Origin of the sequence: Clostridium oryzae (assembly GCF_002029235.1) — a bacterium.
GTDB lineage: Bacteria > Bacillota > Clostridia > Clostridiales > Clostridiaceae > Clostridium_AE > Clostridium_AE oryzae.
In genome coordinates this window covers 1-57,671 of the sequence record NZ_MZGV01000017.1, presented here as the reverse complement: position 1 = coordinate 57,671, position 57,671 = coordinate 1, and the positions used below count along the sequence as shown (strand labels likewise).

Genomic DNA, 57,671 nt, shown 5'->3' with positions numbered 1-57,671 from the left:
CGCTTGTAATAAACATAGGCACATTGAATAAAAGGACAATAGCATCAATGATAACTGCAGGTAAAAAGGCAAATGAAATTAATATTCCTGTAGTTTTTGATCCGGTTGGGGCTGGAGCATCAGAACTTAGAAATAAAACTACTGAAACATTATTAAAAGATGTGAAGATGAGTGTTATCAGAGGTAATATGTCTGAAATTAGGTTTGTAGCTGGGCTTGCTGCCAGTACAAAGGGTGTAGATGCTTCAGAGTCAGACATTGAAAACAGTATAGAAGAGAGGAGAAGCATAGCAGAGCATGTAGCAAGAAAATTTGGATGCATAGCGGCAATTACAGGTGCTACAGACATAGTGTCAGACGGTGAACGTACGCTGTACTTACAGAATGGAACTAAGTTGCTTTCAAGTGTTACTGGCACAGGATGCATGACCACTTCTCTTATTGCTTCTTTCTGCGGAGCCAGTCATAATTATCTGCTGTCAGCGGCTGCAGGAATATTATCTATGAGCATTGCTGGAGAATTGGCAAAGGAGAATTCAGCAGCTAAAGGCACTGGAAGTTTCCATATAGCTATAATAGATGAGATAAGTAAAATTAATGATGAAGTCATTGAAAAGAGGGGAAATATCTATGAAGTCTGATATAGATTATAGTATCTACCTTGTAACTGATAGAGAGCTTATGAGTTCAGAAACTTTAGAAGAAGCAGTGGAGCAGTCTATAGCTGGAGGGACAACACTTGTTCAGTTAAGAGAAAAAACATCAGATTCGCTGGAGTTTTATAATACAGCTGTAAGAATTAAAAGGATCACGAGCAGAAGGAACATACCTCTTATAATTAATGACCGTGTAGACATTGCATTAGCTGTAGATGCTGAGGGTGTGCATGTTGGACAGACGGATATACCAGCTGCAGTTGTGCGTCATATTATTGGAGATAATAAAATCTTAGGAGTATCTGTTTCAAATGCAGAGGAAGCAATAAAGGCTGAAAGAGATGGAGCAGATTATCTCGGTGTTGGAGCTATGTTTGCTACGGATACTAAAACAAACGCCAGCATAGTTACAATAGAGGAATTAGCAAGGATAAGAAACAATGTATCCATTCCTATTGTTGTCATAGGCGGAATAAATGAAAAAACTGTACCTCTATTTAAAGGTACTGGTATTAATGGTATTTCTGTAGTTTCTGCTATTATTGCTGCAAAAGATATAACTGTAGCAGCTAAAAAACTTAAAAAATTGTTTGAAGAGATCCACTGATTTTATCAGCTGCCTAGATTTTATAGGCAGCTTGTTTTTTTTACATCAATTACAATAAAAGCTGTAGTAAATTATATAAATGTTATATAATAAAAAGGAATTTATTATTTTATGTAGAAATAAGATTATTATAATGGACTAGTATAAAAATGGAGGAATAAAGATGGAAAATCAAAATAACCAGTTAACTGGCAGTACAGTGAATGTTGACACTACTGTAGGTAACACTAAATTTTGCAAATTTTGTGGCGAAAAAATTCCTATGGAAGCAGTAGTATGTACTAAATGCGGTAGACAGGTAGAGGAGTTAAAAGGTGCACAGCAGCCTAACATAGTAATTAATAATAGTAACGTAAATAGAAATGATAATCAGGTTGGTGGATATATGGGAAGACCTAAGAGTAAGGCTGTTGCAATACTTTTATGTCTTTTTCTTGGAGGCATCGGAGCGCATAAGTTTTATGAAGGAAAAATCGGCATGGGTATATTGTATCTATTCACACTTGGGCTATTTGGAATAGGAGCATTAATAGATCTTATTGCTCTCATAATGAAGCCTTCTACGTATTATGTAAGGTAATTACTGTAACATAAAGTTTTGCCAAGTAGCTTAGACTAAGATACTTGGCATTTTTTGTATTATAGGTTGCTTTTCCTCACTTGCAGAAATATTACGATTAGCAAAAAGGATAAGCATAATCTAATGATGTGGTGCTTTATGTGTATTGTTCCATAAATATCTATTCCATTTAAAATTGCTGCTGTTTGTATAACTGCTAAACCTGATATAAACAAAATCAATGAAATATTATTAAGAGCTTTAGCCTTAGTAAAGATTCTGAATACAGAGCATACAGATATTATTAACCCTCCAATAAACATTGAAATATTTGGCAATATAGATGACTGCAGTCCGAGATTTTTTGTTTGTAAACCGCCGGCAATCATTGATAGAATTCCATAAATGAATCCGATTAACAGTAATAATTTCATTATACATATTCCTCCACTTAGCGTTTATATTCATTAATGATATCAAGCTTAGCAAGCATTTTCTCAATGGATTTTCTGCTTTCTGCTATATCTTGCTCCAGCTTTAATATATATTTATATTTATCTTGAAGAAGTTCTTTTAAGGAGTTTACTATGTTGATAAATTCCTTACTGTTAGGTTCACAATTATCAAATACCTTATCAAAGTTTACAATCGAACCAATATCCTTTAGAGAAAAACCTATATGTCTTAATTTTTTTATACTTTTAGCTATTTCAATATCGCATTCATAATATTGCCTTTTTCCATTAAGCTTCTCTGGACAAAGAATTCCAAGCTTATCATAGTATCTCAATGTGTCTATAGATAAGCCTGTTTTATTAGAAAATTCACCGATGTACATGAATATATAACCACCTTTCTGGCAATCTTACATAAGAACTACCTTATCTGAATTCACTATATCACGTAGAGTTGACTCCATGTCAATAAATATTTTAAAAGTTGTCTGTAAAATGAAAAGTTAAATTCGCATAAAGAAGATAATGTACAATATTTAACACCGACGGATTGAGAGATATTTTAATAGTATATATAGCTTGTATTTATAGAAAAAGGGCGATGATTCTGGTATTATATGAAGTAACAGAACAATTTATAAGTCTATGAAAAAAAGAAAGGATATTGAGAATATGGGTATTTTAAAAAGAGGAAGTTTTTTATTTGCAGCATTGGTGTTTATAATGCTAAATGCAGTAGTACCATCCTCTACAGTTTTTGCATCATCTGGTAACTATTATATTTCTGCCATAAACATAAATGCAGCTGTAGATGAGAATGGTGATATGTCTGTTAAAGAAGAGCTAAATTATATATTTGACGGAAGTTTTAACGGCGTAAAAAGAGATATAAACACATCTGGTTCCAATGGAATATCTGATGTAAAGGTAAAGGTGTCTAAGGGTGGAGACACAGTAATTCCTAGATTCGAATTAAACAATACTAATCAAGGGAAAGAAATAAAAATATACAGCAAAAGTACAAGGGAGAGTAAAAAATTTAGTATAAACTATAAGGTTAAGGATGTAATAACAAAGTATAAAGATCTAGCAGAGCTTAAATGGCTGTTTTATAAAAATGAAGATGATGTAAAACCAGTCGAATAACTGTGTATTTAACATTGCCGCAAGAGATAAATAGAAAACAGGTTAAGTATACAGGCGAAGGACCTAAAAGGGGATTAGCTTCTATTGATGAAAAGAAGAGGATAAAATTAGAATTAAATGATATGGGAAATGATGAGGTCATTGGTGCACAGGTATCTTTTCCGCCAGATTGGGTTAATGCATCTAAGACTATTAATATGACGAAAAGTGATTATGACGAAATGGTGAAAAAACAGAGAATGGAAGGAATAGCAGCTGTTGCTGCAACTATTCTAGGAGTTACAGCTATAACCTCAGGAGCAATATATGTGTCAGGTAAAAAGAGGAGAAAGGCTATAGGAGAATATAGAAGTCAATACATGTTTTATAGTGACAAGTATTATTCTCAGCTGCCTAGCGACTTGCCTCCAGAATTGGTAGCTCAGCTGTTAAATAGATCTATAGATATAAATGAGCTGATGGCAAGCATATTGAATCTTGAGAATAAAGGTGCTATATCGTTTCTTGAAAGTGGTTTTTTTGATAGAGATTACAATAATTTATGTTTTGTAATAAACCCAGATTCGCCGCACCATAAGCTTTTAAGAAGTGAGAGCTACTTGGTAGAATGGCTCAGAGAATATGCTGACCAAAACGTGGTTTATCTTAGCTTTATTAAAAGAAATGCTAGTAAAGCACATTTTTCAAATAAGTTTACTGTATGGAAGGGGATTGTTAAGAGTGAAGCTGAACGGCTTGATTTCTATACTTCCGTAATGGGCAAGAAGATACTTACAAACGAATATGAAGATGAAAGAATAAAATGGAATGCATTTAAGGCATATCTTAGGGATTCCGGACAACAAGAGGTTATGCAACTTAAGGAAAAAGGTCTTTGGGACAAAATATTGCCTTATGCCATGGTACTTGATGTAGCGTCAGGAGTTATTAAACATATTGAACAATACAGTGATGATAGTAGGTTTAATGACAGCAGCAGTATATTTATGAATTATTGGTTCCTTAATTATTATACAGGCATGTATTATGGAGATATACACAGAGGGTATACTACCTATACAAATCATGTAAATAGCAGCTCTTCAGGAAATTTTTCCGGAGGAGGAGGCGGCGGTTTCGGCGGTGGTGGCGGAAGCAGTGCTTTTTAGGAACAAAGAGAAGGGAGCTTATATTCCCTCCTTTTTATTAATAGTTTGTTAATAAAGTTGAAAGAGCATATACATATTGCTGGGATAGTATGATAGTTAGCAGGAATACTAGAGAACCATTGTTGAATGGAGGGTGAAGGACAAAATGAAAGAACTGATTTTAGTTGTAGATGATGAAGAAAGAATGAGAAAGCTTATTGGAGCCTATTTGAAAAAAGAACGTTATCAGGTTTTAGAGGCTGAGAATGGAATGGATGCACTTAGAATTTTTAAAGAGAACAAGATTCATCTTGTGGTTCTTGATGTTATGATGCCTGTAATGGATGGATGGACAACATGCACGGAACTCAGAAAGATATCAAATGTACCTATAGTGTTTCTGACAGCTAAAAGTGAGGATGATGACAAGCTTCTTGGATATGAATTGGGAACTGATCATTATGTAACTAAGCCCTTTAACATGAAATTATTAATAGCAAAGATAGAAAATTTGATTAATAGAGCTTATTATGAGAAGGTAGATGTAAAAAAAGAGTTGTATTTTGATGGTCTGTTAATAAATGAATTATCCCACAGCGTAACAATAAATGGGGAGGAAATAAATCTTTCTCCAAAGGAATACGACCTTTTAGTGTATTTTGCTCATAATGAGAAAATTGTATTGAGCAGGGAGAAGATACTGGATAAGGTATGGGGAATCGATTTTATAGGAGAACTTAGAACTGCAGACACCTATATAAAAAGACTTAGAGAAAAACTTGGAGATAGGGCCTATTTAGTTTCCACAGTAAGAGGTACGGGTTATAAATTTGAAGCTAAGAATGAAATTTAATTTAGGTATAACAAAAAAACTTTTTATCATTACTATAGGTGTTTTTGCTATTTTTATAGGAAGTACACTTCTTGTGCAGTCTAAGTTTTTTGAACAGTTTTATGTATATAAAAAACAAGTGGAATTTAAAGACAGTTTAAATAAATTCAGTAAAGAATATAATAAAATTTCAACTAATAAACAGCTCTCAAATTTGCTTGAAAAGTATGAGGATAGTTCAGAATTAAAGATAATTATCATGCAGAACAACACTATTCCTGTATATCTGCATTCTACTCCAAGGGAAAGAAATAAAATGATGGATGAGAATCGCCTGAAGGATTATATTAATAATTGGTATTACAGTGATAATAATTATACTAAGCTGTTAGCGGTAAAAAGCAAGATGGTTGTAGGCAGGATGAAGACACCGGATCGTGGTGACGGAGGTCCTATCGTTGGAGTAGCATATAATAGCAATAATAATTCTGTTATATTTGCTATGACATCGTTGAAATCTGTAAGCGAAGCGGTATCTATAATCAAGGAATTTTATAATTATTTTATAGCAGCAGCATTATTGCTTAGTGTCTTAACAGCCTTCATTTATTCTAGGATGATTGCAAAGCCTCTTGTAAGGATAAACAAAGCGGCTATTAAAATGGCGAAACTCGATTTTAGTGAGAAATGTGTAGTTAGCAGTGGGGATGAGATAGGCAGTGTGGCGGAATCTCTTAACATATTATCTACAAATCTAGATAATGCACTAACATCTCTAAAGGAGGCAAATGTTAAGCTGGAAGAGGACATAGAAAAAGAGAGAAGCCTTGAAAAGATGAGAAAAGAGTTTATTGCGTCAGTATCACATGAGCTTAAAACTCCTATTAGCCTTATTGATGGATATGCTGGCGGACTTAAAGATCAGATATTTGAGGATGAGGACAAAGACTACTATCTAGATATAATTATGGATGAGTCTAAAAAAATGGCTAATCTTGTTTCCGACATGCTGGATCTATCACAGCTTGAATCTGGAAATTTTAGATTAGTTAAAGATGAGTTTATGCTTACAGAACTTATAAGGATAACTGCTAAAAAGTATGAGGCGATGATACATGATAAAGGTGTAACAATGGAACTTGATCTTATAAGCAATGTGAAGATACAGGCAGATTGGAGCAGAATGGAGCAGGTAATGACGAACTTTATTACTAATGCTATAAGACATGTTAGTGATAATGGTACTATATTTGTCAGAATGTTAGATGATGAGGAAAACTATTGTGTAGAGGTTGAAAATACGGGTGCAAATATACCTGAGGAAGAACTCCATAAGATTTGGGATCAGTTTTATAAAATTGATAAATCTAGAAATAGAAAGGCTGGAGGAACTGGCATTGGTCTTTCTATTGTAAAAAATATTTTAATGCTTCATAAGTATGAGCATGGTGTTAGAAATACAGATACAGGAGTACTTTTCTACTTTAAAGTACCTAAAGATATATAGGGTTTTAAAAGAATCTGCCTTTGAGAAAGGGCAGAGCTTTTTTAAAATTTAGAGGCAAGCTATTCTTGTACAAGCAATAAAAAAATAATAAAATAGGTTGACAAATTTTAAGGTGAGCATATAATATAAATATAAAGTCTATAAAACAAATAAGAATAGTAGGAAATGCTATGAGGAGAATAGTAAGTTTTTGAAAGCTTTCAGAGAGAGATTTCCTTGGGTGTAAGAAATCTTAAGAAATAGAAAACTGAATTGCATCTCTGAGCACTGCTCCGAAACTTTTAGTAGGAAGCAGCTGGAAAGCAAGTTACAGCTTTGAGGTATGGTAGTACCAATAATTGATGAGTTATTAGTCATATTTTTGACTGATAAACAGAGTGGAACCGCGGAATTTACTTCTGCCTCTGTAATGGAGGCAGGAGTTTTTTTATTTTATTGAGGAGGAATTTTAATGAGTTCTGTAAATTATTTTGATTCAATTGCTGATAAGTGGAATGTAATAAGAAGCGAGTATTTTGAAGAAAAACTAAAGTATGCAATCACATCTAAAGTACAAGTTGTAGATAAGATATGTGCAGATTTAGGTTGCGGAACAGGTTTTGTATCATTGGAACTTTCGGAAAAGGCAAAATTAGTGTTTTCGTTGGATAGATCAAGAAATATGCTTAAGGAACTTAATAATGCTTCCCAAAAGCTAGGAAGAAAAAATATATATCCAATAACAGGTTCCATGGAAGAAATACCTCTTTTCGATAATTCTATGGATGCTGTATTTACTAATATGGCACTGCATCACGTGGAGAAGCCGGATAAAGCTATAAAAGAAATGTATAGAATTCTCAATACTGATGGTATTGTAGTCATATCAGATGTGAAGAAGCATAATGGCTATTGGGCCATAGAGGAAATGCATGATGTATGGCTTGGATTTTCGGATAAGCAAATTACGGATTGGCTATCAGAAGCAGGGTTTTCTAATATTCAGATTCATAAAACTGATCTAAGCTGTAAGGGATATTCAAGTAAGGGTGAATATACTGAAACGGGAATTTTTATAGCAACAGGAATAAAAAGATAAAGCTTTATATAAATACCAAGTAAACAAATATATTTAGGAGGATTAACATGAAAATTGAATCATTACTAATACACGGCGGAATATCAGTAGACGAAGCTACAGGAGCAGTAAATATACCAATTTATCAGACATCTACCTATAAGCAGCAGTCACTAGGAGTTAACAAAGGATATGAGTATTCAAGAACAGGTAACCCAACAAGGGAAGCGCTTGAGAAGCTTATTAATGATCTAGAAAAAGGTTACGAGGGCTTTGCATTTGCATCAGGTCTTGCAGCTATATCTGCAGTACTTCTTTTATTTAAAAGCGGTGACAAAATAATATTATCGGATAATGTTTATGGTGGAACCTATAGAATATTTGATAAGGTGTTTAAACAATTCAATCTAGAGTATGAACTTGTGGATACAAGTGATTTAAAGGCTGTGGAAGAAGCCATTGATGACAAAACAAAAGCTATATTTATTGAAACTCCAACAAATCCACTAATGACTATAACGGATATAAGAAAGATATCTGAATTAGCTAGAAAGAAAGGCCTATTAACGGTAGTAGATAATACATTTATGACACCGTATTTGCAAAGACCTATAGAACTTGGAGTTGATATAGTAGTTCACAGTGCTACAAAATATCTTGGCGGACACAGTGATTTAATAGCAGGATTAGCTGTAGTAAACAGTGCTGAATTAGCTGAAAAGCTTCACTTCATACAGAATGCTACAGGTGGGATTTTGAACCCGTCAGATGCGTGGTTGCTTATTAGAGGAATAAAAACACTTGGGGTAAGAATGGACAGACATGTTGAGAATGCGGAGTTTGTTACTAAGTATCTGGAGAGCAATGAAGTTGTGCAAAAGATATATTATCCAGGACTCAAAACTCATGATGGTTACGATATTCACAAGACCCAGGCTGATGGAGCTGGCGGTATGATTTCATTCGTGTTGAAACCTCAATATGATGTTAAGAAGTTTTTTGAAAGTTTAGACCTTATAACACTTGGTGAAAGTCTTGGAGGAGTTGAATCTTTAGCATGCCATCCAGCTAGCATGACTCATGCATCTATACCTTACGAAATAAGACAAGAAATAGGAATTGTTGATAATCTTATAAGGCTTTCCGTAGGAATTGAAAGCAAAGAGGATATTGTAAAAGATTTGGATAGCGCTTTTAAAGCTGTTAAGCTCTAATAAATATACTTGTATAAAATGGAGATGTAAAAATGAATTATATAAATGATTTAAGAGAATTGATAGGCAATACACCTATTTTAAAGCTTCAATCCTTTGGAACTAAAGAAGGTGTTAATATATTTGCTAAACTTGAGAATTTTAACCCAGGCGGCAGCGTAAAGGATCGAATAGGAGTGGCAATGCTTGAAGATGCAGAGAAAAAGGGACTTTTAAAACCAGGATTCACTATAGTGGAGGCTACTGCTGGTAATACTGGAATAGGAATTGTTTTTGCAGCGTTGAAGAAAGGATATAGGGTCATATTCACAGTTCCAGAGAAATTCTCCATAGAGAAACAAATAATTATGAGGGCACTTGGAGCAGAAATAATTAATACCCCGTTGGAACTAGGGATGGAGGGAGCAATTAAGAAAGCCAATGAACTCTTAGAGACTATAGAAAATTCAATATCCCTGGCGCAGTTCAAAAATCCTGTTAATCCTGCCATTCATTACAGTACTACGGGCAGAGAAATATACGAGCAACTTGATGGAGACATAGATTATTTTGTAGCTGGGGCAGGAAGCGGCGGCACGTTTACTGGAATAGCTAGATATTTAAAAGAAAAGAAGCCTTCAGTTAAAGCTATCATAGCTGATCCTATTGGTTCAACTATAGGCGGTGGAGAGGCAGGCTGTTATAAGATAGAAGGAATAGGAAATGATTTTATACCAGATACGTTAGACATAGAGCTGGCAGATGATTTTATTAAGGTTAATGACGATGAGGCACTGGCTTATGTAAAGGAGCTGGCAAGATATGAAGGACTTCTAGTTGGATCTTCCTCAGGAGCTGCTTTAGCCGCTGCTATTAAGCTTGCAAATTCAATTGATAAAGGTAACATTGTTATTGTGTTCCCTGATAGAGGGGATAGATACTTTAGTAAAAATTTGTATGAATAATTTGAAGGTAATTCAAGTGAAGCTTAAGGTTGAAGTAGTGCAGTGTGTAACTTGAGGCCTCTATGATTGTTTTACTAAAATGTTGTTAATGTAGACAAACGTCTAGTGTACAAGTTATAAAAATAAATACTAATTAAGTGATTAAAAACTTTGTATATGTCAATAATCAAAACCAGAGGTGACATATATGAAGTTTTTATTTTATAAATCATTTGTAAAAATTAATGAAGCTAAAAAGTTTTATTCATTTAATTTACATAGATATTTTAATAAAGAAATTAGAAAGAAGTTTGAAAGTTCCTCAGTTATATGCCCTCACTGTAAGAGCGTTAATATAATAAAGTTTGGATATTTTTCTACGGATATACAGAGATATAGATGTAAAGATTGCAGAAAAACTTTTAATGCAACTACAAATTCAGTGCTTAGTTATACGAAGAAGAAAATTGAAAAGTGGCTTGAATATATGAATTGTATGAATAATAAGCTTAGCTTAAGAAAGACAGCAGCAGAGCTGAAAATAAGTATTAAGACAGCTTTTTATTGGAGACACAAAATATTGAAAGTTCTAAATGAAAAATTACCGGAAGATATGGATGGTATTATTGAAATAAAAACTACATATATAAATGAAAGTTTTAAGGGAAAGAGATATCCAGATTCATATCAAAGAGATTTAGGAGTTGGTATGCAAATTAACGATTTTCATGATATAAGTGATAAAAGAATATGCGTATTATGCTGTCAAGATAGAAATGGAAATATATTTTCCAAAACTCTATGTAGAGGACCTATAAGCTATAGGAAAGTAGATGAAATTTTAAAAGAAAGAGTATTAAACAACTGTGAAATCTGTACAGATAATAATATGGCTTATGAAAGTTTTGCTAGAAAGAATAATATTAAACTTCATAAGGTTAGATATATGAGTCAAATAATAGATGGCAAATATCATATAAAAAATGCCTCAAGGATTGAGAGTTATCTTAAGCGACTAGTTTCACAATGCAGAGGTGTTTGTACTAGATTTTTAAACTTTTATATAGCTTGGGTAAAATGGAGTGAAGGAGAAAAATATGTTAATAAAGGTGTGATAGATGTTTTGAAAATGGTAATTATTAGTAGAATAAAATTTAGAAATAAGGATTTAAATATGGTGGGAGAGCTTGGACAGTGAAATTTTAACTGAGATTAAATAGGCATGTCCTTTTGTAGTGCCGACAACATTTAAGTAAAACAAAGATATAGAAAACTGGTAACACAGCAATCAAGGCATAAAGCAAAAGCAACAGGCGAACAAAAGCTTGCCTGTTGCTACTAAAAAGCCTGTCTGACATTTAATTTATAGTCACTAGCTTTCCAAACTATAGCCAGATTCACCATGCATGGAAATATCAAGTCCAACTTCCTCTTCATCTTCAGTAGCTCTAAATTTAGTGAAGTGATTTACTACAACTAAGATTAGCAATGTAACAACCGCTGCAAATACATATACAGCTATTATTCCAAGAAACTGAACCCCTAAAAGTCTAAAGGAACCATGAATAAGACCATCAGCACCAGCAGAATTTATGGATTTTGAAGCGAATATTCCCGTTGCGATAGCACCCCAAGTACCGCCTACACCGTGACATCCAAAAGCATCTAAAGCATCATCATATCCAATTTTCTTTTTCATTATTGTTACTGAATAGAAGCATATAGCCCCTCCAATCAAACCTATGATTAATGATGAACCCATACTTACGAAACCCGCTCCAGGAGTTATTGCTACAAGTCCAGCTACTGCACCGCTGGCAAAACCCATAGCAGAAGGTTTTTTGAATACAGCCCATTCGCAGAACATCCAGGAAAGAGCCGCCGCAGCAGCCGCTGTGTTAGTAGTTATAAATGCATTCAATGCTACATTATTTATTGCTAATGCGCTTCCAGCATTAAAACCAAACCAACCAAACCATAATATACCAGCACCAAGTATAGTTAATGGAAGGTTATGAGGTCTTGCTTCATTAATTCCTTTTCGTTTTCCGATAAATAATGCAATTACTAATGCTGATACTCCGGAACTCATATGAACTACGTTACCACCAGCAAAATCAAGTGCGCCTAAAGTTTTAAGCCAGCCGCCGTCTCCCCAAACCCAATGAGCAACTGGATCATACACAAGGGTAGACCAAAGAAGTGTAAATATTAAAAATGCAGGGAATCTCATTCTTCCAGCAAAAGCACCACTAATAAGTGCTGGAGTAATTACAGCAAACATCATTTGAAACATCATAAATATTTGTTGAGGTATATTTGATGCATACGCAGCGTTAGCCTTAAAACCTACATTGTTTAAAAATGCAAAGTCAAAGCCTCCGACAAATCCCCCTATATTATGCCCAAAACTTAAAGAATAACCTAAAATAACCCATTGTAAGGATACTACAGCGATTGTCGCATAACTATGCATAGTAGTACTAAGCACATTTTTGCGCCTTACCATGCCACTATAGAATAATGCTAGTCCAGGTGTCATAAACATTACGAGTACAGTAGAAAGAAATACGAAGGTAGTGTCTGCATAGTTAATGTGTCCCATAATAAAAGCCCCCCTAAAATTAATTAATATAATTGATATGGAAAGGATACTATGTTTTAGGACTAGTGTAAACCAAATGTCAACGTTCAAGCCAAAAATATAGTAAATATTAAAAAAATGAAGAAAAATAGATGACTTTATTATTTTTTTTAGATAATTACTATCAATTTTTAATAATTTTATATATAGAATTATCAAAAGAAACAAATATACATTTACTTGATGTATATATATGGAAAAGTGTTTACAAACTTCAATATTAATATTAAAGTAGTATTTATACAATTTATTTGATATTTTTACTGGAGGTGAAGGCATGTCAGAGGATAAACATCCGGACTACGAATTAGAAAGAGATAGGCTCAATTATACAATAGACTATTTGAATAAGACACTTAAAGGTATAGAAACCTTTAAGAGAGTATATAAGGGCAATATTGAACAGGCTATGGAAGGATTGGACCCAGGAGATATGAGTTCGGGATTTGCAAGTATAATGGTCAATTCTAGACTTATGTACACTGCTGAAAAGAATTACTATAACTATATAAAGGCAAAAAATAAACCTTATTTCGCTAGAATAGATTTCAAGCGAAAAGGAGAAGAAAAAGTTAATAGGCTTTATATAGGCAAAACTTCACTAATAAGGGCGGAAGACAATGAAGTTGTTATTGTAGACTGGAGGGCTCCTGTGGCAAGTCTTTATTATGAGGGAAGACTTGGAGAAACATCTTATGAATCTGTAGACAATATTGAAGAAGGAGAACTTCTTCTAAAGAGGCAATTTACCATTGAAGAGGGAGAGCTTAAAAAGATATTTGATGTTGATATAACCACCAATGATGAGTTACTGCAGGAAGCATTGTCTGCTGGAGCTGAAAGCAGGCTTAAAGATATAGCTGCTACAATACAAGCGGAACAAAATAGAATAATTAGGGCTCCAATGTACAAACCTCTCATTGTCCAGGGAGTTGCAGGAAGTGGTAAAACCACTATAGCCCTGCATAGAATAGCATATTTCATATACAATTATGAAGATTCTTTTGATCCTGAGAGCTTTATGATTATAGCGCCTAATAATCTTTTCATAAACTACATATCCGAAGTACTGCCAGAACTTGGTGTTGAGAAAGTCCAGCAAAACACATATAAGGGTTTTATGGATAATCTTCTTAATAAAAAAATATCTCTGATAGACAATGATGATAAATTAATGAAAGTCATACATAATAAAGATAAAAAAGAAGTAGAGAATATAAAATGGTCGTCTGGTTTTAAGGGTTCTCTAGTTTTTAAAGAGCTTATTGATAGATATATAGATGACATAGAAAAAAATTTTCTGCCTGATGAAGATTTTGCTGTAGGAAAAGAAATCCTTATAGATAGGCAGTCTATAAAACAGATGTTTTTGAATGATTTAGCATACCATCCATTTTACAAGCGTGTTGAGGAGATAAAAAAGAGTCTTAGAAACAAAGTAAAACTTGTGAAGAAGGATATGCTTAAGACAGAGGAAAGATTATATGATATAAAAATTGAGCGAGCTAGGGTAAGAGCTAAAACGGTGGAAGAAAGAAGAAAATTGATTACTGAACTGTGTCAGCAGCGTGATAAGGCATTGGTAGACTTGACGAACGAACTAAAAAATGCTGTAAGAAAGTTTAGTAAAAGCTTTAATAAGAGAAGCTGGGAAGAATATTATTACGACTTGGTTACGAGTGCAGAACTTATGGATAAGTACAGTGATGGCAGACTCCCTAAGGATAAGCTCGAGTATTTCTGTAAAGTAAATAAAAACAATTTAGACAGTGCAAAATATGAAATTGAGGATTACGGTGCAATTGTGTACCTTAAACTTAGAGTGTTTGGATTTGAGAATAAAGTTAATATAAGCAGTGTAGTAGTCGATGAAGCACAGGATTTCAGCATATTCCAACTGTACACACTTAAAAAAGTAGTTAATAGTGGAATGATAACACTGCTGGGAGATTTATCCCAAGGGATACATTCCTATAGAGCTGTTGATAACTGGCAGCAAGTGCAGAGGGAAGTCTTTGGAGAGGATGAAAGTTCATATATGACTTTGGAACAGAGTTATAGAACAACGGTTGAGGTTATGCATATTGCTAATCAAATAATTAAAAAGCTTAATAATTCAGGAATCATATATGCTAAACCTGTTATAAGGCATGGATTAAAGCCAGACAACGTTACATGTAATACACTGAAAGATTTGGTGTTCAGCGTAATAGACAAGCTAATAGAGGTAAAAAAAGAAAATTTCAAGTCGTTTGCGATAATCTGCAAAACCTATGAAGAGTGTCAAAAGCTTACAGCTGAGATGCAGAAACAAGGATATAAAGATGTAAGGATAATTGATGAAAAACAGGAGAACTATGAAGCAGGAGTAATAGTTGTTCCAGCGCATATGGCCAAGGGGTTGGAATTTGATGTTGTGTTCATTGTTAATATTGAGGAAAGCTACGTAGAAAATGAAATGGATATAAAGCTTTTATACGTGGCGATGACTAGACCGATGCATAGGCTTTATCTATATAGCTTAAAGGATACTATGCCTATTTTGAAAGACGTGAATTTTAATTAAACTCAGAGCATTCAAAAAATGCAGCTGTTTGATATATAAAGGCTTAACTATAAATTAAATATGTATCAACACCAACATTTTAGTAAAACAAAATTATATATAAAAAAGCCGCGAATATGCCTATGAGCTATATTCATAGGACAAACAATAAACAACAAAAAGTGGCAAGTCCAAAGAGGCTTATCACTAAAAATATTCCTTTTTCCATTTTCTCTACTGGCTTTACATCACAGCAGATTCCAAAAACCATGACTTTGAATAGCAGGTATGTACTCCTCTGGCCAATTATTTTCTTCAAGAATTTCTCTTGCTTTTATACAGTGCTGATCAGCATACATCTCATAGATTGAAATTCATTTAACAAATATAATTTTTATAATAAATGATATTTAGTTTTGCAGGCATGCGTTTTCATGTTATTACATTGCATATGTGTATGTTTTCATGGTAAAGTGGAATTATACAATTTTGAATTTGTAAAATGAAAATTATTTGCTGTAGATGTTCAAACTTATATGCTCTGTAAATCAATAAAAACTTACATATAAAGGAGAAAATTAATATGACAAACCAAGGCAAAAAAGTAGATGTTAAAGAGCTTTTGAGTAATATAACGTTAAAAGAAAAGATAGGACAGTTACTTCAATTAACACCTATGTTTCTTCAGGAAAAAGCTGTAGGAGAGATTACAGGACCTATGGGAGATCTGGGTATTGATAGTGAAGACATTAAGAATTGCGGTTCCATTCTTGGTATAGGCGGAGCAGAAGAAGTTATGGAAATACAGAAAAACTACCTTGAAAATAGTAAACATAAGATACCACTACTTTTCATGGCAGATGTAATACATGGGTATAGAACAATTTTTCCTATACCCTTAGCTTTGGGGTGTTCGTGGGATGAAGAAATTGTAGAAGAAACTTCAAGAGTAGCAGCTAGAGAGGCTTCAGCGGGTGGAGTACACGTTACCTTTTCACCAATGGTAGATCTGGTTAGGGATGCAAGATGGGGAAGAGTAATGGAATCTACTGGTGAAGATCCATATCTGAATAGCATATTTGCGAAGGCTGCCGTAAGAGGATATCAGGGAGATGACTTGTCGAAAGATGGTAACATTGCAGCTTGTGTTAAGCATTTTGCTGCTTATGGTGCTCCAGAAGGCGGAAGAGAATATAACACTGTAGACATATCAGAGAGAATGTTAAGGGAATATTATCTTCCAGCCTATAAAGCCGCTATAGAAGAAGGTTGCAAGATGCTTATGACATCTTTTAATACTGTGAACAGTGTGCCATCCTCAGGAAACGAGTGGCTTATGAGGGAAGTTTTAAGAAATGAGTGGTCATACGATGGGGTTGTAATATCAGACTGGGCTGCTATAAAAGAACTTATACCACATGGAGTAGCTGAAGATGAAAGGGAAGCAGCTGAGAAGGCTATGAAAGCTGGAGTGGATATAGAAATGATGACAGGCTGTTATCCACAATGGCTTGAGAAACTTATAGAAGAAGGAAAAATAAGTATAGAACTTATTGATCAGGCAGTGTTTAGAATCCTTAAGTTAAAAGAAGAGCTTGGATTATTTGCTGATCCTTATAAAGGTTTAAGTAAGGATAGGGAAGCAAGCTTAAATTTGTGTGAGGAGCATAGAAATATAGCAAGAAAAGCTGCAGCTGCTTCAATGGTACTTTTAAAAAATGATGGAAGTATTCTGCCATTTAGTAAAGAGACTGGTAAGGTTGCAGTGATAGGACCTTATGCTGATGAACAATCAATTTTAGGTTGGTGGTCCTGGCAGGGCAAAGCTGAGGATGCAGTTTCGTTAAAACAAGGAATAATAAATAAAATAGGTAGTGAGAAGGTAGTAGCTGCTAAGGGCTGCGATATTATAGATAGTGATGATGATAAAATTGTCCAGGCAGTTGAACTTGCTAAAACTGCAGATGTTATTGTACTGGCTCTTGGAGAAGCTGCAGATATGTCTGGAGAAGGTGCATCAAGGGCCTTCATTAAGCTGTCAGGAAAACAGGAGCAGCTTGCAGATGAAATATTAAAATTAAATAAGCCTACAGCAATAGTGTTGTTTAATGGCAGACCAATTGAAATAACTGAGCTTTATGGTAAGGCACCTGCAGTATTGGAAGCATGGTTTCCTGGAACAGAGGGAGGAAATGCAGCAGCGGATATACTCTTTGGAGACAAGAATCCAACAGGCAGACTTAGTATGAGCTTCCCTTACACTGTTGGTCAGGTACCAGTATATTATAATGAGTTTAACACAGGGAGACCTAAAATTGATGATAGCAATACAGAAAGATATGTGTCTCACTATTCAGATATACCTAATGCACCGCTACTTCCTTTTGGGTATGGTCTTAGCTATACGACGTTTAAGTATGAAAACTTTATGATAAGCGATGATACTTTAACAGAGGATAGTTCTATAGCTGCTAGTGTGATGATTAAGAATACTGGTAGTGTGGACGGTGAGGAAATAGTTCAGCTTTATATAAGAGATATTTCTGGAAGTGTTGTTAGGCCTGTGAAGGAACTAAAAGGATATAAAAAGATATATCTAAAAGCCGGAGAAGAAAGACAGGTTTCCTTTGAAATAAGGGAAGATATGTTAAGATTTTATAACAGCAAAATGGAACTTAAATCGGAAAAAGGTAAATTCAATGTTATGGTAGGACCTAACTCAAAAGAATTAATGACTTTGGAATTTAAACTTATATAACTATTAATTCGCATTATTTATGGATATGACTGGTAGCTTTATATTATAATAAAGATATCAGTCATATTTTTTAGTTAAAAAGGAGTTTTTAGACGTATGAACATTATGAATCTTTCTGAAGTTATGGATAGATCGCTGGCAGTGCTAAAGAAATATTTTAAGAGCTTTTTTATTTATAGTCTAGCATGGTACATATTTATGATAGTAGCTTTTGTTGTGGTAGGTATAATCTGTGGTATTGCTCTTGTATTTGCAGTAAAATCATCTAGTGTAATTTTTGTTGGAGCAATAGCTGCAGTTTTTGTTATCTTTGCAATCATAGTTTCGCTTGTGTCTAACATTGGTATAATCAAGATAACTGAACAGGATTTTAATGGTGAAAATGTATATGCAGGAGATGCAATTAAGATATCATTTAAAAAGTTATTTCCAGCTGCTGGTTTAATCATCGTAGAACTAATACTTTCATTGCCGGTAATAGCAGTGTTCGGAGCAGCATGCTATATTATTTACCGAGTAGTAAAGACAGCTGCTATAACTAATAATTGGTATTCAATTACGGCGATTATGATAATAATAGCAGCTATAATATTAATATTATTATTCGTATTTTTCGTAGTAGCTTTCATTTCAGTATTCGCATTTTCATTTCAAAGCATGGTTATTGAGAATGCAGGAATTTTTAAATGTATAGGCAAAAGTTTAAAGCTGATAAAGGGAAACTTTTGGAGGATATTTGGGTCAGTTATACTGTTCTTAATAGTAATGTACACACTAAATATGGCTATTGGGGCATTGATTGGCATTATTACGGGAGCAGCCTATGCTGTGATGAATTTTCTGAGTATTAAGCAGGATTTTGTTACGTTTTTTACTGTTGCGATCACGTATTTGAGATGGCCTATCAGCATTATATCAGATATGGTGATATCTCCCATGTTCACAATAATGATAACTGTTATGTATTATAACCAAAGATTTAAGAAGGAGGGTTATAATTTGATTTTGAAGCTAGACAAAATACGAGCCTTACAAGGAGAGGAGGAGACAGGTGGTAATTTATAAATCACTAAATCCTTCTAGTAGACAATTTGAAGATACAATAAATTCAATAATAAATAGAGTAGATTATGTCAATCTGAGAAATGGTATTGCTGATTTTATAGATAATGTAAAACAAGCTATTATAAAATTTCTAATTAAAATTATAAAAGGGGTAATAAAAGGTGCAGTCAATGCCCCTAAAATAGCTGATAACTTGTCTACTATATTCATAATTATAGCTATAGTTACTATTGCTGCGGTGCTTATTGTAATAGTAGTGAAGATAAGCAAAACATTTGAGAGAAAAGGCAGAATAACAGAAATACTGGGAGAGAAAATAGATGAAAGGACCACGCCTGTAACTCTCAGAAAGAAGGCTGAGGAATTTTTGAAGGCTAAGGATTATAGATCAGCCGTTAGATTTGAGTTTATTGCGCTTTTGCTTTTAATGCATGAAAGAAATGTTGTCTATCTAGATGAGACAAATACTAATGAGGAGATATATGAGTATCTTAAAACAACAGGTTTTAACGGATTGGATAGCTTTAAGAAACTTATTAATATATTCAATAACTGTTGGTACGGACATAGAAATTCTAGTGAGCAGATGTATAACAAATGGATAAAAGAGCTTACGCTGGTATGGAATGGGGTGGTACATAGTGAAAGCAAGAAAAAATAAAGATATAATAGCATTTATCGTACTCATACCTGTATTTTTATATCTGGCATTTTTAATTTCAACGAAACTTTCTGGAAAGCTACCGCAGTATTCCGTTATCAATAGGTCAAAAACAGGCTATAGTGTGATATATGAGGCTCTTAGAAAATTAAATTATAGCTGCTATAGAGTGCTGGAGCCTGTAGAACAGCAAAATACGACAGAGTTTCAAATAGTAGCAGATCCAGACGGCAGCTTTGATATCAACGATTCTTCGATAAAAGCTTGGGTTAATAAAGGCGGTAAATTGCTTTATATGTCACCGCTGAACATTCTAAAACCTGAATACGGGAAATTTTCAGATAAAGAAGCATCCGTAATAACATACACGTATGGAAAAGGAAGCATCATTTTGGCAGATTCCAACTATTTTATGAATAGAACCTTAGTGAAGAATAAGAAAAATGCCTATGAGCTCTTAAAGGTCATAGATAGCCAGAGAGCTGACAGGTTGAATTTTAATGAGAACCATCTTTTCGCAAAGGCCCAAGCGAGAGAATTGTGGGATTTTATTCCACTGGAAGCAAGGTTTATTATATATCAATTTTTGCTTGTAGCTATTGCTTTTTTCTATTATAAAGGTAAGCGTTTTGGTAAACCTATACCGTTTTACGAGGAAGTGGAAAGAGACCAAAACGAATATTTATATGCTGCTGCGGCTTTATATAAGCAGGCAAATTGCTGGGACATTATGATTCAGAATTATTATAAGAATTTCCTAGATAATGTTAAAGGTGATAAGCAAAATTGGCTTAATATTTGGCAGCAAAAGAATCTGCCGCAGCTTAAAAAAGCTGTAAAATTAAAAGACTTTATGGATAAAGAGCAGAAGCATGTAAAGAAAAAAGAATATATAGAAATAGTTTCAATATTGGAAGAATTGACTGAGATATTGAAGAAAAGGAGAGAGTCGTATTGGAAAACAGTGAAAAAACTTTCATAAGAGAATTAAGTGAGAAAATAACAAATGAGTTAAAAAAGGTTATAGTAGAGCAGGATGAATTGATTCAATATTCAATAATAAGTCTTATTAGCGGAGGACATGTACTTTTAGAAGGTGTTCCAGGACTTGCAAAGACGCTTATGGTAAAAACTTTATCTAGAGCTTTAGCCCTTGATTTTAAGAGAATTCAGTTTACACCGGACCTTATGCCTGCTGATGTTACAGGTACAAAGGTGTTTAATATGCAGACAAGGGAGTTTGAGCTTAAGAAGGGCCCTATATTTACCAATTTTCTTCTTGCAGATGAGATAAATCGTACTCCCCCTAAGACACAAGCTGGACTATTAGAGGCTATGGCAGAAAATTCTGTTTCAATAGACGGTGAGATGCTGGAGCTTTCGGAGCCGTATATGGTTTTTGCTACTCAAAACCCGCTGGAGTATGAAGGAACATATCCATTACCTGAGGCATTAATAGATAGGTTCTTGATGAAGATTATAATAGACTATCCAAGCGAAGCTGCTGAAAGAGAAGTGCTTAAGAGATATAATACTGGACTTGACAGTGATAACTTGGAGAAGAGTAATGTTGAAAGAATCTGTACTGTAGAAGACATATTGAATGCCAGAAAGCAGGTTGAGGAGATAAAACTGGATGATGACCTTATTGGTTATATAGTAAATATTATAGAGGAAACAAGAAGGAATGAATCTATAGATATCGGAAGTTCACCAAGAGGTTCTATAGCATTGCTTAAGTGTTCGAAGGCTTTAGCGGCTTATGAAGGCAGAGATTATGTTATTCCAGAGGACATAAAGAAGATGGCTATACCAACCTTAAGACATAGAATAATTTTAAAACCAGAGCTTGAAATCGAGGGAGTAAAGCCAGAACATGTACTTAGAGATGTGCTTTCAAAAGTAAAAGTACCAAGATAGGGATTAGGTGGTATATTTGAATATTACAAAAAGATTTATTTATATTTTATCCATAGGAATTCTGCTTTTGGGTCTATCTTTCATTTGGCATAATGCACTTACGATATTTATCATTTATGACGTTATATGCTGCGCACTATTAATCATAGATTATGTGATATCAGAAAAGGATACAGATTTTCAGATTACAAGAACTGGTGAGGAAACTTTAAGCATCTATGAAGAGGAGAATATTTCGTTTGAAATATATAATCTTAGCAGCAGAAGGCTTAATTTCCAAATTATCGATGAGGTACCAGAGTTTCATTTTAAGGCGGAGAATCCGATAATTAAGAAGGAAGTGGCACCACATCAGAAGGAAATTGTGAGTTATATCCTTGTGCCTACTAAAAGAGGAGCTTTTACGTTTAAAAATGTATACGTAAAGTTTACAGGCAAGCTTGGTTTATGCAGTAAGATGTTTAAAGTCGATCTTTCAAGAGAGTATAAGATATATCCTAATATCAAAAACTTAAGAAAATATCGCCTTAGTATTTGTAATAACAGAGCTTTTAGAAACGGGCAGCGTTCACTTAAGACTCTTGGAAGAGGTACTGCTTTTGAGAGTTTAAGAGAGTATGTTCCAGGAGATGAATATAGAAAGATAAACTGGAAGGCTACTGCAAGAGAGAATAAGCCTATTATAAACCAGTATGAACCTGAGAAGAACCAGCATGTATATATGTTTATAGATACGGGAAGAAGTATGAGCTATACAGTAAGAGGTTACAGAAAGCTTGATCTTGCAGTGAATACAGCATTGGTTATGTCTGATGTCGTAAATCAGGGTGGGGACAAATCGGGCCTTCTGATTTTTAATACAGGTGTAAAGAATATGATAATGCCTGGTAAGGGCGCAGGACATAGAAACAAGATGCTGGAAGCGCTTTATCATATAGATTATACTAATGAGACTTCAAATTATGACGAAGCATTTTATCATTTTAAACGTAAAGAGCGACACAGAAGTATAGTGTTTATGCTTACTGATTTTGAAACTACTGAAGAGGCTGAAGAGATGCTTAAGGTTTTGCCTGCAGTAAGCAAAAACAGTATTGTTGTAATAATTTTTATTAAGAATGACAAACTTGAAGAAATGGCAGCGAGGAGAGCAAAAAATGGAGAAGAAGTATTTAATAAAGGAACAGCACTAGAAATGCTGCAGGATAGAAAGAGAATCATAAGCTTTTTAAATAGAAAAGGTGTATTCTGCATTGAATGTGAAGCGGAAAAGGTTGAATTTACAGCAGTGAACAAATATTTAGAGATCAAGAATAAAAACTATATTTAGTTTTTATTCTTGATAACATATGCCAGTGAAAAATATACTGCAAGCAAGACAAAGGTTACGCCAGCAAAGAAGAGTTTTACAATAGGACTTATATTAAGTGGTGTAAAGAAGCCCTCAATCGTACCTGCTATGACTAGTAGAAATATAACTCCTCCTATAAGGGATACAGCATCCTTAGAACCTTTAACTATTGAATGTTTTCGGGAGTATATGCCAGGCAGAAGTATAGACTTAGCGATTATCAAACCGGCAGCGCCTGATATGAATATGGCAGTAAGTTCGATTATGCCATGAGGAAGTATCAGAGACCAGTATCTAATTACATCGCCATTTCTATACATAAGTGCAGTAAGTGCACCTAATGTGAGGCCGTTATAGAACAACACATATATTGTGCCAAGACCTAAAGTTATTCCAAAAACAAAGGCTCTTAGAGCTACAGTGATGTTGTTTATCATTATTGTACTGGACATGAGCGGATAATTCCAATTTGAAGCGTGTGAACCACTACTCTTAGCTCCTGATAATACACTAGAAGGCAGGAAGAGTGTTGCATTGGAAGTATCATAGAATACAGATATAAAACTTACTATTGCACCTAATAGAAAAAACGCAAAGGAAGCTAGCACATACCATTTAAACTTTCTTAAGAGTTTTGGAAAAATAATTCCGATATATTTAAGAGGATATCCTGGCGAAACTTTTTTTACAGCATAAACATGGCTGTGACATTTACTTAATAATGAATTTAAATATAATGATGTATTACTGCCGCTGTAATGAGTTCTGCTGTATGCTAAATGATGGCTGCATTGTCTGAAAACATGCAGGAATCGCCTAACTTCCTCGGAAGAAAGATGGCTTATACCCTTTTTATCTATTTTAGTAGAGAAAGCCTCTAGTTCTTTCCATAGATGTGAGTTGGAACTAATAAATTTTTCTTCTTTCAAATTTTTCACCTCAATACAATTTTATCAAATAAAAATATGTTTGTGTATACAAGGAGGAGAGCATGAAAAAAATTAAGATTACTACACCTGAAAACATAGAAGTAGAATATATGCTGGGAGATTTACCTTCGAGGACGGCAGCAGCGTCTATAGATATGCTTATAATAGGTGTTGCAGATATTGCTTTACTGATTGCTATACTATTAATCAATAGATTTGCACCAACATTTTGGAAGAATTATTATGGATGGATTGTTGGAATATCTATGCTTATAATTGCTGTATTTACTTATGGATATTTTATCGTGCTTGAACTTACTATGAATGGAAGAACAATTGGTAAGAAACTGCTTAAATTAAGAACTATAAGAAGAAATGGGCAGCCAATAACCTTTAAGCATTCAGCTATAAGGAACCTTGTAAGGCTGTTTGTTGATATGACAGGAGTTGGTGTAATTGTAATGTTTTTTTCCAAGGAGCATAAGAGGGTTGGGGACATATTGGCATCAACGATAGTAATTCATGATAAGGAAGCCCTCCCTGTGTATTTTGAAGGTATAGATCCGCAGTATAGTGATTTTATACAATATTTAAGTATTGAAGAGAAGGATATATTAACTGAGTATAATGTATTGAAGGACAGTTATCAGGATTCAGACGAGCTTAGGGATAAGCTGCACAGGTATTTCAGAGATAAGTTTGAGGCACTTGGATTGCTGGAGCAGTGGGAAAGTTATATTGATAATATATAGTCGGCTGAGCATTAGAAGCATACGAGTATAAAACCGCTGGGGTACTGTTTTACATAAATGTTGTTGCTTGCTGCAAGGTTTGTTGGATATGTATCCTGAGTAGTGTTACAGAATGTTTTACTAAAATGTTGTTAATGGGACAAGGCATATAAACAACATTTATGTAGAACATAGTAGAAAGCCTTATTTATACCTACACCACTATTCATCAGGTTTAAAATTGTCGTGTACTTAAGGCTGGTCAAAATTTACAAAGTAATATTAAGATAAGAAAAAGACTGCAGCGTTTTTGCTGCAGCCTTTTAATTTGTTAAGCACATCAACTCTTAACGTGCGCATGTACCTGTTCAGCTCTAATTAAAAAGTACTTTCTTCAGGTGATTTAACATCACCGTAAATTGCCTTTAGATTTTCGTAGAAACATGTTTCAGCTGTTTTCATGTATGGTATAACCCAAAGCAAACCTATAATACCTACTATCGTAATAGTACATAGCAGTATCCAGCCTATGAAGCTCAAATGTAAGCAGAAAAGTCTCCATTTGTGGCCTTTCATCATTAATGAACTTTGTTTAATAGCCTCGTTAGCACTCATATCAGGATTATCGTTTAAAATATAGTAAGCCATAGCATATCTGTATCTTGCTATTATACCAGGTATAATAAAAAGAAACGTCCATAAAGTTGTAAATATAGTCGTCAATAAAAATAATACGAATGATGACGTAAAGTTCTTAAACCCATTAAATAAATCTTCAAGCCTAAACGGGTTTTGTCTAACTAAATTTACAAAGCAAATTGTAAGCCCTAAATTCAAAGGACCTGTGATTAAAAGAAGAATTAATTGACCAGCAATAGGTATTCCTGAAAGGGAAGTGATAAGCCCAAATACAAGGCAAAGCAATACGCTTGTCCCCCACAATCCCCTTAGACTGTTTCGTGCGTCATATCTAAGTTCGGAAGCAGTTTTAGCATAAGCATTAACGTTATTATATTCCATAAGAACTCCTTAATTAAAATAATATTTAAATATATTTTACAATATATCTAAAATTTCTTCAATAATTATGGGAAAAAATATGGTTTACAAATTAAGTTTTTTGTTGTAAAATTACCTTAATACAAACGTGTGCAAAGGAGAAGTTATGGCTGTTACTATTAAAGATATTGCTAAAATAGCAGGAGTTAACCATTCTACTGTATCAAGAAGTTTAAATGACAGTCCTCTTGTAGCTAAGGAGACGAAGAAAAGAATATTAAAGATTGCAAAAGATATGGGTTTTGAATTCAATGCCAATGCCAGGGGACTTAAATCCAGTAAAACTAAGACTATTGCATTAATACATATCAGCGGTTTTACAGGATTCGATGTCAACATGTTTTTTATGAATATACAAAATAATGTGTGCAGCATATTTGAAAGCAAAGGTTATGATGTTATTTCTACAACAGCTAAAAATCAATTTAATGGGGAAAGTAATATAAAGAAGCTTATTAGTAGTAACAAAGTAGACGGATTTATAGTTTGTGATGACTTGATTCAACAAGATGATATGAAGCTTTTAGAAAATTGTAATCTACCGTTTTTATTTTTGCATCAGAGACCTAAAGAAAAAACATCTATTAAGTTTGAATATTTTGGCACGGATCATTTCAAAGGTGGTTACATTGCAACAAAGCATCTTATTGAACAGCAGAGAAAGAACATAATCTGTATTTCATTTAATTCCGGTGAATTTGATCAAAGAACAGATGGAATGAAACAGGCTATGAAGGATAATGGTATTGAACCTCATAATGCCAAGGTGTTTATAGGTGATTTATCCTTTTCGGCCGGTGAAAGAATCATAATTGAAAACAGAAATCTTCTTAGCAGTATTGATGCTATTTTTGCGCAGAGTGATTTAATGGCTCTAGGTGCTGTTTCACAGCTGTTGAAATATAAAATTAAAGTTCCTGAAGATATAGCTGTTATTGGATATGATGATATAGAACTTTCACATATACTTACACCTAAACTTTCAACAATACATCAGCCTATACAGGAATTAAGTAGCTTTGCATGCGAAAGACTGCTAATGCAATTGCAAAATGGTAAGAATAATGACAGTGCTGAAAAGATATTAGAACCAAGTCTAGTTATAAGAGAAACTACAAATTTATAAAAATATATGTAAGGAGTGTGTATTATGGGATTTTGGGAAAGTGATAAGCAGAAAAAGCAAAACAAAAGTGAAAATGCAAGTTTAAAGGCAAAGCTTAAGGATGGGGCGCAAATTCAATTTGAAAAAGGACTTATGAATATAAAGTTATTAACAGAGGATATGTTTAAGGTAACATTTACAAAGACAGGAAAGTTCCTGAATGTACCGTCTTTTGCAGTGATAAATGAAAAAAGCTTGGAAAAATTTACATTAGAAGATAATGAGGAAAATATAGTTATCGGTACTGATAAGCTAATGATTGCTGTAAGAAAAGCAGATGGTGCTATATCAGTAACAAATAGTTCTGGAAGGCTTATATATAAAAGCAAGGAAGAAGGGTTTTGCTGGAATAGGGATACGATAAAATGTAATATAGACATGGATCAAAATAACCATTTCTATGGCCTTGGTGAGAAAACGGGCTTTTTAGATAAAAAGGGAAGGAAGTATGTTATGTGGAATACGGATGAGCCGCTGCATACTCCTACAAAAGACCCACTATATAAATCAATACCATTTCTAATTAATTTTGATGGACAGGAAAGCTATGGGATATTAGTGGATAACCCAGGAAGAACCTGGTTTGATTTAAGAGAGGATAATGACAACTTCTACAGCTTCGAAGTTGATGATGAAGAAATAAACTTTTATTTCATATATGGCGGAAAGCTTAAAGATGTAGTAAGTAAGTACAGTGATATAACTGGAAGAATGACAATGCCGCCTATGTGGTCACTTGGATATCAGCAGTGCAGATGGAGTTATTATCCTGAAAGTACAATAAAAAAGCTGGCAGGTGATTTTAGAGAAAAGAATATTCCCTGCGATGTAATATATCTGGATATAGATTATATGGATGGCTACAGGGTGTTCACTTGGGATGAGAATGGCTTCCCAGATCCTGAACGTATGCTTACAGAACTTAGAGAGCAGGGGTTCAAGGTTGTTACAATAGTTGATCCTGGTGTTAAGAAAGATGCGGAATATGATGTATATATGGACGGTCTTAAAAAGGATGTTTATTGTAAGGAACCAGAAGGAAATATTTATCATGGTGAGGTATGGCCTGGAGTTGCAGCATACCCTGATTTTACCAAGGAGAAAACGCAGGAATGGTGGGCTGAGAAGCATAAAGCTCTTATAGGAAAGGGAATTGCCGGAATATGGAATGATATGAATGAACCAAGTGATTTTTCTGTAGATAGTAGTCAGGATAGGACTCTAGCGACAGTGCCAGATCATGTTATGATGGACAATAATGGAAATCCAAGAAGTTTCAGAAGATATCATAATATATACGGCTTCAGTATGTGTAAAGGGACACGTAAGGCGTTTGAAAATCTAAAACCAGAAGAAAGACCATTTATAGTAACCAGATCAGCATATGCAGGAATACAGAGATACTCAGCAGTTTGGACTGGAGATAATACCAGCTGGTGGGAGCATCTTGAAAGTGCTATACCTATGCATATGAATATAGGTATGTCAGGAGTGCCTTTTGTAGGCGGTGATGTTGGAGGTTTCCAGGGTGATGCTACAGGAGAGCTTTTTGCAAGATGGATTCAGCTTGGAGCATTCACACCATTTTTTAGGGGACATTCAGCTATCTATACAATTCAGCAGGAGCCATGGGCATTTAATGAGAAGGTTGAAGCCATAAGCAAGAAATATATAGATCTAAGATATAAACTTTTACCATATAACTATAATGAATTCTATAAGGCAAGTACAACAGGAATTCCTATTATGCGACCTTTAGTTTTGGAATATGAGGCTGATAAGGAAGTATATAATTTGAATGATGAATTTCTATATGGTGAGAATATACTTGTAGCTCCTGTAACAAGACCTTCTGTTACAAAGAAGTGTGTTTATCTTCCAAAGGGCTGCTGGTTTAATTATTGGACAGAGGAATATATTGAAGGTGGGAAATATGTGTTAGTTGATGCTCCGATGGATGTTCTTCCAATGTTCGTAAAGGGAGGTTCAATAATCCCTAATGCTGAGGTTGTTAACTATGTGGGTGAAAAGAAACAGGATAAATTAACACTAGACATATACCTAGGCTTAGATGGTAAATACAGCTTATACGAGGATGACGGAGTAAGCAATGAGTATAAAGATGGGGTGTACTCTATGACTGAATTCAGTGTCAAAACTGAAAATAATAAGATAAATATATGCATAAAACCAGTTACAAGTGCTTATGACACTGGTAGAAAGGTTTATGGCATAGTTATTCATGGAGTGTTGAAAAAGCCTGTTAGTATAAATGGAGAAGAAATTATTTTGTACAATGAAAGTAAGAAGACATTAAGTTTCTCTGTTGAAGATTTGAAAGCTAAACAAGATATAGTTGTGCAGTTCTAAAGTCAAGTGCCGGGCATGTGACAAATTATAAAGAGTAAAGAGTAAAGAGAAAAGTGAAGGTGGGAATTCAGCTGTGCTGAATTCCTACGAATCAATTTTGTTTTCTAAAATAAAACGTAAGGAAAAATAGCCCTGTTCCAAGTTCTAATAGGGAACCTATGATAAAGACCCATTTTACTTCAATGAGATTGGAACATACACCACCAATCAATAGTGATAACATACTGGCAGGTTCAATTATAGAACTTATAAAACCTGATACACGACCTAGAATACTTTCTGGAGTTTTTTCCTGAAGTACGGTTTGGAGGATTCCGCCATTAAAAGCTCCAACAACACCCATGCATCCGTATAACAGCAATGATGCAGGAAAATATTTGTTTAATGAAAAGATGATGACTATAATGCTGTCAAATACCAGCGAAGCTGTGAGTAATAGTAGTTTGTTTTCATGTTTGAATTTGACTAAAAGCAGTCCGCCCAATATTGTACCTATACCAGCAAAGGAAAACAAAAATCCGGTTCTTTGTGCCATGAGAATCCTGCCGCCTAAATATTTTTCTACAAAGATATAAGTAAGTGGTGACTGCATAGAAATTATGAAAGTAACAATAAGGTCAATAAAGAATATTGATCTTATTATTGAATTATTCTTAACAAATTCCCATCCAGCTAAGAAATCTCTTTTTATGCTTTCTTTATCAGTACTGTTCTTGCTGATGTCAGTGTCTTTATTAATTATCTTCAGAAAGTTGAATATTAAAGCTATGCTTACAAAGGATATGGCATCTATGATAAATGCCATATTGTTTCCGATGAAGCTTACTAGAATGCCTGCAAATGCATAACCGGCTATCATTACGATCCCATTTATAGACATCTTTAACCCGTTAGCTTCACTTAAATTTTCCTTATTAACCAACAAAGGCATTAATGAAGTTCCACATGGAATATAAAAAGCTTGAATAATGCCATTAATAAGCAGAATAGCGAAAATCATTATGCTATTGTTAGTTAAGGAAAAAGTAAAGGAAGTGATAGCGAAAATTACATTCATTAATATGAAAGTCTGTTTCTTATTTTTTTTATCTATAATGTTTCCGGCGGCCATGCCTAGAATTAAAATAGGCAGACTTTGCAGCATAAATACTAAGCTTACATTAAAATCATTGCCAGTTAGTTTCAAAACTTTATCTGATAAAGCTATTGTTGTAAGTTTTGTTCCAATACCCGATACAAAAATTCCGACTAGATAAATAATTAAATTTGAGTTTTTGTACAATTTATTCAAGTTTAAAACCTCCGTTTATGTAGATAACCTGTTCATATGCATAAATGAAGATTATAAATGCATAAAAATAAGGATAGCAGCGCTGTCACTATCCTTATTTCAGTTTACCAATTATACAATGGTATGTAAAGATGAAAGTGGTTTAGTTAAGGAATGAACAGAAATAGATGTGATATAATAAGTAAATAGAAGATTAATTAAGTCCTTAGGAATTAATAGTATGTTTTATGCGAATGGAGGAATTAAAGTGAGCCTGGAAATTAGCAGCATTAAAAGAGCGCTAGCTTCTTTAGAAAGGGCAATCAACGTTGTAACTAGTAAAAAAGGAGATACTAGAACAAGCATAGATGAAATTAAAACTATTGAAGCGGGAGTTATACAAAATTTTGAATTCACTTATGAGCTCTGTTGGAAGTTTATGAAGAGATGGATTGAGGAGAATGTAAGTCCAGAAATTGTTGATGGAGTGACTAGAAGAGAGTTGTTCAGGGTAAGTGCGGAAAATAGGTTAATTGACGATGTGAATAAATGGATGGAGTTTCATAGGGCAAGAAACAGTACATCTCATATATATGATAATGAAATAGCAGAGGAAGTGTTTCAAGCATCTCTTTCATTTCTTCCTTATGCTAAAGATTTTGTAGTTAGGTTGGAGCAAAGAAATGATTAATGTTACGGAAACTGAATTAGATATTATTCTTGAGATACTTAGAAGATATGTTCCTGACTGTGAAGTAAGAGTTTTTGGTTCAAGATATAAAGGAACTCAAAAAAGGTATTCGGATCTCGATTTAGTTATTTTAGGGAAAGAGAAATTGGATTGGCAGCTTGTTTATGATATTAAAGAAGCTTTCCAGGAGTCGGAACTTACATATAGAGTTGATGTGCTTGATTGGAATAGTATATCATCTGAATTTCAAAAGGTAATCAATCAAGGATATGAAGTGATTAAAACAAGCGGATAAAACACTATGTACTGCCAAAAGATTAACTAAGATATACGAAGTAATATGAAGATAACTTTGAAGAAAATACTATTTTTCAAATAAACAAGAAAAACATTTGGAAGAAGGAATACAGAAAATAATACTTTGTAAATACATAGAGTTGGTTAAAGGGGTGAGTGACCGCAGGAGGCATTTTTCAGCCGACGGAGGTCACTCACCCCTTCTATTATTTAAGTTTCCAGAAAATTTCGTTCCACTTAAGTTCATTTCTGAAGTTAAGTAAGTTAGTGTCTTTATTTATAATTACACATTCAATTCCAGTGAGCTCTGCCCAGTCAAAAAGCTGAGTTGGAGTAACATTTAAACTGAAGGATGTATGGTGAGCACCTCCAGCAAGAATCCAAGCTTCTGCAGACTCTTTAAGGCTAGGTTCTGGTCTCCAAAGCACACGGCCTACAGGAAGTTTTGGCATTGGTCTTTCCTGTTTTACAGCATCTACTTCGTTAATAATAAGTCTAAATCTGTTTCCCATATCTATAAGTGAAGCAGCAAGACCATGACCAGCTTTACCATCGAAAGTTAATCTAGCAGGATCAGCTTTTCCGCCGATGCCTAAAGGATGAACTTCAATTTTTGGTTTTGTAGCAGCTAATGAAGGGCAAACCTCCAGCATATGAGCTTCTAATATCAATTCATTGCCTGGTTCAAAATTGTAAGTATAATCCTCCATAAGAGCTGTGTTCTTATTATCAGCCATTATTTTCATTGTTCTTACTAATGCAGCTGTTTTCCAGTCACCTTCAGCACCAAAGCCATAACCATCAGCTGTAAGTCTCTGTACTGCAAGACCTGGAAGTTGTTTCATGCCGTGAAGAACTTCAAAATTAGTTGTGAAAGCATCAAAACCGCCATCCTCAAGGAAGCCTCTTAATCCGGCTTCGATACGAGCTTGATAACGAACTGATTCGTGTTTTGAACCACCTTTTCTAGCATCTTCAGCAAAATCATATAGAGATTCGTATTCGTCAATAAGTGCATTAATATCACTTTCAGATACAGCATCTACTCTAGTAACAAGATCTGCTATGGCATAAGCACTTACTGCCCATCCGAATTTGATTTCAGCTTCTACTTTATCTCCTTCAGTTACAGCAACTTCTCTCATGTTATCTCCGAAACGAGCAACTTTAAGACTCTTGCTTTCAATGAAGGAAGCAGCAACGTTCATCCATTCTCCTATCTTTTTAGATACTTCAGGATCCTGCCAATGGCCTACAACAATTTTCTTAGGAAGTCTCATTCTAGCTCCAATGTAACCATATTCTCTATCGCCATGAGCAGATTGATTTAAGTTCATGAAGTCCATATCGATTGAATCCCATGGAATATCTCTGTTAAATTGAGTATGAAGATGAAGCAAAGGCTTTCTGAGTTCTGAAAGTCCCCATATCCACATTTTTGCTGGAGAAAAGGTATGCATCCATGTGATTATACCAGCACAGTTAGAATCTGCAGTTGCTTCTATACAAATCTTTCTTATTTCTTCTGGAGTTGTTACTACTGGTTTGAAAACCACCTTATAAGATATATCAGAAGATTTATCCAATGCATCTGCTATTTCTTTTGAATGTGCATCTACTTGTTTTAACGTTTCTTGTCCGTACAGGTGCTGACTACCTGTTACAAACCAAAATTCATAAGCTTTTTTCTTGAACATTTTGATGTCCTCCTTCAATAATTTAAATAAATTGTAAAGGTTTTTAATTATGTTTGCAATAAACTTGTGCAGGAATAATCGAAATAGCATGGCTACTTGTATTGCATATTTCGGCAACTTGTATGCACAACATTATAGGTACATTATACAATACCTAGTTAGAGATTAGCAATATTAAATTAAAAATATCAGAATACATTTTTTAACTAAATATATTCTGATATTACTTAGTGTGTCATATTTTGAGCAATTAAATACAATAGAAGCTGCTTGAATTTTTGTATAATTTAAGCAGCTCCATTAAATTACTTTTTGCCATGATCTTTATTATCATTCTTACTGTTATCATTGTTACTATTATCTTTGTTGTCATTACCATGATCTTGCGAATTACTTTTATTATCTTTACTGTTATTTTTATTGTCAGATTTATTACTACTATTATTTTTTGCATCAACTGACTTGCCTGATGCAGTTTTAGTGTTTTTATTCCCGTTGCTGCTACTAGTAGTTTTAGTAGTACTTTTTGAACTTAAATTACTTTTTGCTTTGTTATTGCTATTTACCTTGCTTTTATCAGATGTCTTAGCACTGTTTTGCGTGTTACTTTTATTATTTGCTTTATTAGTGTTTTTTGAACTCGTACTGTTTTTTGAAGAGATACCATTGTGTTTTGCGATGGTTCTGCTAGTTTGTCTATGCTGTTTGCGTTCTTTACTAGCACCGCTGGCAGTTTTGATTGCCGGAGCATTCTCATTGGCAGATACAGAACTGTCCTTTTTAGCAGTATGTTTTTTTCTCACAGCATCAGCTGATTTTTTAGTTGGTTTCGTTATTTTCTCGCTGTTGGCGTTATTATTCTTATTAAATTTCTTACTGCTGTGTGTTCCGTTGTTATCTATGATTGTATTTATTTTCTCATCACTAACGTAACTGTTGAATTTATCCAATTTTGCTGATTTATAAAAACTGGTGGATGAAATTTCAACCGATATAGTTTTCCCCTTAAGTGTATAATCTTTGTTAATAAAATTATCCTTCTCTGCTTTTTTAACTAAAGCTACCAGAGCATCATCTGTAGTTTTATTATTCAACTTCAGATTTTTGAGTAGAATTCGACCGTCATTGTTAAGAGGAGCATATTTAATAATTTTACCAAAATAATTAACTTTCAGTTCTACGGACGGATTTATGCTTACTTTAACTATTTGCGCAGTAGAACAATAACCATAGGTACCTCCGCCAAAAATGAAAATCATAAATAATACTACTGCCGCTGATAAATATCTTATATAGCTGTGCTTTCTTTTTAAGTTACCAGTGTAGGTATCACCAATCTTCGGAGGCTTTCCTGAAATGGCTACTTTTGCAAATTCACCAGAAGGAGTAATTATTATAGCTGTATTATTTTCAATTTTTAATACTAAACCAGTTTTAGCCATCATATTCACCTACCTTTATATTCAAGTACGATTTTAAATAAGAATAATCATTATCAGATAATATCAATATTAGAGCTAATATATATTTTCTCCATTTGTCCATAAATTTTCTTTTTGAATTTGTAAGAAGCATTATTTCACTTATAGGAAGTTTCTTTTTACTATTTATATAATCTAATATGGATTTTTCCGAAGAACATTTGAATGCAATATTTAAGAGATTATTCCTTGTATCAATATGCGAGGGACATGAATCTAATAAATCAGTAAAGCTTAATTTAAAAGTTGATAGTTTCTTTGAAAACAACGCAATCTCATCCGCTAGTTCTAGCTTTTCTCGGCTTTTTTCAAATTCAGTCAGCGCACTTTTGTTATCTATATAATCTGTTACTTCATCGTGATTTTCGAACATTAGGTAAGGAGTATTTTTTGTTTTTCTAAAGTAATCTATCAGTGCATTTTTTATTAATACCTTTGCATAACCCAAAAAACTACCTTTACAATCATCATATGTATCACATGCATTATTGAAGGCAATAAGAGATATGCTGAGTTCATCATCATTTACCCAATCCAGTTTTCTATTGCAAATGGTGGAAGCTACGGTGTAAACAAAGCCTTTATTTTCTTCTATAAATTTGTCTCTATTGTCTTTATTAAGAAACTGTTTTTCCATGGGCCCATCCCCCTTTTATCAGTACGTGTGAATATATAAATTTTGAAGGGTACAAAAAATAAAATAAATTTTATGTAGACCCCCCAAAAATGAAAATGTTTTACGTAATAATGTATAAAATAAAATCAAGGAAAATTTAAATTTATATTAAAATTATTTATTTCTATTTTAACTAATTATCAAGATAAAGCAAGAGATTTTATCTAACTATGAAAGGTGGAATGAAAATGAAAAAGAAAATTATAGCACTTGTATTAATGGCATTAATTGCAGTTCCAACAGCAGCTTATGCAAAAGACAACAAAGAGAAGCCTAAAGAAAAAGTAAAGATTGAAAAAGTTGAAAAGAAGGCTGCTGAAAAAGATAAGCAAAAGGCTGAACAAAAAGACGATCAAGACAGCGAGAAAGATAAAAGAGATCAAAAAGAAAATGAAAAGAAGAATGATAAGAACAAAAAAGATGAACAAGATAAAAAACGAGGAAACAAGAAGGACAAGCAAGCAAAATTTAAGACCTTGATTAATCAGCAGGTTACAACTATAAAAACAAATGTTAAAAAGATCAATGAGCTAAGAAAGGAAGTAAATATAAAGAAAAGTAACTTGAATGAGGCGTTAGAGGAAATATTAGACGGCACTAAAACTTTACCTGAAGATCAGTTGGAGGATTTAATTTCCAAAACTGACGATCTACAAGATGAGTATAAGGATATAGTAAAAGGAATAGCTAAAATAACCAGTGCAACCCAGAAGGCAGAAAAGAAGGCCAAAGAAGGTAAGCTTGAGGATGCTGTTTCAGCATTAAATGAAGTTGTAAATAAGCAGAAGAGCATATATGAAAAACTTACAGAATTGAGTACTAAATACGATGAAGTTCTTGCTGTTACAAGTGCAGCTACAGAAGTTACTGATGATGAAACTAGTACAGATACGACAACCACACCAACGGATACATCAACAACATCAACAGACACAGAAACAACAACTTCTGATGAGAATGTAATTATTCCATAAGAAAACTAAATTAGAAATTCATACATACCCCTCAAAAATAAAATTAGCTTTCGTATATTAAATCAAACGAATTAAGTCTAATACTTAAAATACAATTTTTTATCTAATTATCTGAATGAATCAAGAGTGTATTGACAGTGAAAGGTGGTAGTAAATATGAAAAAGAAAATTATAGCAATGACATTAATAGCTCTACTTGCAGTACCAACTGCTGCTTATGCAAAAACTAGTAAAACGAATCCTAAAGCTGCAGCAAAAGTTACATCACTATCTAAATCTAGCTCAAAGAGCAAGAAAGAAGCTGTAAAGGTAAGTAAACAAAAGCAGCAACTTAAAGAAGAACTTACAACAATGAAGGCAAATGTAAAGAAGTTTGTTGATTTAAAGAAAAAGGTAAATGCAAAAAAAGCAGAATTGAATAAAATAATGGGAGCAATTAAGGAGGGTACTAAAACTCTACCTGCAGATCAATTAACAGCGTTAAACGCAAAAATTAAGGCAATAAGTGCTGCCTATAAAGATGCAACAGATACAGCTTCGGTTGATAGTGAAGCAAAAAAAGCAGAAGCTAAAAGCAAAGGAACTCAATATTCATCAGCTATTACAGCTATAGATAAAGTTATTGCCAAGCAGAATAGCAAAGTTGCAAAACTTACTAAATTAATTGGTTTATATGATGACGCTCTTACTATTGCTAGAACAGCTACAGTAGTTTCTGAAGATGAAACTAATACAACAACACCAACTGATGAAACAACACCAGCAGATACTACAACTTCAGCTGGAACTGTAGTTACTCCTTAGGAATAACTACAATAAACATAGTAATTAGGAATTCAGTTATGCTGGATTCCTAATTTTTTCTCTTGACACAGATAAACTTATAAATTAAAATAGTATAGAAAATACGCTTTAAATTGGTCCTGTGAGGCCAGAAAGGGGAGTATAATTTTGTATATGTTTTTTTGTTATAAAAAAAATTATAGTGAAAAATTTAATAGCCCCATTGATGTAAGTAACGGATAATAGGGAGAAACTTTTGAAAAAAGAGTTCTCTTTATTATCCTTTTTATTTTGTTAATACTAATTTTGTATAAAAATGATTGGAGGTCATTTGATTATGAAAGCAAAGCTTATATTAGAAAATGGGATGGTTTTTGAGGGTAATGCCTTTGGATATTTAGATGAGACTATTGGAGAGGTAGTTTTTAATACTGGTATGACGGGTTATCAGGAGGTGCTTACGGATCCTTCTTATTACGGCCAGATTGTTACGATGACTTATCCGCTTATAGGTAACTACGGTCTTAATCTTGAGGATGGTGAGTCAGAGGGGCCTAAGGTTAAGGGCTTTATTGTAAGAGAAGCTTGTGAAGAACCTAATAATTTCAGATGTGAGATAACATTAAATGATTATCTTAAGCATCATAAAATAATGGGTCTCGAGAAAATAGATACAAGAGCGCTGACAAAGATACTCAGAAACAGCGGAACTATGAAAGGGATAATTACTGTTCATGATTTAAGCCAGGAAGAGATAGATATTAAATTTCAAAACTATAATAATACTGAAGCAGTTAAAAATGTTAGTACCAAAGAGGAGTATGTAATTGAAGGCAGCGGAAAGCATGTAGCTGTTATAGATTATGGAATAAAGGCTAATATACTTAGATGTTTTGAGCAGAGAAATTGTAAGCTTACAGTATTTCCTGCCACTGCTAAGTCAGAGGATATATTAAACGTAAATCCTGATTTGGTGTTCTTGTCAAACGGTCCTGGAGACCCAGCAGACTTGGCAGAACAGATAGACACAATAAAAGGTATTGTCGGTAAAAAACCAATGGTTGGTATATGCCTTGGACATCAGCTTTTAGCACTGGCACTTGGCGGAAAAACAGCTAAACTTAAGTTTGGGCATAGAGGAAGTAATCATCCAGTAAAGGATTTGGAGGATAATAGAGTTTATATAACTCTTCAAAACCATGGATATTATGTAAAAGAATTACCTGAAGGTGTTAAAGTAACCCACGTGAATTTGAATGATGAAACCATTGAAGGAATGAGACATGAAGACTTACACATATACAGCGTACAGTTCCATCCAGAGGCAAACCCTGGGCCAAGGGACGTAAACAGCATATTTGATAAGTTTCTAGCAGTATAGCTAATAAATTAGAAATTATAAATTATGAATGAGGAATTATTGAAGAAATTCTGATAATCAGAATTTCAACCATTACTCAATCTTAATTCGTAATTAAGAGCATAATCTGTGTGTCATAGATGGGAATATGAAGAAAGCAAATCATAAATAATATTGGGAGGTAATTTTATGCCAAAGCGTGATGATATAAAGAAAGTATTAGTAATAGGGTCAGGCCCGATAGTAATAGGTCAGGCAGCAGAGTTTGATTATTCCGGAACTCAAGCTTGTGAAGCTCTTAGAGAAGAAGGAGTAGAGGTTGTTCTCGTAAACAGTAACCCAGCTACTATAATGACTGATAAAGAGACTGCAGATAAGATATATATTGAACCTATAACAGCTGAGTTTGTGGAGAAGGTTATAGCTAAGGAAAGACCAGACAGCATAATTGCCGGTATGGGAGGTCAGACAGGACTTAACATGGCAGTTGAGCTTTACGATAAGGGAATATTAGATAAATATGGAGTTAAAGTTATAGGTACCTCGATTGAATCTGTCAAAAAAGGTGAAGATAGAGAACTATTCAGAGCTGAGATGAAGAAGATAGGTCAGCCATGTATAGTGAGTGATATCATAACTGATATGGAACATGGAAAACAGTTCAGTGCGAAGATAGGCTACCCAGTAATTGTAAGACCTGCTTATACTCTTGGAGGAACTGGCGGAGGTATTGCTAACAACGAGCAGGAATTAGTAGAGATACTTGGTCAGGGTCTTTCGCTAAGCACCATCGGCCAGGTGCTAATAGAAAAGAGCATAAAAGGTTGGAAGGAAATAGAGTACGAGGTGATGAGAGATGGTGCGGGAAACTGTATCACTGTATGTAACATGGAGAATGTTGACCCTGTAGGAATACATACGGGAGACAGTATAGTTACAGCTCCAAGCCAAACTTTGTCGGATAAGGAATATCAGATGTTAAGAACAGCATCGTTAGACATAATAAATGCGATAGGTATAGAAGGAGGATGTAATGTTCAGCTCGCATTAAATCCACACAGTTTTGAATATGCAGTTATAGAGATAAACCCTAGAGTTAGCAGATCCTCAGCTTTAGCTTCAAAAGCTACTGGATACCCAATAGCAAAAGTTGCAGCTAAAATTGCTCTTGGATATAACTTGGATGAGATAAAAAATGCTGTTACACAGAAGACTTACGCATGTTTCGAGCCTACACTGGATTATGTAGTAGTAAAAATTCCAAAGTGGCCTTTTGATAAATTCTTTGATGCAGACAGAGTACTTGGTACAAAGATGATGGCTACCGGAGAGATAATGTCTATAGGAAGCAACTTCGAAGCTGCATTCTTAAAGGGAATAAGATCTCTGGAACTTAAAAAGTACAGCCTTGAGCATAAAAAGATGAAGGACTTAACCATGGCTGAGCTTAAGGAGAAGGTAATTGAAGCAGATGACGAGAGAATATTTGCTCTGGCTGAGATGCTTAGGAGAGACTATAGAGTAGAGATGATATCTCAGATCACAGGCATAGATGAGTTCTTTGTTAAGAAGATTAAGTGGATAGTATCCAAAGAAGAAGAACTGAAAACTAAGAAACTTTCAGATATGACAAAGGATTATCTATATGAACTTAAGAGAAAAGGTTTCTCAGATAAGGTAATAGGTCAACTGCTTAATGTAAGCCCTGATGAAGTGTATAAGCTTAGAAAGATATGGGATATAACTCCTACGTTTAAGATGGTTGATACCTGTGCAGGCGAATTTGAAGCACTTTCACCTTACTATTATTCAACTTATGACAGTGCAGATGAAGTTACAGTAAGCGATAAGAAGAAAATAGTTGTTATAGGTTCTGGTCCAATAAGAATAGGCCAGGGAATAGAATTTGACTACGCGTCGGTTCATGCCGTAAAAGCGCTAAGAAAGATGGGCATAGAAACAATCATAATAAACAACAACCCTGAAACTGTAAGCACAGATTTTGATATATCAGATAAGCTTTATTTTGAGCCTCTTACTGAGGAAGATGTTTTGAATATAATCGATAAGGAGAAGCCGTATGGAGTAATACTTCAGTTCGGTGGTCAGACAGCTATAAAGCTTGCACAATTCTTTAAAGAAAAGAATATATACATCCTTGGAACAAGTTCGGAGCAGATCGATGCAGCAGAGGATAGAGAAAAATTTGAAGCAATCCTTGAAAAGCTTGATATAGCAAGACCAAAGGGTAAGGCTGTATGGAGTGCTGGAGAGGGACTTCAGAGAGCGGAAGCACTTGGATATCCAGTACTTGTAAGACCTTCCTTCGTACTTGGAGGTCAGGGTATGGAGATAACTTATGATGCAAATGAGCTGGAATTTTACCTTGAAAATGCCTTTGAGAAGGATACGAAGAATCCAGTACTAGTAGATAAATACCTTATGGGAAGAGAGCTTGAAGTTGATGCTATATGCGATGGGGAAAGCGTGCTTATACCTGGAATAATGGAGCATCTTGAAAGAGCAGGAGTTCATTCAGGCGACAGTATAACCATGTATCCAACCCAGAATGTATCACAGAAAATAAGAGAAGATATACTTGATTATACTAAGAAGCTTGCTATAGAGATTGGTATAAAGGGAATGATAAACATACAGTTTATTGAGTATAATAACCACCTTTATGTTATAGAAGTAAATCCTAGAGCCAGCAGAACTGTACCATATATAAGCAAGGTAAGTGGTGTGCCTATAGTTGATTTAGCTACAAAGATAATGCTTGGTGCAAAGCTTCAGGACCTTGGTTATGGAGTTGATGTTTATAAAGAGCCTGATATTGTAGCAGTTAAAGTACCGGTTTTCTCAACACAGAAGCTTCCAAGAGTAGAAATAAGTCTTGGACCGGAGATGAGATCCACCGGAGAGGTGCTTGGAGTAGGAAAGAATATATATGAAGCTCTTTACAAAGGTTTCCTAGGAGCAGATATGCAGCTTGAGAATAAGACAAAAGTGGTTCTTGCAACAGTAAATGATCACGATAAGGATGAATTCTTAAGCATAGCTAAGGAGATCGGAGAACTTGGCTATAGCTTCGCAGCTACCAGCGGAACAGCGGAGTTGTTGAGAAATGCTGGACTTAAGGTAAAGGAAGTAAGAAAGATAAACGAGGAAGAACCTAATATATTGGATGTAATAAAGAACATGGAAATAGATCTTGTGCTTAATACTCCAACAAAGGGTAATGATTCAAGAAGAGATGGCTTCATAATAAGAAGAACGGCTATCGAAAGAAATATTGAAGTAATAACTGCACTGGATACTATGAAAGCTTTGGTTGAGGTGACTCAGAAGCTTGGCAAGGAAATCTCAGTGGACACAATGGACGTTTATAATATGGGAGAATAAAAAGAATGGCAGCGGCACGATTTGTGATGCTGCTGTTTTCTTTTTTTGTTATATTTTGTATAATTAATTTTTAAAGAGAGTATTTTAAAAGAGGTGTATGACGATGAATAATCTTGGGACAAAGAAATTAGTAACGGAACGACTTATTTTGAGAAAGATCACGGACAATGATGCTAACGATATGTTTTCAAATTGGGCTAGTGACAGTGAAGTTACAAAGTTTCTGACTTGGAAGGAGCATGACAACATAAATGTTACACATGATTATATAAAACTGCTTAATGTCCAATATCAAAGTCTTGACACATATATATGGGGTATAGAATTGAAAGAAGTTGGGAAGGTGATTGGTTCTATAAGTGGAACATGTAATGAGGAAACTCAAAGCGTTCACATCAGTTGCTGCATCGGAACAAAGTGGTGGAACCAAAAGATAGCAAGAGAAGCGCTAAGTGCATTGGTACTGTTCTTTATAGAAGAAGTAGGTGCAAATAGAATTGAAGCATGTTGTGATGCTCAGAATAAACCTGCTGGAAAGGTATTGCTTCGATGTGGATTTCAGGTAGAAGGTACGCTGCGTCAGTCTTATCTAAGTAAACAGGGTATTACTGATATATCCTGGTATGCTATAATGCGGCAGGATTATCTGCGTAAAAAGTTTATGGATGAAAAGCATCTTAATATTGATAATTTATATTTAACTAATTATCGAGAGACGGGAGGACTGCATTTAAGAAGTATCATGCGTCTTCCTAAAGAAGAAGCTTACAAGATAGCTAAACAACTTTCAGAGAATTCAACTGCTAGTAATAACCGATATGGTGATTATTTTGAACGGTACTATGAAAAAAGACAAGCCACGGAAGAATGGTTATACAAGCAGTTCATCAAAAATGGCGGAAAACCAGAAACAAGACATCCTATTTATTTTGTACTATGTGAATGTAAGAGCTTTCAAAATTTTTATGGAAATGAAGAGCAGATTCAAATTCCTTTGAAGGATATAACCAATGAGCATATAAGCTTTACTCCGAGAGACAGCATGCATATTAAGGATATGGGGCTAACTGAAGGTACAGTGTGGAGTAAAAATCAATTATTTAATATGATACGTGAATCTAGTAAAAGCGTAAGTGATTTTATCTTAGACCTGCCGGCGATGTATGGGAAGCCAGGGGGATATATTGAAGTTCAGTTATGGAGTGATAAATATATAGAACATTTGCTATAAAATAACGTAAATAAGATTATGCACAGTTTAATAAATTTGTATTTATGCGAAGCAGCAGATGATTTTGTGGGAATAACTGGATATAGATTTGCTAAGGTCTATATGCTATAATTTGATAGTACGATTAATTAGTTGAGTGGGCTACAGTTATCACTTATCCCTGTTGAAGGGAGGTGATGCTTATGAGTAACGATGTTTTAATGTTGTTATTTGAAGGTGGATTATTCTTAATTGCACTATTAACATTAGTAGTGCTGCTTATAGAAAAAATCTCAAAAAAATAGTAGCCCCGAGCACAAAGGGAAAGCTACTATTTTTTTCTTTAAAATATAGTGATACCAGTTGCTTAACCAACTAGAATCGTATAGCAGGGTGCTACCAACACCCTGTTTTTTTCTTTTCTTAGTTATATTATATCAAACTTTCAAGAAAAATAAACACATAATATCATAAGAAATAATAAAATAACTTAAAATATCGGAGTCAACTTTATTTTAAGTTATTTCTTTGCTTTTCACATTTTTGTATAAAAATAGATAAAAAGTACTTGAAATTTTTATATTGTTGATGTACTATACTGTTTAGTAATTAAACAGTATAATTACTAAACAGTATAGCAACTAAATTAGTACATGCTGAAAAATATAATAGAAAGGAGAAAAAACAGGAAATGGAAAATGAAGAATCACTTATGAATCAAATAGATAGAATCATACACAAGTATACACAGATGGAGAAGAAAAAACGCCACTATGGAGCTAATATCTGTTTGACATTTGCAGAAATTCATACAATAGATTCTATTGGATCCAACGATGGGATAAATATTACTCAATTGGCTTTATTGAGGGGGATTACAAAAGGTGCTGTTTCCCAGATGATTTATAAATTAATGGATAAGGGATTTGTAATAAAGCAGGTATCACCTAAGTCTGATGCAGAAATTATTTTAAAGCTTACTGAATTAGGTAAAAAAGTGTATGATGCACATCTGAATTTCCATAAAGAGAAAAATAAGCTTATACGCAGTAAGCTGGAAAAAGTATCAAAAGAAGACTATTTAAAACTTAAAGGAGCTATGGATTTTTATGAGAGTATGGTTGATGAAATGAATCGGGAATAAAAATGTGTTATAAGGGGAGATTTGATTATGGGTAGTTATCCTATTATTACAAAAAGCTATGTTAAGCGAAATGAGAAAATAAAAAAAGTTCAAAAAGAAAATAAAAGCAAATATCTAAGAAAAATATTTGCCTACCCAAAGGCCAGCATAACAAAGGTGATTACTGAAAATGGTTATATTGATATGGTTGGCAAGGAGGAACAGCCGGAAACAAAAGTTATTGAAAAAAATGAGCTTTTAAAGGCGATTGAGGAAAATGAGCTCACAGGCATGAGTGGCAATGGGTTTCCAACCTACAAGAAGTTGAAGTCAGTAATAGCATCAACAGCGGAAAACAGAATACTTATAATAAACGGTGCTGAATGTGATCCAGGACTTATTCATGATGAGTGGCTCATTAGAAATAGACTGGAGGATATCATCTTTGGCAGTAAGCTGGTATCTGAAATGATACAAGCATCGGAGACTTTTTTGGCTATAAAATTAAAAAATGAAGCAATTGAAGGGATGAATGTTAAAATCCTTCCAGATCGTTATCCAATGGGCCAAGAAAGAATCCTGATAAAGCAGGTATTGAATGTGGAAGTGAGTAAAAATGAAATACCTGCTAAGAAAGGAATTTTAGTTATAAATGTTCAAACTGTGATCATGATTGCTGAGATAGCGAAAGGTAAATTCTCAAAGGGCAGCAGGTATATTACAGTTGCTGATTATACAGCTGGGCAGGCAAAGGTGGTAAGAGTTGATTATGGCATGAAAGCACAAGAAGTGCTTCAACATATACTTGGCAGACAAGATAATAAAGGTATGTACGCAGGCGGAGGGGTTATGGGAGCTCACAGGCTTGAGCATAATGAAATGATTACACCATTAACGAATTTTGTTGGTTATGGCGCTGATATTGGCTACAATAATGACTCGAGATGCAAAGGATGCGGAAACTGCACGAGAAACTGTCCTATGGGTATTAAGGTACATAAGGTTGTAGATGATTACGCAAAAAATAAAAATATAGATATGCAGAAATATGAACTTGAAAAATGCATAAATTGTGGTACATGTACATTCTTGTGTCAGGCAGGAAAAAATATAATGGAAATTGTAAATATGTTAAAAAATAAATGATAGTTATGCGTGGTATGATGATACAAGCTATGATTTACATTAATATATGAATTGAATAAAAAGGACGGATCAATTTATGAAGGAAAATAGCAAATTGCTTATGATGGAGAATGAAAAAGTCTGGAAGGCACTTTTGAAGCTAGGAATACCTACGCTGGTGGGTATGATGGTATCGGCTTTATTTAACGCAGTTGATGGATATTTTGTTGGTAATTTAGGAGCACAGCAAATGGCTGCGGCTACGGTCGCTTCACCACTGACTTACGTCGTTACAGGCATTGGTTTATTGTTAGGCGGAGGCGGATCAGTATATCTTGGAAGACTGCTTGGCGAAAAAAATTATAAGAAAGCAAATGATGCAGGCTGTGTGATAATGAATTCCTCAATAATTATCGGAATTGTGTTTTTAGCTATATTGCTGATTTTTTTGGAACAGATATTGAGAGGGTTTGGAGCAATTGACACAATCATGCCGTATGCAAAACAGTATGGTGAGATCTTTGCAATTGCCCTGTTCTTTAATCTGTTTAACGTAACTTGCAATAATATGCTTGCGGCTGAAGGTGCAACTATGTATAGTATGCTCGCAATGCTTGTAAGCGGAGTTTCTAATATTTTTCTAAATCCAGTATTTATTTATGGATTTCATATGGGAATAAGGGGTTCAGCAACTGCAACGCTTATTGCTAATTTAATTACAACATTTATGTATCTATATTACATCACAGCTAAAAAGGGTACTATCAGGTATAATTTCTTGAACTTTAAACCAGCTAAGGAATACTATGTGGAGACTGCTAAAGTAGGAATTCCTCTCATGTTCTTTCAAGTACTTTATGGTGTAGCGATAATAATTACTAATGTGCTTGCTTCAGATTATGGTGATGCATGTTTAGCTGCACTTGGAACTGAAGTAAGAATAACCTCATTAGGTTTTATGGCGGTTGGAGGTTTCACAAAAGGGTATCAATCCTTTGTTAGCTTTAGTTACGGTGCAAAGAAATTTAATAGAGCTAAGACAGCCACAAATTTAGCACTTATTTGGACAACAATATGCTGTGTTCTTTGCAGTATTTTTATGCTGGTGCTGACAAAGCCTATCATTTCGATGTTTACTTCTGATGCAAATGTTATTTCTATTGGTATGAAGGCAGTGAGATATTATGCAGTTACGTTTATGGGGTTAGGTTTTATATTGGTGTATTCTTCGATGTTCCTTGCTACAAATCGGACAAAATATGGTGGGATTATTGCATTTGCAAGACAGGGATTATTAATTCCAGGATTATTTATACTTAAGATGGTAATTGGAATGCAAGGTATTCTTTTAGCACAACCTATAGCTGATGGCTTAACAATTATATTAATTTTATTTCTTGCTTTTAAGGCATCTGTTAAAGAGAAGAAAACAGTATTGCAGCAAGCATCATAAAAAAGTTTATAAAGTTATTTTTAAGCAATTAAAAAAGGTTGCAGTATATATGTGGTGATATATACAAAATACCTTGCACAAGCAATTATAAATACAAAACAGGGTGATGAAAGCACCCTGTTTTTTCAGCTACAATATATATTATACTAAATTTTTTATAAAAATAAACCTATAGTTTATAGCTTATCATATATATTTAGTTTATTTAGACTCAGCTTGAAAACATAAAAAATCATTGCTAAAACCCTCAATGGTATTTCCTTCTCGTTTCAAGTAAACAGGATTATCACCATAAACAGGATAAGTGAATTTTACTTCGATTTCTTTTGCTTGTGTTTCGGTGCACAGTTCTTTTAGAAGAAACATTCCCTGTACAACAGGATTATCTGAAAGATGGATAGAGTTTGTATCGCCTACAGAGTGACTGAAATCAGCTATCTCCTGCTTTGAGAAACTTCGCCATAAAGAGCCCTGATTTCCAACTGCTTCAGGTTCTTTGACCTGCTTTCCTGAAACATTCATCATTAAATATACAGTCATGGTCTCTACAACTTCGTCTTTAAAATATCCACTGCAGCTGATTATGCAAAGGCGTTTGCTGCTTTTTACGATTTCGGTTTTGTAGTCTTCGCTATTTGCTTTTTCTATGAAACGTTCATATTTAATTTTAGCAATAAATGCACCTTCATATGCTAAATCTCCGCTTGTACAAAATGCTTTAAATAAATCTATCATAAGTATTTCTCCTTAGAATGATTACTCTTTTTATAATAATTATAACAAATTAAGTCAAGTGAATCACTACAATGGGAAGATATAAAATGTATTCAATATGCAAAAACAGCTGGAAGGGGGAACAACCAACTGTTTATAATTAATTTTATTTTCTTTTCCTTTAAATTAGGGGGTGTTTGTTTCTATATTCATATAATAAAGAATTTATGTGTCAAATATGTGGCAAAAAAGAATACTGTTTGTTAACTTAGTAAAAACGTTTGTTAACATTCTTTTATTATTCTGGTCTTAAGAAATTTTCATGCGGAGCTTCTATGACTACCATACGAAGGTGATTGGGAGTTGCCGGCAACATTGAACGATACCTGGGGGTATAATAAATACGATAATAATTGGAAAAAACCAGATGATATCATCCGCTTTTTATTAAAAATCAATAGCCGCGGCGGAAACTATCTACTTAATGTCGGACCTGATTCAAATGGCAGAATTCCAGAGGGTAGTACTCAGGTACTAGATCAGGTAGGAAAATACATCAGAGAAAATTCAGAAGCAATTTTTGATACTAAGAGAGTAGATATCTATGCTTATGAATTGGAATGGGCTCAGTTTACCAGAAAAGATTATAAGCTTTATATACATATGCTGCAGCCTAAAATTCGTATTGAACTATTAAATGTTGGTAACCATGTAAAACGTGCTTATCTAGTTAAAGACAAAACAGAACTTCCGTACAAGATTATGAAGGCTTGTGAAGGAAATTCAATTATAGAAGTGCAGCTGCCGGAATATCTGTATGATCAGAAAAATTATTGTGTATGCTTGGAAATGGAAGAAAAAGAACCAATTTTTGAACCAATAGAGGGTTAAACAAAGGGCGCGAAGGTAATAACTTTCGCGTCTTTTATTGCTTGTATTAATTTGACCCTTATTTTTCATTGGTATATACTGAAGTTAATAAGTACTAAATAGAGAAAGAGTTGTTAAGAATTAGAACTATTTAATTTATAAAAAATGTTTGGGGGCATTTACTATGAAAAGAGGATATGTTTATATCATTCTAACCACTATTATTTTTAGTACAATGGAAATTGCATTAAAGCTTGTAGCTGGAGATTTTAATCCAATTCAGCTTACATTCACTAGATTTTTTGTCGGAGGGATATTTTTAATACCATTTGCATTAAATGCACTTCATAAAAAGAAAGCTTCTGTTTCAACTAACGATCTATGTTACTTTGCTTTTTTGGGTTTTTTGGGAGTGTTTGTAAGTATGGGGTTATATCAGTTAGCGGTACAAAATACTAAAGCTTCAGTGGTTGCGGTTCTGTTTAGCAGTAATCCGATTTTTGTTACGATTTTAGCATTCATTCTCTTGAAGGAAGCTATTCATAAAAACAATATTTTCGCCTTAATTCTTGAAATTGTTGGTACGATAATAATAATTGATCCTTTGAACACAAAACTTAGTGTACTAGGTGTGACCTTAACAATAGCAGCGACATTGACCTTTGCACTCTATGGAGTTTCAGGAAAGAAAAAATGTACTAAATATGGCGGCGTTGTAGTCACTTGTTTTGGTTTTATATTTGGAAGTGTTGAAATGCTGGCCTTTATTGGCTTAAGTCATATAACTGCAATTTCAACTTGGATTTCTTCTAATGGACTTGCTATATTCTCAGATATTCCTCTGTTTTCTGGATATTCTTTAAAAACACTGCCTATAATAGCATATATCTGTATAATCAATACTGGAGTTGGATTTGCCTGTTACTTTAAAGCAATGGAAGAAACGTCTGCACAGACTACATCACTGGTATTTTTCTTTAAGCCAATTTTAGCACCAATTCTGGCTCTCATGCTATTGCAGGAAGCTATTCCTGTTAATATGTTTATAGGTATTTTATTCATACTTGCAGGTTCATTCTCATCAATTTTTCCTGAATTAATGGCTCGAAGAAATAACAAATCAAATAGTAAAGAAATAAAGGCTTCTTAATTGAAGCCTGTTTTATCAATAACTCTATAGAGAGTTTCGATGGTTAAAGGTAGTATACTTTCATTAAAATCAAATTTTGAATTATGAAGTGGATAATTATCTTCACCTTGTTTTTCTGCGAAAAATACCATTCTTAAGCCTGGTACCTTTTGAAAATAGAAGCCCGCATTATCTCCAGCTAGGAACGGATGCTCAGAAATACACATTCGTTCATTGCCGAATACTTCTATCCCTGCTTCAACACCAATTTTAACAAGTTTAGAAGCATTATAAACTGAAGGGATTCTGGGAGCTATATCAGACTCTATAATTGCACAGGTATCTTTTTCGATTTCATCGAACCGTTTATTAAGAAAATTAAGTACATAGTCTCTGTCCTCTATGCAGAATGTTCTTAAAGTTCCTTTCATTTCTACACTGTCAGCTACTATATTGCCTTTTGAGCCTCCATTAATTGTACCAATTCCAAGCACCATAGGCATTTTTGACCTGTATGTTTTCCTTATATCATCAATTACAGAGATTACTTTACTAGCAGCAGATATAGAATCTACGCCGTTTTGTAGTTCTCCCCAATGAGTGGACTTACCTTTTATTTTAATGGATAATGAGCATAGCTCGGCAGTTGATACACCTTTCTGGATTTCCATGCCAAGCGGCTCAGAATTGGCATAATGAAATATAAGTATTTTATCGACGTCGGGGTCTTTAAGTACCCCTTCATTTATGAGGGCTTTGGCTCCCTTACCAATTTCTTCTGCTGGTTCAAATATAAATTTTACATTGCAGTTAAGAATATCTTTATTCATATGTAATACTTTAGCAAGACCCAAAGCTGCTGCGACTATACCATCGTGTCCGCAGGCATGCATTACACCAGGAATTTTTGATGCAAAGTAAAAGCTGTTTTCCTCCTGGATAGGAAGTGCATCCATTTCTGCTCTGATAGCTATTGTCGGGAGATTAGTGTCTACCATGATTGTGGCTGAAACACCAGTATTTGCTAGATTAACACACTCTATACCTGTGTCGCTGAGAAAGTTACAAATGAATTGGGAGGTTTTAAATTCTTTAAAACTTAATTCTGGAAAGCTGTGAAGCTTTCTTCTCATGTTGATTACTTCGGGAGTAATAGTTTTTATAAGTTTGATTACTTGTTCTTCATTTTTCATATTAACCTCTTATTTTTGCTGCTCTATGTATTTTTATTGTGGACTATTAATTTATATGAATAGCCGATTATTCCGCCTCCTAATATACCTCCAATAAGCATAATATCAGACTTAGCTGAAAATATGATTCCAAGAATAAGCATAGTAAGACCTATTGAAAAAAATATTTTTGATTTCAAAAGAGGGCCTCCTTATTATTATCTTTATTGATAAAAAATAATTAACAAAAACAGTTGGGTAGAAAACTAACCAACTGGAATTAAATATTAGTAGTCAAATTAGTACATCTGAAGTTGATGTCACAATTGATTTATTTAAATTTAGGGGATGATTGATTCTATGGTTATATAATAAACAGTTTTTGTGACATAACTATGACACAATTGCATAAAATTTGTTAACATATTATGTATATTTCTTGAATGAGAAATAAAAATTTATTCAAGTATTTTTTGAATAGATAAATGTTCATTACCCCATTGTTCTATTAAGGACATTATGGGCTTTAAACTCTTTCCGTGCTCAGTAAGTGAATATTCTACCTTAGGAGGAACTTGCGAGTATATTTTCCTATTGATTATATTATAATCTTCGAATTTTCTTAACTGCTGTATTAGCATCTTTTCTGTGATACCAGGTATCCTTTTTTTAATTTCACCAAATCTTAATGGAGCATCTTGTAAAATCCACAAGATCCACATGCTCCATTTGCCACTAATCAAGTTAATGGTGAAATCTATAGGACAAGTATATAACTTTTTGCTTTCTATCGACATAACTACACCTACCATTATTGTATTCATTAATGTTTATTGATTAATTATCGTTTATATAATTTTTATTCATATATGGTTACTTTTAGAGTAAGAATGTAAATAATACTTACCTTTCGTATAGTATTATACCAAAAAGTAGGTACTTGAACAATATATGGCAGTAATATAAAGTTACAGTATAAGTTTAAAAATATAGGGGGAATTTAACAGATGAACAAGGTAAATATGGGAAATATCAGTTGTCTTTATCCTATTCCTACAGTATTAGTTGGTGCAAGAGTTAATAATGTACCTAATTATTTAAATGTATCATATTGTGGTATAGTAAATCGTACTCCAGCTATGATTTCGATATCACTTAATAGATATCATTATACCTGTAATGGAATTGAACAAAATAAAACATTTAGTGTTAATATTCCATCTGCTGAAATGGTAGAAGTGACTGATTATTGCGGTATTGTATCCGGAAAGAACGTTGATAAGTCTAAATTATTTAATTCCTTTTATGGCAGCCTCGATGTTCCAATGATAGAAGAATGTCCTATCAACATGGAATGTAAGGTTATCAAAGAACTCGACTTAGGTGGAAGCAATATTATTTATATAGGAGAGATAGTACAAGCTTATTCAGAAGAAAAATATTTCACGGATGGTAAACCTGATATGAAAAAAATCAATCCTATTATGCTCTCGTTATATGAGTTTAATTATTATAATGTAGGAGAAAAAATAGGAAAGGGCTGGGAAACAGGAAAGAACTATTGTCAGTAAGTTTAATTATCACCTTTTATTTGAGGAAATAAACTGCTAGTATAGAAATATATGTAGAAGATGGAGGCGAAAAATAAATGATAAGCAAAAGAATAAATTTATGGAACGAAGAAAATTATGATAAACAAACGGATGGTTTTAAACCATACATGGATACATATGTACTCTACGGAAATAAAAAGAGACCAGCAGTTGTGATTTGTCCTGGGGGAGCTTATGCATTTACTTCTGATAGAGAAGCAGAAGCAATTGCTTTGAAATTCAATGCAGCAGGTTTTCATGCGTTTATAGTATATTATAGTGTAGCGCCAAGAAAGCATCCTCAGCCTATTTTAGATGTATCAAGAGCAATGTGTATAGTGAGAGAAAATGCGGAAAAATGGAATGTGGATTCAAATAAGATTGCCATATGTGGTTTTTCTGCCGGAGGTCATTTGGCCGCAAGCCTTTCAGTGTATTGGGAAAAAGATTATATAAGTAAACATGTTCAGATAACACAAGGATTAAATAGACCTAATGCAGCTATTCTATGCTATCCGGTTATAACTTCGGGAGAATTTGCACATGAAGATTCATTTAAAAATCTTTTAGGTAACAAGCTTTCTAAAAGCACAATTGAAGAAATGTCTTTGGAGAAGCATGTAAATGAAAAAGTTCCGCCAACTTTCATATGGCATACTTATGCTGATGAGCTTGTGCCTGTAGAAAATAGTTTGCTGTTTGCACGGGCACTTAAGAGTAAGGAAATTCCCTTTGAGCTTCATATATATCCAGATGGGGTGCATGGGTTATCTCTTGCAACAGAAGAAACTGCTTACGATGGATACGGACAAAATCCTCATGTAGCTACTTGGATGAAGTTATGTATTGAATGGCTTATAGAAGTATTTAGGTAAGTGTATATTTTTGCGAAAGGAAGCAATATAATTGAAAAAAAATAGACTTGAAAAAATAATTGAAAACATGAATAAGAAAGGCGTAGATCAGTTAATAATATCGTCTACAGCTTCAATATTTTATCTTACAGGAAGATGGATTGAACCAGGAGAAAGAATGTTGGTATTATATATAAATGCCAATAAAGGAACTAAGTTATTTGTAAATGAATTATTTCCGCTTGAGAACATAGAACAGGAGAATCCTGTTATATTCAATGATAGTGATGATTCTATAGACATATTATCAAAATATATAGAAAAACGTACAATTGCTATAGATAAGAACTGGCCAAGTCATTTTCTGATTAGGCTTATAGAAAAAGTTCCTAACCTTAAATTTGTAAATGCAGCATCCATAATTGATGAAGTAAGAATGGTAAAGGATACCGAAGAGATTGAGTTTATGAAAAAAGCTTCACAGGTTAATGATAAGGTAATGGAGGAAGCACTAAAGACAATTGATGAAAGCTATACAGAAATTAATTTCTGCAAAAAGCTGGCTGATATTTACGATAAATATGATACTCCTGAATTTTCCTTCTATCCTCTCATAGCGTATGGTGCTAACGCCGCTGAACCTCACCATAGCTCTGATAAGAGTAAAATGAAAGCTGGAGATAGTATTATTCTCGATATAGGTGGATTTACTAATAAGTATTGCTCTGATATGACAAGAACTGTATTTTATAAACAAGTTTCTGATGAACATAAACAAGTTTACGATACAGTGTTAGAAGCTAACTTAAGAGGTATAGACGCGGTAAAACCAGGAGTTACATTTAGTTCTATAGATAAAGCCGCTAGAGATGTTATAGATAAAGCTGGGTACGGAAAGTATTTTACTCATAGAACAGGTCATAATATTGGTATTGAGGTGCATGAATTTCCTGATGTTAGCAGCGCAAATGATATGATAGTAATGCCAGGGATGATATTTTCTATAGAGCCAGGAATATACCTTCCAGGCAGTGTGGGTGTTAGAATAGAGGATTTAGTTGTAGTAACAGAAACAGGCTGTGAAGTTCTAAATAAGCATGACAAAAAAATGAAAATTGTGCCATAGAAAAAAATGGACGACTTACCTCTCTTTTAATAGTTTATAAAAACAAAAATTGAGCAAAATTATAATATAAACCTATTAAAAAAGGAGGAATTACAAATGGCAAACAATAATAGTGGTAGAAGAAACAGAACATTAATACCTGAAGCACAAAATGGTTTAGATAAGTTTAAGATGGAGGTTGCTAGTGAAATAGGTTTAAGCAACTATGAGCAAGTAGATAAAGGAAACCTTTCTTCAAGACAGAATGGTTCTGTTGGAGGAGAAATGGTTAAGAGAATGGTAGAAAGCTACGAGAAATCACTATAATTTGATATAATTTGAGTAAAGCCGCACGGAAGTTTTCAATAATTGGGGACACCAATTTTGATGTGTCCCCTCACATTATTGAAGACTTCCGTGTAATTTTTTTTGCCTTTTAGAAAAGATTATTATGGTGCACTGCATTTCAGCAGAGCATAAATGTCTTTACTATGAGAATCATTTTCAGTATTATTATAAGTATATAGATAAATATAGATAGGATGAAGGTGATAATATGAATTTATTTAAAGGAGAACATAGACCTAGACTTATGGCTATTGACTTTTTCAAATACATAGGCCCTGGTTTACTCGTAACAGTAGGATTTATTGATCCTGGAAATTGGGCGTCCAACGTTTCAGCTGGAGCACATTATGGATACAAACTTCTATGGATGGTGACGTTAGCTACAATTATGCTGATAATGCTGCAGCATAATGCAGCACATCTTGGAATTGTTACAGGTGACTGCCTTTCAGAAGCAGCCACTAAACATTTAAAGCCCAAGGTTAAAAATCTGGTACTTTCCACTGCAATATTAGCGGCTATTTCAACAGCTATGGCGGAATTTTTGGGTGGAGCAATTGCACTTAATATGCTATTTAATATACCAATAAAGCTAGGAACAATAATAATATTTTCTCTTGTTATATATATGCTTTTTACAAACTCCTATAAAAAAATTGAAAGATGGATTATAGGATTTGTATCTATAATTGGTGTATCTTTTATAGTTGAGCTATGCTTGGTAAAAATAGACTGGGGTGCAGCTGCTGCTGGCTGGATTACTCCAAGTTTTCCTAATGGTTCTTTACCAATAATAATGAGTGTCTTAGGTGCAGTAGTAATGCCTCATAATCTTTTTCTTCATTCTGAGGTTATTCAAAGCAGACAATGGAATCTAAAGGATGAAGAAATTATTATAAAACAACTAAAATATGAGTTTGGAGATACATTGTTTTCAATGATTATTGGATGGGCGATAAACAGTGCTATGATATTAGTAGCTGCTGCAACTTTTTATAAAGTGGGTACTATAGTTACAGAACTCAGTCAGGCACAGGTAATGTTGAAACCGCTTTTAGGCAGCGGTGCTTCAATAATATTTGCTATAGCATTGTTGTTTTCTGGAATAGCCTCTAGTATAACTGCCGGTATAGCTGGTGGAAGTATATTCGCAGGTATTTATGCTGAACCCTATGATATTACTGATAGACATACTAAAGTAGGTGTACTTGTAACTATGATAGCAGCGGCAGCAGTAATATTCTTTATAAGAAATCCATTTAACGGACTTATTTATTCTCAAATGCTTCTAAGTATTCAACTGCCGATTACAATCTTTTTGCAAATACATCTTACTTCCTCAAAGAAAGTTATGGGCAAATTTGCAAATTCCACATTCGATAAAGCAGCATTATGGGTTATAGGGATTGTTGTTGCGGCATTAAATATAGCTTTGCTGATAAGTTACATTTTATAATTTTTATAATTTTGTTTCTTTTTAGGAAGTTATGATTTTTGCCAATAGGGGATAACTTTTAGCAAATGTCAAGATACACCTCTAGATACGAAAAAAGGCGGTTGCTAAATGAAAAAACGGTAGAGCGTGTTTACGAAGAAGTTAAAAAGAGACGGTAATATATTTTGAGGTTAGTGAATTAAGATAAGAAGGTAATAGAATTAATAAAATAAAAGTATTATGTAAAAATTAAGAGTCAGGGCATTAAAAATAGTCTTCCGGGGCTATTTATGCATACTCATTATCATTCGTAAATAGCCCGTGAAAGGTCATTTAGACCTTTCACCCCGACGGAGGCATTTGGAGCGAGTTTAGCAATTATCCGTGTCTTTTAGGCAAATTTCCGTTAAGATGGCGAATTGTTTGAGGCGCAGCCGAGTTATGAGCCATTAGAAAATTTGACTAAAAGATGCGGTGAAATTGCTACTGGGTTATCTAAACATGCTCATTATCATTCGCAGATAACCCGTTAAAGGCCGTTTAGGCCTTTAACCAAGCGGAACTAGCCGACATAGGGTGTAATCATTTTTTATATTTTAGCTCTGTACCAATAATTGTACAATTCAGTGAAACCTATACTTTTGTACAGGTTATAAGCTATTAAATTATCCAACCCTACCTGTAAATAAGAATATTTGGCACCATTTTTTTTGCCTTGCTCTAAAAGATTTAATACAAGTTGTTTTCCGTAGCCATTTCCTCTCATATTTTTATCTATGCATAAGTTGAACAAGCCTAAGTAATCGTTTTCAACTATACCAAGACCACATCCCACCGGTATATCATTCACAAGGATCAATAAATAAATTGCAGTAGGGATAATTTTATTGTACAGCTTCATAAGTAGGGTTGAATGCTTAGCGTCTATTTCAGTAAACTTAAAAAAGTAGTTAATCCACACAGAGGAAGGTTTGTTGTACACTTTTATACACCTATACTCAGGTCCGTTTACGATGTTTAAATTAAGCAGACATACTCTTGCCCCTGGAAGCTGTACATAATTTCGCTTAATTAATGCGGAATCTAAAGAATAGTTCTCAGTGGAATCCGTCAACTTATATATTATTGGAAGGTTTTTTGAACGAAATAATTCTTCGCAGGAATTTATTTTCACCTCCACTGGATAAGAAGAAGAAAAAAGCGGGTTTATTGAATTTGCTTCTTTCGTAAAACTGTCGGAAAAACGTATTATCCATCCGTCATAGGATAAAGTTTCTGTGGAGGGATTAGCCTTCATAGACATTTGTTCTATTTTCTGTATCATAAAATCACCTCTAATAATGGATACAACATACAATTAATATTCATAAGCTTAAATTACAGTTAGAAAATATTTAATGGCATCTTTGTCTGTGTATACAAATTATGAAAATAGTTTAATTATTGCTACATTTAGGGTTCAGTTATAAGTATACTCATTTATTATATAAAATATTATTTGAAGTTGAATGTTTAAAGGCAACAGTAAAATTAATTTCTTAATTACTAATATCATAAATTTGATTTATAAACTAGGTAGTGTGTGTTAATTAGATTTTTTAAAAAAATTTATTTAATCAGCTAAAC

General features: G+C 33.9%; 52 protein-coding genes, 1 pseudogene and 1 other annotated feature (1 of these 54 running past the window's edge). Of the genes and pseudogenes, 39 read left to right on the top strand and 14 right to left on the bottom strand.

Translation table 11 applies throughout. The features are described from left to right. The 3 genes from thiM to CLORY_RS09860 all read left to right on the top strand — a co-directional run. A protein-coding gene (thiM, locus tag CLORY_RS09870; protein ID WP_079423780.1) for a hydroxyethylthiazole kinase crosses the window boundary here: on the top strand, nucleotides 1–641 show its 3' portion. Its footprint begins 190 nt before the window's first position; only the last 641 of its 831 coding nucleotides appear in the window; the start codon falls outside the window, past its left edge; it ends in the stop codon at nucleotides 639–641. Next, nucleotides 631–1,263 (top strand): thiamine phosphate synthase, encoded by a 633-nt coding sequence (gene thiE / locus CLORY_RS09865; protein ID WP_079423778.1) that lies wholly within the window; start codon nucleotides 631–633, stop codon nucleotides 1,261–1,263. Before thiM ends, thiE begins: the two co-directional genes overlap by 11 nt. A 163-nt stretch (nucleotides 1,264–1,426) precedes the next feature. After that, nucleotides 1,427–1,843, top strand: coding sequence for a TM2 domain-containing protein (locus CLORY_RS09860; RefSeq protein WP_079423777.1), 417 nt, complete (start codon nucleotides 1,427–1,429; stop codon nucleotides 1,841–1,843). A gap of 59 nt (nucleotides 1,844–1,902) precedes the next feature. On the opposite strand, the gene CLORY_RS09855 is transcribed toward CLORY_RS09860, so the two are convergent. Together CLORY_RS09855 and CLORY_RS09850 are read right to left on the bottom strand one after the other, a co-directional pair. After that, nucleotides 1,903–2,256 (bottom strand): hypothetical protein, encoded by a 354-nt coding sequence (locus CLORY_RS09855; RefSeq protein WP_079423775.1) that lies wholly within the window; start codon nucleotides 2,254–2,256, stop codon nucleotides 1,903–1,905. Nucleotides 2,257–2,273: 17 nt separating this feature from the next. Next, entirely contained in the window at nucleotides 2,274–2,660 is a 387-nt protein-coding gene (locus CLORY_RS09850; RefSeq protein WP_079423774.1) for a MerR family transcriptional regulator, read from the bottom strand. Between the two features lie 289 nt (nucleotides 2,661–2,949). Here CLORY_RS09850 and CLORY_RS23975 point away from each other — a divergent pair, with 289 nt between their 5' ends. The 8 genes from CLORY_RS23975 (at nucleotide 2,950) to CLORY_RS09810 (ending at nucleotide 11,281) form a co-directional block, all read left to right on the top strand. Next, nucleotides 2,950–3,423, top strand: coding sequence for a DUF2207 domain-containing protein (locus CLORY_RS23975; protein ID WP_169911583.1), 474 nt, complete (start codon nucleotides 2,950–2,952; stop codon nucleotides 3,421–3,423). A 2-nt stretch (nucleotides 3,424–3,425) separates the two neighbouring features. Continuing rightward, entirely contained in the window at nucleotides 3,426–4,571 is a 1,146-nt protein-coding gene (locus tag CLORY_RS23970; RefSeq protein ID WP_079423771.1) for a DUF2207 family protein, read from the top strand. Nucleotides 4,572–4,716: 145 nt separating this feature from the next. Next, nucleotides 4,717–5,403, top strand: a complete 687-nt coding sequence (locus CLORY_RS09835) for a response regulator transcription factor (protein WP_079423769.1) — start codon at nucleotides 4,717–4,719, stop codon at nucleotides 5,401–5,403. Further along, nucleotides 5,393–6,889 (top strand): sensor histidine kinase, encoded by a 1,497-nt coding sequence (locus tag CLORY_RS09830; RefSeq protein WP_079423767.1) that lies wholly within the window; start codon nucleotides 5,393–5,395, stop codon nucleotides 6,887–6,889. Before CLORY_RS09835 ends, CLORY_RS09830 begins: the two co-directional genes overlap by 11 nt. A gap of 161 nt (nucleotides 6,890–7,050) precedes the next feature. Next, nucleotides 7,051–7,298: a binding site (T-box leader), on the top strand. Between the two features lie 42 nt (nucleotides 7,299–7,340). Continuing rightward, on the top strand, nucleotides 7,341–7,967 hold the full coding sequence (locus CLORY_RS09825) for a class I SAM-dependent methyltransferase (protein ID WP_079423764.1): 627 nt from the start codon (nucleotides 7,341–7,343) through the stop codon (nucleotides 7,965–7,967). A gap of 47 nt (nucleotides 7,968–8,014) precedes the next feature. Further along, nucleotides 8,015–9,160: a trans-sulfuration enzyme family protein gene (locus CLORY_RS09820; RefSeq protein WP_079423762.1), complete on the top strand. Its 1,146-nt coding sequence runs from the start codon at nucleotides 8,015–8,017 to the stop codon at nucleotides 9,158–9,160. Between the two features lie 32 nt (nucleotides 9,161–9,192). Then, nucleotides 9,193–10,104 carry a cysteine synthase A gene (cysK, locus tag CLORY_RS09815; protein ID WP_079423761.1) on the top strand — a complete coding sequence of 304 codons (912 nt, stop codon included), beginning with the start codon at nucleotides 9,193–9,195 and terminating at the stop codon, nucleotides 10,102–10,104. 187 nt (nucleotides 10,105–10,291) lie between these two features. Beyond that, nucleotides 10,292–11,281 (top strand): IS1595 family transposase, encoded by a 990-nt coding sequence (locus CLORY_RS09810; RefSeq protein WP_079423758.1) that lies wholly within the window; start codon nucleotides 10,292–10,294, stop codon nucleotides 11,279–11,281. Nucleotides 11,282–11,455: 174 nt separating this feature from the next. Here CLORY_RS09810 and CLORY_RS09805 read toward each other — a convergent pair whose 3' ends face one another. Further along, complete coding sequence (locus CLORY_RS09805) at nucleotides 11,456–12,688, bottom strand: ammonium transporter (RefSeq protein ID WP_079423755.1); 1,233 nt, start codon at nucleotides 12,686–12,688, stop codon at nucleotides 11,456–11,458. Between the two features lie 316 nt (nucleotides 12,689–13,004). Between CLORY_RS09805 and helD the strand changes: the two genes are divergently transcribed. The 7 genes from helD (at nucleotide 13,005) to CLORY_RS09765 (ending at nucleotide 23,006) form a co-directional block, all read left to right on the top strand. Beyond that, nucleotides 13,005–15,293: an RNA polymerase recycling motor HelD gene (gene helD, locus CLORY_RS09800; protein ID WP_079423753.1), complete on the top strand. Its 2,289-nt coding sequence runs from the start codon at nucleotides 13,005–13,007 to the stop codon at nucleotides 15,291–15,293. A 562-nt stretch (nucleotides 15,294–15,855) separates the two neighbouring features. Further along, the gene (bglX, locus tag CLORY_RS09790; RefSeq protein WP_079423751.1) at nucleotides 15,856–18,030 is read left to right on the top strand and encodes a beta-glucosidase BglX; all 2,175 of its coding nucleotides are present in this window, start codon (nucleotides 15,856–15,858) and stop codon (nucleotides 18,028–18,030) included. 96 nt (nucleotides 18,031–18,126) lie between these two features. Beyond that, nucleotides 18,127–19,095 carry a hypothetical protein gene (locus CLORY_RS09785; RefSeq protein ID WP_079423750.1) on the top strand — a complete coding sequence of 323 codons (969 nt, stop codon included), beginning with the start codon at nucleotides 18,127–18,129 and terminating at the stop codon, nucleotides 19,093–19,095. Then, on the top strand, nucleotides 19,082–19,756 hold the full coding sequence (locus tag CLORY_RS09780) for a hypothetical protein (protein ID WP_079423749.1): 675 nt from the start codon (nucleotides 19,082–19,084) through the stop codon (nucleotides 19,754–19,756). The genes CLORY_RS09785 and CLORY_RS09780 overlap by 14 nt, the downstream gene beginning before the upstream one ends. Beyond that, on the top strand, nucleotides 19,737–20,738 hold the full coding sequence (locus CLORY_RS09775) for a DUF4350 domain-containing protein (RefSeq protein WP_079423748.1): 1,002 nt from the start codon (nucleotides 19,737–19,739) through the stop codon (nucleotides 20,736–20,738). Before CLORY_RS09780 ends, CLORY_RS09775 begins: the two co-directional genes overlap by 20 nt. After that, nucleotides 20,711–21,676 (top strand): AAA family ATPase, encoded by a 966-nt coding sequence (locus CLORY_RS09770; RefSeq protein ID WP_139376011.1) that lies wholly within the window; start codon nucleotides 20,711–20,713, stop codon nucleotides 21,674–21,676. Before CLORY_RS09775 ends, CLORY_RS09770 begins: the two co-directional genes overlap by 28 nt. Before the next feature lie 16 nt (nucleotides 21,677–21,692). Further along, complete coding sequence (locus tag CLORY_RS09765; RefSeq protein WP_079423747.1) at nucleotides 21,693–23,006, top strand: DUF58 domain-containing protein; 1,314 nt, start codon at nucleotides 21,693–21,695, stop codon at nucleotides 23,004–23,006. Here the strand turns inward: CLORY_RS09765 and CLORY_RS09760 are convergent. Then, entirely contained in the window at nucleotides 23,003–23,956 is a 954-nt protein-coding gene (locus tag CLORY_RS09760; protein ID WP_169911582.1) for a stage II sporulation protein M, read from the bottom strand. The genes CLORY_RS09765 and CLORY_RS09760 overlap by 4 nt on opposite strands. Nucleotides 23,957–24,018: 62 nt before the next feature. Between CLORY_RS09760 and CLORY_RS09755 the strand changes: the two genes are divergently transcribed. Continuing rightward, entirely contained in the window at nucleotides 24,019–24,708 is a 690-nt protein-coding gene (locus tag CLORY_RS09755) for an RDD family protein (RefSeq protein WP_079423744.1), read from the top strand. A 357-nt stretch (nucleotides 24,709–25,065) separates the two neighbouring features. Here the strand turns inward: CLORY_RS09755 and CLORY_RS09750 are convergent, their stop codons facing one another. Next, a complete protein-coding gene (locus tag CLORY_RS09750) occupies nucleotides 25,066–25,707 on the bottom strand; it encodes a DUF975 family protein (RefSeq protein WP_079423742.1) in 642 nt (213 codons plus the stop codon). A gap of 145 nt (nucleotides 25,708–25,852) precedes the next feature. Here CLORY_RS09750 and CLORY_RS09745 point away from each other — a divergent pair, with 145 nt between their 5' ends. Further along, a complete protein-coding gene (locus CLORY_RS09745; protein ID WP_079423740.1) occupies nucleotides 25,853–26,872 on the top strand; it encodes a LacI family DNA-binding transcriptional regulator in 1,020 nt (339 codons plus the stop codon). A 24-nt stretch (nucleotides 26,873–26,896) separates the two neighbouring features. Further along, the gene (locus tag CLORY_RS09740; RefSeq protein WP_079423738.1) at nucleotides 26,897–29,281 is read left to right on the top strand and encodes a glycoside hydrolase family 31 protein; all 2,385 of its coding nucleotides are present in this window, start codon (nucleotides 26,897–26,899) and stop codon (nucleotides 29,279–29,281) included. Between the two features lie 91 nt (nucleotides 29,282–29,372). On the opposite strand, the gene CLORY_RS09735 is transcribed toward CLORY_RS09740, so the two are convergent. Beyond that, nucleotides 29,373–30,572, bottom strand: a complete 1,200-nt coding sequence (locus CLORY_RS09735; protein ID WP_079423736.1) for an MFS transporter — start codon at nucleotides 30,570–30,572, stop codon at nucleotides 29,373–29,375. A 247-nt stretch (nucleotides 30,573–30,819) separates the two neighbouring features. Between CLORY_RS09735 and CLORY_RS09730 the strand changes: the two genes are divergently transcribed. Both CLORY_RS09730 and CLORY_RS09725 read left to right on the top strand, forming a co-directional pair. Then, a complete protein-coding gene (locus tag CLORY_RS09730) occupies nucleotides 30,820–31,242 on the top strand; it encodes a nucleotidyltransferase substrate binding protein (protein WP_079423734.1) in 423 nt (140 codons plus the stop codon). Then, nucleotides 31,235–31,537: a nucleotidyltransferase family protein gene (locus CLORY_RS09725; protein ID WP_079423732.1), complete on the top strand. Its 303-nt coding sequence runs from the start codon at nucleotides 31,235–31,237 to the stop codon at nucleotides 31,535–31,537. The genes CLORY_RS09730 and CLORY_RS09725 overlap by 8 nt, the downstream gene beginning before the upstream one ends. A 208-nt stretch (nucleotides 31,538–31,745) precedes the next feature. On the opposite strand, the gene araA is transcribed toward CLORY_RS09725, so the two are convergent. From araA to CLORY_RS09710, 3 genes are all read right to left on the bottom strand, one after another. Further along, nucleotides 31,746–33,236 carry an L-arabinose isomerase gene (gene araA / locus CLORY_RS09720; RefSeq protein WP_079423730.1) on the bottom strand — a complete coding sequence of 497 codons (1,491 nt, stop codon included), beginning with the start codon at nucleotides 33,234–33,236 and terminating at the stop codon, nucleotides 31,746–31,748. A gap of 305 nt (nucleotides 33,237–33,541) precedes the next feature. Beyond that, a complete protein-coding gene (locus tag CLORY_RS09715) occupies nucleotides 33,542–34,681 on the bottom strand; it encodes an anti-sigma factor domain-containing protein (RefSeq protein ID WP_079423728.1) in 1,140 nt (379 codons plus the stop codon). Beyond that, the gene (locus CLORY_RS09710) at nucleotides 34,671–35,354 is read right to left on the bottom strand and encodes a sigma factor (RefSeq protein ID WP_079423726.1); all 684 of its coding nucleotides are present in this window, start codon (nucleotides 35,352–35,354) and stop codon (nucleotides 34,671–34,673) included. The genes CLORY_RS09715 and CLORY_RS09710 overlap by 11 nt, the downstream gene beginning before the upstream one ends. Nucleotides 35,355–35,581: 227 nt before the next feature. Here CLORY_RS09710 and CLORY_RS09705 point away from each other — a divergent pair, with 227 nt between their 5' ends. From CLORY_RS09705 to CLORY_RS09665, 9 genes are all read left to right on the top strand, one after another. After that, nucleotides 35,582–36,367, top strand: a complete 786-nt coding sequence (locus CLORY_RS09705; protein ID WP_079423724.1) for a hypothetical protein — start codon at nucleotides 35,582–35,584, stop codon at nucleotides 36,365–36,367. Nucleotides 36,368–36,523: 156 nt separating this feature from the next. Then, a complete protein-coding gene (locus CLORY_RS09700; RefSeq protein ID WP_079423721.1) occupies nucleotides 36,524–37,171 on the top strand; it encodes a hypothetical protein in 648 nt (215 codons plus the stop codon). A gap of 316 nt (nucleotides 37,172–37,487) precedes the next feature. Continuing rightward, nucleotides 37,488–38,531, top strand: a complete 1,044-nt coding sequence (locus tag CLORY_RS09695) for a carbamoyl phosphate synthase small subunit (protein ID WP_079423718.1) — start codon at nucleotides 37,488–37,490, stop codon at nucleotides 38,529–38,531. A 168-nt stretch (nucleotides 38,532–38,699) separates the two neighbouring features. Continuing rightward, nucleotides 38,700–41,915, top strand: coding sequence for a carbamoyl-phosphate synthase large subunit (carB, locus tag CLORY_RS09690; protein ID WP_079423716.1), 3,216 nt, complete (start codon nucleotides 38,700–38,702; stop codon nucleotides 41,913–41,915). A 103-nt stretch (nucleotides 41,916–42,018) separates the two neighbouring features. Beyond that, nucleotides 42,019–43,146 (top strand): GNAT family N-acetyltransferase, encoded by a 1,128-nt coding sequence (locus CLORY_RS09685; protein WP_079423714.1) that lies wholly within the window; start codon nucleotides 42,019–42,021, stop codon nucleotides 43,144–43,146. 182 nt (nucleotides 43,147–43,328) lie between these two features. Continuing rightward, complete coding sequence (locus CLORY_RS09680) at nucleotides 43,329–43,430, top strand: putative holin-like toxin (RefSeq protein WP_079423712.1); 102 nt, start codon at nucleotides 43,329–43,331, stop codon at nucleotides 43,428–43,430. 386 nt (nucleotides 43,431–43,816) lie between these two features. Further along, nucleotides 43,817–44,269: a MarR family winged helix-turn-helix transcriptional regulator gene (locus CLORY_RS09675; RefSeq protein ID WP_079423710.1), complete on the top strand. Its 453-nt coding sequence runs from the start codon at nucleotides 43,817–43,819 to the stop codon at nucleotides 44,267–44,269. 27 nt (nucleotides 44,270–44,296) lie between these two features. Next, nucleotides 44,297–45,394 (top strand): 4Fe-4S dicluster domain-containing protein, encoded by a 1,098-nt coding sequence (locus CLORY_RS09670; RefSeq protein ID WP_079423707.1) that lies wholly within the window; start codon nucleotides 44,297–44,299, stop codon nucleotides 45,392–45,394. 76 nt (nucleotides 45,395–45,470) lie between these two features. Next, entirely contained in the window at nucleotides 45,471–46,826 is a 1,356-nt protein-coding gene (locus CLORY_RS09665) for an MATE family efflux transporter (RefSeq protein ID WP_079423705.1), read from the top strand. Between the two features lie 201 nt (nucleotides 46,827–47,027). Here the strand turns inward: CLORY_RS09665 and CLORY_RS09660 are convergent, their stop codons facing one another. Continuing rightward, nucleotides 47,028–47,561 carry a hotdog family protein gene (locus CLORY_RS09660; RefSeq protein WP_079423703.1) on the bottom strand — a complete coding sequence of 178 codons (534 nt, stop codon included), beginning with the start codon at nucleotides 47,559–47,561 and terminating at the stop codon, nucleotides 47,028–47,030. 339 nt (nucleotides 47,562–47,900) lie between these two features. Here CLORY_RS09660 and CLORY_RS09655 point away from each other — a divergent pair. Together CLORY_RS09655 and CLORY_RS09650 are read left to right on the top strand one after the other, a co-directional pair. Then, nucleotides 47,901–48,431, top strand: a pseudogene (locus tag CLORY_RS09655) (alpha-L-fucosidase); the annotation flags it as partial. 163 nt (nucleotides 48,432–48,594) lie between these two features. Continuing rightward, on the top strand, nucleotides 48,595–49,560 hold the full coding sequence (locus tag CLORY_RS09650) for a DMT family transporter (protein WP_079423699.1): 966 nt from the start codon (nucleotides 48,595–48,597) through the stop codon (nucleotides 49,558–49,560). On the opposite strand, the gene CLORY_RS09645 is transcribed toward CLORY_RS09650, so the two are convergent. The 3 genes from CLORY_RS09645 to CLORY_RS09640 form a co-directional block, all read right to left on the bottom strand. Continuing rightward, nucleotides 49,557–50,732 (bottom strand): M20 metallopeptidase family protein, encoded by a 1,176-nt coding sequence (locus CLORY_RS09645; RefSeq protein WP_079423697.1) that lies wholly within the window; start codon nucleotides 50,730–50,732, stop codon nucleotides 49,557–49,559. The genes CLORY_RS09650 and CLORY_RS09645 overlap by 4 nt on opposite strands. A 23-nt stretch (nucleotides 50,733–50,755) precedes the next feature. Beyond that, the gene (locus CLORY_RS23265; RefSeq protein ID WP_169911581.1) at nucleotides 50,756–50,911 is read right to left on the bottom strand and encodes a hypothetical protein; all 156 of its coding nucleotides are present in this window, start codon (nucleotides 50,909–50,911) and stop codon (nucleotides 50,756–50,758) included. A 258-nt stretch (nucleotides 50,912–51,169) separates the two neighbouring features. After that, nucleotides 51,170–51,508 carry a winged helix-turn-helix transcriptional regulator gene (locus tag CLORY_RS09640; RefSeq protein WP_079423695.1) on the bottom strand — a complete coding sequence of 113 codons (339 nt, stop codon included), beginning with the start codon at nucleotides 51,506–51,508 and terminating at the stop codon, nucleotides 51,170–51,172. Between the two features lie 210 nt (nucleotides 51,509–51,718). Here CLORY_RS09640 and CLORY_RS09635 point away from each other — a divergent pair, with 210 nt between their 5' ends. The 5 genes from CLORY_RS09635 (at nucleotide 51,719) to CLORY_RS09615 (ending at nucleotide 56,066) form a co-directional block, all read left to right on the top strand. Beyond that, nucleotides 51,719–52,282, top strand: a complete 564-nt coding sequence (locus tag CLORY_RS09635; protein ID WP_079423693.1) for a flavin reductase family protein — start codon at nucleotides 51,719–51,721, stop codon at nucleotides 52,280–52,282. A gap of 77 nt (nucleotides 52,283–52,359) precedes the next feature. Continuing rightward, on the top strand, nucleotides 52,360–53,178 hold the full coding sequence (locus tag CLORY_RS09630) for an alpha/beta hydrolase (RefSeq protein ID WP_079423690.1): 819 nt from the start codon (nucleotides 52,360–52,362) through the stop codon (nucleotides 53,176–53,178). 31 nt (nucleotides 53,179–53,209) lie between these two features. Continuing rightward, nucleotides 53,210–54,283: a M24 family metallopeptidase gene (locus CLORY_RS09625; protein ID WP_079423688.1), complete on the top strand. Its 1,074-nt coding sequence runs from the start codon at nucleotides 53,210–53,212 to the stop codon at nucleotides 54,281–54,283. A 96-nt stretch (nucleotides 54,284–54,379) separates the two neighbouring features. Then, nucleotides 54,380–54,589, top strand: a complete 210-nt coding sequence (locus CLORY_RS09620) for an alpha/beta-type small acid-soluble spore protein (RefSeq protein WP_079423686.1) — start codon at nucleotides 54,380–54,382, stop codon at nucleotides 54,587–54,589. 229 nt (nucleotides 54,590–54,818) lie between these two features. Next, the gene (locus CLORY_RS09615; RefSeq protein ID WP_079423684.1) at nucleotides 54,819–56,066 is read left to right on the top strand and encodes an Nramp family divalent metal transporter; all 1,248 of its coding nucleotides are present in this window, start codon (nucleotides 54,819–54,821) and stop codon (nucleotides 56,064–56,066) included. 568 nt (nucleotides 56,067–56,634) lie between these two features. Here CLORY_RS09615 and CLORY_RS09610 read toward each other — a convergent pair. Then, nucleotides 56,635–57,369, bottom strand: a complete 735-nt coding sequence (locus CLORY_RS09610) for a GNAT family N-acetyltransferase (protein WP_079423682.1) — start codon at nucleotides 57,367–57,369, stop codon at nucleotides 56,635–56,637. Between the last annotated feature and the right edge of the window lie 302 nt (nucleotides 57,370–57,671).

What these genes read in the sequence shown, in the direction of transcription:
- thiE (WP_079423778.1), top strand. Translation starts at nt 631, where the DNA reads ATGAAGTCTGATATAGATTATAGTATCTACCTTGTAACTGATAGAGAG.
- CLORY_RS09860 (WP_079423777.1), top strand. Translation starts at nt 1,427, where the DNA reads ATGGAAAATCAAAATAACCAGTTAACTGGCAGTACAGTGAATGTTGAC.
- CLORY_RS09855 (WP_079423775.1), bottom strand. Translation starts at nt 2,256, where the DNA reads ATGAAATTATTACTGTTAATCGGATTCATTTATGGAATTCTATCAATG.
- CLORY_RS09850 (WP_079423774.1), bottom strand. Translation starts at nt 2,660, where the DNA reads ATGTACATCGGTGAATTTTCTAATAAAACAGGCTTATCTATAGACACA.
- CLORY_RS23975 (WP_169911583.1), top strand. Translation starts at nt 2,950, where the DNA reads ATGGGTATTTTAAAAAGAGGAAGTTTTTTATTTGCAGCATTGGTGTTT.
- CLORY_RS09835 (WP_079423769.1), top strand. Translation starts at nt 4,717, where the DNA reads ATGAAAGAACTGATTTTAGTTGTAGATGATGAAGAAAGAATGAGAAAG.
- CLORY_RS09830 (WP_079423767.1), top strand. Translation starts at nt 5,393, where the DNA reads ATGAAATTTAATTTAGGTATAACAAAAAAACTTTTTATCATTACTATA.
- CLORY_RS09825 (WP_079423764.1), top strand. Translation starts at nt 7,341, where the DNA reads ATGAGTTCTGTAAATTATTTTGATTCAATTGCTGATAAGTGGAATGTA.
- CLORY_RS09820 (WP_079423762.1), top strand. Translation starts at nt 8,015, where the DNA reads ATGAAAATTGAATCATTACTAATACACGGCGGAATATCAGTAGACGAA.
- cysK (WP_079423761.1), top strand. Translation starts at nt 9,193, where the DNA reads ATGAATTATATAAATGATTTAAGAGAATTGATAGGCAATACACCTATT.
- CLORY_RS09810 (WP_079423758.1), top strand. Translation starts at nt 10,292, where the DNA reads ATGAAGTTTTTATTTTATAAATCATTTGTAAAAATTAATGAAGCTAAA.
- CLORY_RS09805 (WP_079423755.1), bottom strand. Translation starts at nt 12,688, where the DNA reads ATGGGACACATTAACTATGCAGACACTACCTTCGTATTTCTTTCTACT.
- helD (WP_079423753.1), top strand. Translation starts at nt 13,005, where the DNA reads ATGTCAGAGGATAAACATCCGGACTACGAATTAGAAAGAGATAGGCTC.
- bglX (WP_079423751.1), top strand. Translation starts at nt 15,856, where the DNA reads ATGACAAACCAAGGCAAAAAAGTAGATGTTAAAGAGCTTTTGAGTAAT.
- CLORY_RS09785 (WP_079423750.1), top strand. Translation starts at nt 18,127, where the DNA reads ATGAACATTATGAATCTTTCTGAAGTTATGGATAGATCGCTGGCAGTG.
- CLORY_RS09755 (WP_079423744.1), top strand. Translation starts at nt 24,019, where the DNA reads ATGAAAAAAATTAAGATTACTACACCTGAAAACATAGAAGTAGAATAT.
- CLORY_RS09750 (WP_079423742.1), bottom strand. Translation starts at nt 25,707, where the DNA reads ATGGAATATAATAACGTTAATGCTTATGCTAAAACTGCTTCCGAACTT.
- CLORY_RS09745 (WP_079423740.1), top strand. Translation starts at nt 25,853, where the DNA reads ATGGCTGTTACTATTAAAGATATTGCTAAAATAGCAGGAGTTAACCAT.
- CLORY_RS09740 (WP_079423738.1), top strand. Translation starts at nt 26,897, where the DNA reads ATGGGATTTTGGGAAAGTGATAAGCAGAAAAAGCAAAACAAAAGTGAA.
- CLORY_RS09725 (WP_079423732.1), top strand. Translation starts at nt 31,235, where the DNA reads ATGATTAATGTTACGGAAACTGAATTAGATATTATTCTTGAGATACTT.
- araA (WP_079423730.1), bottom strand. Translation starts at nt 33,236, where the DNA reads ATGTTCAAGAAAAAAGCTTATGAATTTTGGTTTGTAACAGGTAGTCAG.
- CLORY_RS09715 (WP_079423728.1), bottom strand. Translation starts at nt 34,681, where the DNA reads ATGATGGCTAAAACTGGTTTAGTATTAAAAATTGAAAATAATACAGCT.
- CLORY_RS09710 (WP_079423726.1), bottom strand. Translation starts at nt 35,354, where the DNA reads ATGGAAAAACAGTTTCTTAATAAAGACAATAGAGACAAATTTATAGAA.
- CLORY_RS09705 (WP_079423724.1), top strand. Translation starts at nt 35,582, where the DNA reads ATGAAAAAGAAAATTATAGCACTTGTATTAATGGCATTAATTGCAGTT.
- CLORY_RS09700 (WP_079423721.1), top strand. Translation starts at nt 36,524, where the DNA reads ATGAAAAAGAAAATTATAGCAATGACATTAATAGCTCTACTTGCAGTA.
- CLORY_RS09695 (WP_079423718.1), top strand. Translation starts at nt 37,488, where the DNA reads ATGAAAGCAAAGCTTATATTAGAAAATGGGATGGTTTTTGAGGGTAAT.
- carB (WP_079423716.1), top strand. Translation starts at nt 38,700, where the DNA reads ATGCCAAAGCGTGATGATATAAAGAAAGTATTAGTAATAGGGTCAGGC.
- CLORY_RS09685 (WP_079423714.1), top strand. Translation starts at nt 42,019, where the DNA reads ATGAATAATCTTGGGACAAAGAAATTAGTAACGGAACGACTTATTTTG.
- CLORY_RS09680 (WP_079423712.1), top strand. Translation starts at nt 43,329, where the DNA reads ATGAGTAACGATGTTTTAATGTTGTTATTTGAAGGTGGATTATTCTTA.
- CLORY_RS09675 (WP_079423710.1), top strand. Translation starts at nt 43,817, where the DNA reads ATGGAAAATGAAGAATCACTTATGAATCAAATAGATAGAATCATACAC.
- CLORY_RS09670 (WP_079423707.1), top strand. Translation starts at nt 44,297, where the DNA reads ATGGGTAGTTATCCTATTATTACAAAAAGCTATGTTAAGCGAAATGAG.
- CLORY_RS09665 (WP_079423705.1), top strand. Translation starts at nt 45,471, where the DNA reads ATGAAGGAAAATAGCAAATTGCTTATGATGGAGAATGAAAAAGTCTGG.
- CLORY_RS09660 (WP_079423703.1), bottom strand. Translation starts at nt 47,561, where the DNA reads ATGATAGATTTATTTAAAGCATTTTGTACAAGCGGAGATTTAGCATAT.
- CLORY_RS09650 (WP_079423699.1), top strand. Translation starts at nt 48,595, where the DNA reads ATGAAAAGAGGATATGTTTATATCATTCTAACCACTATTATTTTTAGT.
- CLORY_RS09645 (WP_079423697.1), bottom strand. Translation starts at nt 50,732, where the DNA reads ATGAAAAATGAAGAACAAGTAATCAAACTTATAAAAACTATTACTCCC.
- CLORY_RS09640 (WP_079423695.1), bottom strand. Translation starts at nt 51,508, where the DNA reads ATGTCGATAGAAAGCAAAAAGTTATATACTTGTCCTATAGATTTCACC.
- CLORY_RS09635 (WP_079423693.1), top strand. Translation starts at nt 51,719, where the DNA reads ATGAACAAGGTAAATATGGGAAATATCAGTTGTCTTTATCCTATTCCT.
- CLORY_RS09630 (WP_079423690.1), top strand. Translation starts at nt 52,360, where the DNA reads ATGATAAGCAAAAGAATAAATTTATGGAACGAAGAAAATTATGATAAA.
- CLORY_RS09620 (WP_079423686.1), top strand. Translation starts at nt 54,380, where the DNA reads ATGGCAAACAATAATAGTGGTAGAAGAAACAGAACATTAATACCTGAA.
- CLORY_RS09615 (WP_079423684.1), top strand. Translation starts at nt 54,819, where the DNA reads ATGAATTTATTTAAAGGAGAACATAGACCTAGACTTATGGCTATTGAC.
- CLORY_RS09610 (WP_079423682.1), bottom strand. Translation starts at nt 57,369, where the DNA reads ATGATACAGAAAATAGAACAAATGTCTATGAAGGCTAATCCCTCCACA.